This window comes from Clostridium puniceum, assembly GCF_002006345.1.
GTDB lineage: Bacteria > Bacillota > Clostridia > Clostridiales > Clostridiaceae > Clostridium > Clostridium puniceum.
Genome location: NZ_LZZM01000192.1, coordinates 1 through 43544 on the forward strand (window position 1 = coordinate 1; position 43544 = coordinate 43544).

At 30.5% G+C, this 43544-nt stretch carries 39 protein-coding genes and 2 pseudogenes; 34 read left to right on the forward strand and 7 right to left on the reverse strand.

Features of this window, described 5'->3' with window-relative positions; translation table 11 throughout:
• Window positions 1–405: 405 nt before the first annotated feature.
• From CLPUN_RS17950 to CLPUN_RS29680, 6 genes and pseudogenes are all read left to right on the forward strand, one after another.
• A complete protein-coding gene (locus CLPUN_RS17950) occupies window positions 406–990 on the forward strand; it encodes an MptD family putative ECF transporter S component (protein ID WP_077848614.1) in 585 nt (194 codons plus the stop codon).
• Window positions 991–1716, forward strand: a complete 726-nt coding sequence (locus CLPUN_RS17955; RefSeq protein WP_077848615.1) for an energy-coupling factor transporter transmembrane component T — start codon at window positions 991–993, stop codon at window positions 1714–1716.
• 24 nt (window positions 1717–1740) lie between these two features.
• On the forward strand, window positions 1741–3207 hold the full coding sequence (locus tag CLPUN_RS17960) for an ABC transporter ATP-binding protein (RefSeq protein ID WP_077848616.1): 1467 nt from the start codon (window positions 1741–1743) through the stop codon (window positions 3205–3207).
• Window positions 3204–4949, forward strand: coding sequence for an ABC transporter ATP-binding protein (locus CLPUN_RS17965; protein WP_077848617.1), 1746 nt, complete (start codon window positions 3204–3206; stop codon window positions 4947–4949). The genes CLPUN_RS17960 and CLPUN_RS17965 overlap by 4 nt, the downstream gene beginning before the upstream one ends.
• Before the next feature lie 11 nt (window positions 4950–4960).
• Complete coding sequence (locus CLPUN_RS17970) at window positions 4961–6709, forward strand: ABC transporter ATP-binding protein (RefSeq protein WP_077848618.1); 1749 nt, start codon at window positions 4961–4963, stop codon at window positions 6707–6709.
• A 188-nt stretch (window positions 6710–6897) separates the two neighbouring features.
• A pseudogene (locus CLPUN_RS29680) lies at window positions 6898–7047 on the forward strand (DUF6718 family protein); the annotation flags it as partial.
• A 199-nt stretch (window positions 7048–7246) separates the two neighbouring features.
• Here the strand turns inward: CLPUN_RS29680 and CLPUN_RS17975 are convergent.
• Window positions 7247–8041, reverse strand: a complete 795-nt coding sequence (locus tag CLPUN_RS17975) for a nitroreductase family protein (protein ID WP_077848619.1) — start codon at window positions 8039–8041, stop codon at window positions 7247–7249.
• A gap of 278 nt (window positions 8042–8319) precedes the next feature.
• Window positions 8320–9561 carry an MFS transporter gene (locus tag CLPUN_RS17980; RefSeq protein ID WP_077848620.1) on the reverse strand — a complete coding sequence of 414 codons (1242 nt, stop codon included), beginning with the start codon at window positions 9559–9561 and terminating at the stop codon, window positions 8320–8322.
• Window positions 9562–9744: 183 nt separating this feature from the next.
• On the opposite strand from CLPUN_RS17980, the gene CLPUN_RS17985 reads away from it, so the two are divergent.
• The 12 genes from CLPUN_RS17985 (at window position 9745) to CLPUN_RS18035 (ending at window position 21510) form a co-directional block, all read left to right on the forward strand.
• On the forward strand, window positions 9745–10563 hold the full coding sequence (locus CLPUN_RS17985) for a helix-turn-helix domain-containing protein (RefSeq protein ID WP_077848621.1): 819 nt from the start codon (window positions 9745–9747) through the stop codon (window positions 10561–10563).
• A 65-nt stretch (window positions 10564–10628) separates the two neighbouring features.
• Entirely contained in the window at window positions 10629–10724 is a 96-nt protein-coding gene (locus CLPUN_RS29685; RefSeq protein WP_143329082.1) for a Fic family protein, read from the forward strand.
• A 446-nt stretch (window positions 10725–11170) separates the two neighbouring features.
• Window positions 11171–12541 (forward strand): glycoside hydrolase family 1 protein, encoded by a 1371-nt coding sequence (locus CLPUN_RS17990; protein ID WP_077848622.1) that lies wholly within the window; start codon window positions 11171–11173, stop codon window positions 12539–12541.
• Window positions 12542–12887: 346 nt separating this feature from the next.
• Window positions 12888–13607, forward strand: coding sequence for a GntR family transcriptional regulator (locus CLPUN_RS17995; RefSeq protein ID WP_158078797.1), 720 nt, complete (start codon window positions 12888–12890; stop codon window positions 13605–13607).
• A 39-nt stretch (window positions 13608–13646) separates the two neighbouring features.
• Window positions 13647–13853, forward strand: coding sequence for a PTS lactose/cellobiose transporter subunit IIA (locus CLPUN_RS18000; RefSeq protein WP_077848624.1), 207 nt, complete (start codon window positions 13647–13649; stop codon window positions 13851–13853).
• 273 nt (window positions 13854–14126) lie between these two features.
• The gene (locus CLPUN_RS18005) at window positions 14127–14447 is read left to right on the forward strand and encodes a PTS lactose/cellobiose transporter subunit IIA (protein ID WP_077848625.1); all 321 of its coding nucleotides are present in this window, start codon (window positions 14127–14129) and stop codon (window positions 14445–14447) included.
• Window positions 14448–14527: 80 nt separating this feature from the next.
• A complete protein-coding gene (locus CLPUN_RS18010) occupies window positions 14528–14836 on the forward strand; it encodes a PTS sugar transporter subunit IIB (RefSeq protein WP_077848626.1) in 309 nt (102 codons plus the stop codon).
• A gap of 191 nt (window positions 14837–15027) precedes the next feature.
• A complete protein-coding gene (locus CLPUN_RS18015) occupies window positions 15028–16359 on the forward strand; it encodes a PTS sugar transporter subunit IIC (protein WP_077848627.1) in 1332 nt (443 codons plus the stop codon).
• Window positions 16360–16622: 263 nt separating this feature from the next.
• Window positions 16623–17990 (forward strand): glycoside hydrolase family 1 protein, encoded by a 1368-nt coding sequence (locus CLPUN_RS18020; protein ID WP_077848628.1) that lies wholly within the window; start codon window positions 16623–16625, stop codon window positions 17988–17990.
• 690 nt (window positions 17991–18680) lie between these two features.
• Window positions 18681–19475, forward strand: a complete 795-nt coding sequence (locus tag CLPUN_RS18025; protein ID WP_077848629.1) for a YdcF family protein — start codon at window positions 18681–18683, stop codon at window positions 19473–19475.
• Window positions 19476–19975: 500 nt separating this feature from the next.
• Window positions 19976–20713, forward strand: coding sequence for a hypothetical protein (locus CLPUN_RS18030; protein WP_077848630.1), 738 nt, complete (start codon window positions 19976–19978; stop codon window positions 20711–20713).
• A gap of 50 nt (window positions 20714–20763) precedes the next feature.
• A complete protein-coding gene (locus CLPUN_RS18035) occupies window positions 20764–21510 on the forward strand; it encodes a hypothetical protein (protein WP_077848631.1) in 747 nt (248 codons plus the stop codon).
• 84 nt (window positions 21511–21594) lie between these two features.
• Here CLPUN_RS18035 and CLPUN_RS18040 read toward each other — a convergent pair whose 3' ends face one another.
• Window positions 21595–22248 carry a TetR/AcrR family transcriptional regulator gene (locus CLPUN_RS18040; protein ID WP_158078799.1) on the reverse strand — a complete coding sequence of 218 codons (654 nt, stop codon included), beginning with the start codon at window positions 22246–22248 and terminating at the stop codon, window positions 21595–21597.
• Window positions 22249–22424: 176 nt separating this feature from the next.
• Window positions 22425–23312, reverse strand: a pseudogene (locus CLPUN_RS29690) (YeiH family protein).
• Window positions 23313–23611: 299 nt separating this feature from the next.
• Between CLPUN_RS29690 and CLPUN_RS18050 the strand changes: the two are divergent.
• Window positions 23612–24514: an ABC transporter substrate-binding protein gene (locus CLPUN_RS18050; RefSeq protein WP_077848633.1), complete on the forward strand. Its 903-nt coding sequence runs from the start codon at window positions 23612–23614 to the stop codon at window positions 24512–24514.
• Window positions 24515–24564: 50 nt separating this feature from the next.
• Here the strand turns inward: CLPUN_RS18050 and CLPUN_RS18055 are convergent, their stop codons facing one another.
• The gene (locus tag CLPUN_RS18055) at window positions 24565–25533 is read right to left on the reverse strand and encodes a helix-turn-helix domain-containing protein (protein ID WP_077848634.1); all 969 of its coding nucleotides are present in this window, start codon (window positions 25531–25533) and stop codon (window positions 24565–24567) included.
• Window positions 25534–25851: 318 nt separating this feature from the next.
• Here CLPUN_RS18055 and CLPUN_RS18060 point away from each other — a divergent pair, with 318 nt between their 5' ends.
• Genes CLPUN_RS18060 through CLPUN_RS18080 form a run of 5 tightly spaced genes read left to right on the forward strand, consistent with a single transcriptional unit; the run spans window position 25852 to window position 31407 of the window.
• The gene (locus CLPUN_RS18060; RefSeq protein ID WP_077848635.1) at window positions 25852–26781 is read left to right on the forward strand and encodes an ABC transporter substrate-binding protein; all 930 of its coding nucleotides are present in this window, start codon (window positions 25852–25854) and stop codon (window positions 26779–26781) included.
• A gap of 25 nt (window positions 26782–26806) precedes the next feature.
• On the forward strand, window positions 26807–27835 hold the full coding sequence (locus CLPUN_RS18065) for a FecCD family ABC transporter permease (RefSeq protein ID WP_077848636.1): 1029 nt from the start codon (window positions 26807–26809) through the stop codon (window positions 27833–27835).
• Complete coding sequence (locus CLPUN_RS18070; protein WP_077848637.1) at window positions 27832–28845, forward strand: FecCD family ABC transporter permease; 1014 nt, start codon at window positions 27832–27834, stop codon at window positions 28843–28845. The genes CLPUN_RS18065 and CLPUN_RS18070 overlap by 4 nt, the downstream gene beginning before the upstream one ends.
• A gap of 10 nt (window positions 28846–28855) precedes the next feature.
• Complete coding sequence (locus CLPUN_RS18075) at window positions 28856–29686, forward strand: ABC transporter ATP-binding protein (RefSeq protein WP_077848638.1); 831 nt, start codon at window positions 28856–28858, stop codon at window positions 29684–29686.
• A complete protein-coding gene (locus tag CLPUN_RS18080; protein ID WP_077848639.1) occupies window positions 29683–31407 on the forward strand; it encodes an ABC transporter ATP-binding protein in 1725 nt (574 codons plus the stop codon). The genes CLPUN_RS18075 and CLPUN_RS18080 overlap by 4 nt, the downstream gene beginning before the upstream one ends.
• 56 nt (window positions 31408–31463) lie before the next feature.
• On the opposite strand, the gene CLPUN_RS18085 is transcribed toward CLPUN_RS18080, so the two are convergent.
• Window positions 31464–31844, reverse strand: a complete 381-nt coding sequence (locus tag CLPUN_RS18085) for a metal-dependent transcriptional regulator (RefSeq protein WP_077848640.1) — start codon at window positions 31842–31844, stop codon at window positions 31464–31466.
• 347 nt (window positions 31845–32191) lie between these two features.
• Here CLPUN_RS18085 and CLPUN_RS18090 point away from each other — a divergent pair, with 347 nt between their 5' ends.
• The 8 genes from CLPUN_RS18090 to CLPUN_RS18125 all read left to right on the forward strand — a co-directional run bounded on the left by CLPUN_RS18090 (window position 32192) and on the right by CLPUN_RS18125 (window position 41222).
• Window positions 32192–33541, forward strand: a complete 1350-nt coding sequence (locus tag CLPUN_RS18090) for a sigma-54 interaction domain-containing protein (protein ID WP_077848641.1) — start codon at window positions 32192–32194, stop codon at window positions 33539–33541.
• Window positions 33542–34073: 532 nt separating this feature from the next.
• Window positions 34074–35411 carry an acyclic terpene utilization AtuA family protein gene (locus tag CLPUN_RS18095; RefSeq protein WP_077848642.1) on the forward strand — a complete coding sequence of 446 codons (1338 nt, stop codon included), beginning with the start codon at window positions 34074–34076 and terminating at the stop codon, window positions 35409–35411.
• 2 nt (window positions 35412–35413) lie between these two features.
• On the forward strand, window positions 35414–35719 hold the full coding sequence (locus CLPUN_RS18100) for an AtuA-related protein (RefSeq protein WP_077848643.1): 306 nt from the start codon (window positions 35414–35416) through the stop codon (window positions 35717–35719).
• Window positions 35720–35736: 17 nt separating this feature from the next.
• On the forward strand, window positions 35737–36390 hold the full coding sequence (locus CLPUN_RS18105; RefSeq protein WP_077848644.1) for a CoA transferase subunit A: 654 nt from the start codon (window positions 35737–35739) through the stop codon (window positions 36388–36390).
• A 2-nt stretch (window positions 36391–36392) separates the two neighbouring features.
• Complete coding sequence (locus CLPUN_RS18110; RefSeq protein WP_077848645.1) at window positions 36393–37049, forward strand: 3-oxoacid CoA-transferase subunit B; 657 nt, start codon at window positions 36393–36395, stop codon at window positions 37047–37049.
• 149 nt (window positions 37050–37198) lie between these two features.
• The gene (locus CLPUN_RS18115; RefSeq protein WP_077848646.1) at window positions 37199–37972 is read left to right on the forward strand and encodes an alpha/beta hydrolase; all 774 of its coding nucleotides are present in this window, start codon (window positions 37199–37201) and stop codon (window positions 37970–37972) included.
• A gap of 130 nt (window positions 37973–38102) precedes the next feature.
• Complete coding sequence (locus CLPUN_RS18120; RefSeq protein ID WP_077848647.1) at window positions 38103–39359, forward strand: MFS transporter; 1257 nt, start codon at window positions 38103–38105, stop codon at window positions 39357–39359.
• Window positions 39360–39497: 138 nt separating this feature from the next.
• The gene (locus CLPUN_RS18125; RefSeq protein WP_077848648.1) at window positions 39498–41222 is read left to right on the forward strand and encodes a CocE/NonD family hydrolase; all 1725 of its coding nucleotides are present in this window, start codon (window positions 39498–39500) and stop codon (window positions 41220–41222) included.
• Window positions 41223–41418: 196 nt separating this feature from the next.
• On the opposite strand, the gene CLPUN_RS18130 is transcribed toward CLPUN_RS18125, so the two are convergent.
• Window positions 41419–42291, reverse strand: coding sequence for a LysR family transcriptional regulator (locus CLPUN_RS18130; protein WP_077848649.1), 873 nt, complete (start codon window positions 42289–42291; stop codon window positions 41419–41421).
• Between the two features lie 189 nt (window positions 42292–42480).
• Between CLPUN_RS18130 and CLPUN_RS18135 the strand changes: the two genes are divergently transcribed.
• Together CLPUN_RS18135 and CLPUN_RS27225 are read left to right on the forward strand one after the other, a co-directional pair.
• A complete protein-coding gene (locus CLPUN_RS18135; RefSeq protein ID WP_077848650.1) occupies window positions 42481–43008 on the forward strand; it encodes a helix-turn-helix domain-containing protein in 528 nt (175 codons plus the stop codon).
• Window positions 42969–43403, forward strand: coding sequence for a hypothetical protein (locus tag CLPUN_RS27225; protein ID WP_143329083.1), 435 nt, complete (start codon window positions 42969–42971; stop codon window positions 43401–43403). Before CLPUN_RS18135 ends, CLPUN_RS27225 begins: the two co-directional genes overlap by 40 nt.
• Window positions 43404–43544 lie beyond the last annotated feature (141 nt).

Here is a 43544-nt window from a genome sequence, read left to right on the forward strand (position 1 = left end):
AAAGTGAAGGCAAGCATTATTATATTGCTATGAGCCATGTAGCCAAAAAACTAATACGTGTTATTTTTTATCTTTTAAAAACCAATACCTCATTTGTTCCACAAATGTAATTCCTTAAATTTCCAAGAAACATAGTTGCTTTATTTGTCATGCACTTTTTTATTGACTAAAAAATATGATTTTTTTATTAACTTATATTGACTTCATATAGTTAGTCTCCTGATTTATGAAAATTATTATCAGTTGATTTTATTATAATTATCACTTCAGCCGCAGTCAATAAAAATACCTGATGCTATTTGGAGCTAAAAAGATGATTGATTATAGAATATATATCCATAATGTGATATATTTAGTGATAGTAAAGATCAATTGATTTTAATTATCAAACATGGAGGTATTTATATGGAAAATAAATTACAAGCAAAAGATTTAATCAATATTGGTTTATTTACAGCTCTTTATTTTATAATCGGCTGTGCTATAGCTATTCCAATAGGTTTTGTACCAATCTTATTGCCTATTCTTGGTGCACTTTGGGCACTTATTACAGGAATACCATTTATGATATTCTCAACTAAAGTTAAAAAATTCGGAATGGTTACAATGATGGGAATTTTAAGCGGATCACTTATGGGGCTTACAGGAATGGGGTTTTGGGGAGTGCCTATGGGTATTGTTTTTGGTATTATAGGTGATGTGATTATGAAGTCAGGAAATTATAGAAGTGCTAAGAAAAATATTTTAGGATATTCAGTTTTTAGTTTATGGATGATTGGAACATATATTCCAATGTATTTTATGGTTGATGCAGCATATGCTGATTTTGCCAGCAGCTTTGGTGAAGAATATGCAATACGTGTAATGCAGGTTATGCCAATGTGGAGTATTGCTTTAGTTACACTAGGATGTTTCATATGTGCAGTACTTGGAGGATCGATCGGAAAGAGAATTCTTAGAAAGCACTTCGAAAAAGCAGGTATTATATAAATGGAATCTTCAGTTTATAGCACAGAAAGAATAAAATCAGGAATAATACTTGATCCTAGAACTAAGCTGTTAATTATGATAACAATAACTACTTTATTACTTAGCACTGGTAATAAAGGAGTTATGAATATAATAAAACCTGTTTTAAGTGCGATACCATTTTTACTTCTACTTACTGAAAAGCAATTTAAAACAGCAGGTAAATATCTTATCTTATATGGAGTGTGTTTTATGGTTGAACGTATAGCACTTTCTTCAATAGGAGGAATTATCTCTTTTATATTACTTGCTGTATGTTCTATAATGACAAGATTTGCACCAGGTATTATGATGGGTGCATTTTTATTAAAATCAACATCAGTAAGTGAATTCATTGCATCTATGGAGAAAATTCATATACCAAAGGAAATTGTTATTCCGTTATCAGTTATATTTCGATTTTTTCCTACTATAAAACAGGAATATCAGGCTATTAATGATGCAATGAGGATGAGAGGAATACGATTTGGAGGTAAAAATCCATTATTAATTATAGAGTATAGGTTAATTCCACTTATATTTTCAGTGATTAAGATAGGCGATGAATTATCATCAGCTGCAATAACCAGGGGCTTGGGAGCTCCAGTAAAAAGAACTAATGTATGTAAAATAGGATTTCATATACAGGACATTGTTATGATGACAATTTGTATAAGCTGTTTTTTTATATTTTTTATGCAGAATTAGATAAATTCTTAGGAGGTAATAGGTTTGATAAATTTAGAAGATGTTTCTTTTACGTATGCAGGAGAAAATAGATGTGGAGTTAATAACATCAGCCTTAATATTCCAAAGGGAGAATTTATTGTTTTATGTGGCGAAAGTGGATGTGGCAAAACTACAATTACAAGACTTATAAATGGACTTATTCCACATTTTTACGAAGGAAAAATTAGCGGTAAAGTATCTATTAACGGACAGTCAATTGCGCAGCAGCCTTTATATGACACAGCAAAACTGGTTGGAAGCGTGTTTCAAAATCCCAGATCACAGTTTTTTAATGTAGATACGACAAGTGAAATTGCATTTGGATGTGAAAATTTTGCTATGCCAAAACAGGAAATCGAAAGACGAATTGAAAGAACAGTGAATAATTTTAATATGAAAAAATTATTAGATAGGAATATTTTTCAGCTTTCAGGTGGAGAAAAGCAGAAGATAGCATGTGCATCTGTATATGCTATGGAACCAGAAATCTTTGTTATGGATGAGCCATCATCTAATTTAGATCTGTCATCAATTATGGAATTGCGTAAGATTCTTTCTTTGTGGAAGAAACAGGGAAAAACAATCGTTATATCAGAACATAGATTATTTTATCTAAGAGGTCTGGCAGATCGTTTTATATATGTACGTGATGGAAGAATTGAACATGAATATAGCAACAAAGATTTTGAAAATTTACAAAGAGAAGAACGAATGGCTATGGGATTAAGAATTTATTCTTTGGATGAAATTAAGCTTGAAAGAAAAATATCTCCACCAACAAAGATGTTGCAATTAAGAGATTTCTGCTTTTCTCATAAAAATCAGCCAGAAACATTACACATTAAAGAATGTGATATACCGGCTGAAAGAGTTACAGCCATTATTGGCAATAACGGAGCAGGTAAATCTACCTTTGCAAGATGCTTTTGCGGTCTGGAAAAAAATTGTGGAAAGATTATATATAATGGACAATTGATGAAAACTAAAGATAGGCTAAATACATGTTATATGGTTATGCAGGAAGTAAATCATCAATTATTTACTGAAAGCATTTCAGATGAGATAAAGATAAGCATGGAGCATGAGGATAAAAATTTAGAAAAAGAGATTTTAGAACAACTAGATCTTATTTTATATAGAGATAGGCATCCTATGTCGCTTTCAGGAGGACAAAAACAAAGAGTTGCGATTGCGTCTGCAGCAGCATCTAAGAGACCAATTTTAGTTTTCGATGAACCTACTAGTGGATTGGATTTTAGACATATGAAAGAAGTAGCTTCTATATTAAAAGAACTTCAAGAAAAAGGTGAAACAGTATATGTAATTACACATGATTTAGAATTAATTGCAGATTGTTGTACAGATGTTATACATTTGGAAAATGGAAGGATTGTTGAACAATATCCGATCGATAAAGCTGGATTATTAAAAATTAAAAAATATTTTATAAAGGGGGAATCTTTAATATGAATGAGCAGAAGAAAGATTCGGCAATAAAAATTTTATGGGGATGGGCAAAGCCTTATCATGGGAAATTTATTGCTAGTATTATTTTAGCGATTCTAGGAGTTATATGTCATATGATTCCTTATTTTTGCGCTGTTAATATTGCTACTAAAATAATAAATAAGGAAAAAAGACTATATTCTTATTTGATAGTCTGTGTAGTGGTGTTTTTGGGTTATGTAGGAAAGGTTGCTTTTGATAATATTTCAACAGCTATTTCTCATACTGCAACATATTATACATTAAGAGATTTAAGAGAAAATAGTATACGAAAATTAGCAAAGGTTCCTATGGGAACAATTATAAATACTCCATCAGGACAATATAAAAACACAATTGTAGATAGGGTAGAAGGAATGGAACCAACATTTGCCCATCTGATTCCACAGATGACAGCTAATATACTAGTACCTATATCCATTATTGTATATCTGTTTATATTAGACTGGCGTATGGCACTTTTATCTATTGTTACGCTTATAATTGGACTTGTAGTAATGTCATTAGGTATGAGGAGTTATCAAGTAAAATGGGGAGGAGCTGTACAGGCTGGTAAGAATATGACTGATGCTGTAGTTGAATACATCGGAGGAATAGAAGTAGTTAAAGCCTTCAGTCAATCAGCTGGATCATATAAAAAATATTCTAATGCAGTAAAGTATAATGGTAACTATTATGTGGATTGGATGCGTGATAATCAAAAGACTATGAGTGCATACAACGGAATTTTACCATCTGTTCTTATATGTATTTTACCTTTTGGATTTTCATTTTGGATGTCTGGAAGTTTAGAAATGACTACATTTATTGCAATTATAATTTTCTCATTAGGTTTAATAAGCCCTATTATGTCAGCTTTTACTTTCACAGATGATCTTGCAATATTACAAACTAATGTTGAAGAAATAAATAATCTTTTAAATTCAAAAGAATTAAATCATAAAAAAGAATATGTGAAATTTAAGAATGACTATATTAAGTTACAGGATGTTTCATTTTCATATGAAGAAGATAAAGAAATTCTTCATGAAATTAATCTTGAGATTAAACCAGGAACTATGACTGCTTTTGTAGGTCCATCTGGTTCAGGCAAATCAACCATTGCAAAATTAATTGCTGGGTACTGGGATGTTACTTCAGGAAATATAAGCTTAGGTGGACATAAACTAAAAGATATTCCACTTTCTCAGTTATCAGATAAGATTTCGTATGTTTCACAAGATAACTATTTATTTAATAGAAGTATTCGTGAAAATATAAAAATGGGAAATCCAGCAGCAACTGATGCAGAAGTAGAAAAGGTTGCTAAAAATAGTGGCTGCGATTCATTTATAAGAAATTTGGATAATGGATATGATACAGTTGTTGGAAGTGGTGGTTCTCATTTATCAGGTGGTGAGCGTCAAAGAATTGCAATAGCTCGTGCAATGTTAAAAAATGCACCTATTGTTATTTTGGATGAAGCAACTGCTTATATTGATGCAGAAAATGAAGTGTTAGTTCAAAAAGCAATTTCAGCTCTTACGGCAGGTAAAACATTAATAGTAATAGCTCATCGTCTTTCTACTATTACAGGCGCAGATAAGATTGTTGTTATAAATCAAGGAACTATTGAAGCAGAAGGAACACATAAAGAACTTCTTGCTAACTGCAAGCTTTATAAGAATATGTGGGAAAAACATATTGGCGTAAAAGATCAAGAATAGGGGGAATAGATATGTACGGAACATTAAAGAAAATATTTCAATTTGCAGGTGAAAAGAAAAGACTTCTAAAAAAATCATTGTTCTTTTCCTTTTTATGTGGAATATTTGCATCATTACAGTTTGCAGCATTATATTTAGTTTTTGATGCACTTTTAGAAGATAATAAAGATAGCAGAATAATATGGATGTCATTTGCAATAATGCTGGTATCTGTAATTGGAAGAATAGTTACAACTTACTTTTCTACAATGGATCAGACTGAGACTGGATATTGTATGGTGGCAGATAAGCGTATTCATATTGGCGATAGATTACGTTATATTCCAATGGGATACTTCAATAGAAACAGTATAGGAAACATTACTGCTATTGTTACAACAACTTTAGGAGATGTTGAAAATACAGCAGCTAGAGTTCTGGTATCAGTAGTGGGAGGATTTTTAAGTTCTATAGCATTAACATTAGCAATTTTCTATTTTAATTTTAACATTGGTATTCTTGCTATTATAGGTATCTTATGTTATTTGTTAGTTACTGAGCTTTCACAAAACAAATCATCAAAGTTAAGTGCTAAACGTCAAAATGGTCAGGAAGAGCTGGTAGAATCAGTATTAGAATATATACAAGGTATGAATGTTGTTAAAGCATTTGGCATGGAGAAGGAAAGTTCACAGTCAATACTTAGTGTGATTAAGAAGAGCTGCAGCAATAACATTAAGTTAACATATTCAAGTGTACCATATGATGCACTCAAAGAATTTGTACTTCGTATATTCAGCACTGCGCTATTAGTATATTCTATTTATCTTTATGTAAATGGAACTCTTTCTCTGGGATATAGTTTAATCTTTATAATTGCCTCTTTTATGATATTCAGCGATTTAGAGAATGCAGGTAATATGGCATCTTTACTGCAGATGCTTGGCGCATCAATGGATACATCTAATACTATTGATGATACTCCTGTTATGGACACTGATGGAAAAGATATTAAGATAGAATCTGCTGATATTGTATTTGATAATGTAGATTTTTCTTATGCAGATCGTAAGATATTAGATAAAGTAAATATTTCAATTCCAGCAAAGACTACCACTGCTATAATAGGACCATCTGGAAGTGGAAAAAGTACAATGTGTAATCTGCTTGCTAGATTCTGGGATATTCAAGGCGGAAAGATTACTGTGGGAGGACATGATATACGCGATTTTAAACTGGATAGTTTAATGAAAAATATAAGTATAGTATTCCAAAATGTTTATTTATTTGCGGATTCTATTGAAAATAATATTAAGTTTGGAAAACCAGATGCTACTCATGAAGAGGTGATTGAAGCTGCTAAAAAGGCATGCAGCCATAATTTCATTATGAAACTTCCTAATGGATATAATACTGTTATAGGTGAAGGCGGAGGAACTTTATCTGGTGGCGAAAAACAGAGAATTTCTATTGCACGTGCTATACTAAAAGATGCTCCTGTTATAATTCTTGATGAGGCTACATCGAGTGTTGATCCAGAAAATGAAGAAGAATTACAAAATGCAATCGAAGCACTTACTTATAATAAGACTATTATTATGATTGCGCATCGTCTAAAGACTGTACGTAATGCTGATCAGATACTTGTATTAAAGAATAGCCATATTATACAAAGAGGAACACATGATGAACTTATTAATCAGAAAGGGTTATATGCAGACTTTATCAGTGCAAGACAAGAAGCAGTTGGATGGCAGCTTTCAAGAACTGAAGCTGTTTAATTTTCGGATTATAAGAAATTATAAAAACTAAATGAAAAGAGAGATTAGTTTTAAGAACCTTTAGAGAATATAAATAAATATCAGAGAAATAGTATGTATTTTAATAAACCCAAAAGGGCTTTTGAACCAATTAAGAAATCAACGCCATTAAATATTATCTATTAGAAGCTGGATAAGGACAAAGATTAGCATCATTATCTAAGTATTTAACATTAACAATATTAGAACGTGGTATCCCAATAGTAACATTAAATGACTTAGAAAGTTATAAAGAATATTCCCCATATACATTGATAAATAATGAGGTTGATTTTATAGGTAAAGTTGTTAATATGTAATATATTGCGGGCTAAAATGAGATGAAATTTATTGGTGGATTTCGAAGGTCGTGCTTTGCCTCCGCCATGAAACCCACGACCATTTTTATGTGGCTTGAATAGCTGCTTACAGGTGATCGTGGTTTTTTTATTGCTACGGGTAGCTCCACCAATAATAAATTTTATTAGAATATTTGTTTTAATTTTTATAGAGTGGATATTACTGAGTTATAAAAGTAAACTCTAATGGATTTCTGTCAACTAACCTTGAATAAGTATATTTAGGATATCCCACCATAACAGCACCAGTGATTTTCTTATTGTTAGTGATATTAAATAATTTAATTAGTGGGGAATTATCCTTCATAGCAATTCTTTCAAACATTCCAGCCCAACATGAGCCTAATCCTAGTGTTGGTGCATACAACTCCAAATATGCTAATGAAAAAATAGAATTTTCTCTTCCTCGTGGAAAGTTCAAATCAGCAGTTGCTAGTATAAGGGTGGATGCTCCTCGCAAAATTGTATCAATTCCTTTTTCACGATATGGCTTTGTAAAGTTACTTGATACATTATCCTTTTCAAATTCTTCAATAACAAGTTTAACAGCTTTATCAAGAATTTCCCTATCATCTATGATAACATACGATACACCTTGCAGATTATGTCCACTAGGAGCAAAATGCGAAATATTCACAAGGTCTATTATTTTTTCTCTTGGGACAGGAGTTTCTTTATATGATCGAATGGAACGCCTTGAACGCAGAAAGTTTTCTGCCTCCTCAGGACTTAGTTTTGAAAATTTCTTTGAGCTGATTTGATTGGATAATGGTGTTTTTATATTATCAATTGCTGCTCTTGGACAGATAGCTACACAATGGCCGCAGGAAATACACTCTTCACCGCAAATTTCTTTAGGCCCATTTTCACTAAGTTCTAATACACGTTCTGGGCACTCATTTACGCATAAACCACATTTAATACATTTCTCTTGATTTACAGTTATCAAATTCATTTTTATCTTCTCCTTTACTTTAAACATATTCCAACAAATAATAATGTCTATTTATAGTTATATACAGTTATGAAAGACTTATGATTTATATTATAAGCCTAATAATATACTTTTAATGAAAGTAAATTCCTTTTAAATTAGTATACAATTAAAGAATTTTTAAAAATAGATGTTAAATTATCATAGGATAATTAATCATATCTTCATTACCATTAAATAATTCTTTTAGGTAGATGGGTTTGTTATTTTTTTGATTATGTCTTAGATCATTTCACAAATTATTGATGTGTTGGTTGATTTTTAGAGGTAAATACACTTGAAGATTTAGTACGGGTTATTCGGTTTAAAAGATTATTAGTAATTAAATAATAAATATACGCTAGTAAAAGTACAGTGCAGCTTGCAATTGTAATTCCAATAACACCAAATGAATGATATACAGAGGTACTTATCCATGAACCAAGAGATCCACCTAAGTAATATCCAACCATGTAAAGAGAATTTAATCTACTATGATTTTGGAGACTAAGCTTATAAATCCTTCCTTGATTTAGGGACATATTCATTCTCGAACCAACATCTAAAGTAAAGGTTATAAAAATTATAACTATAAGTTTAGACCAGCCTATACCTAAGATCAAAAACGAGACAAACATTATAGCTAAAGCAAAAAGGTTCCATAAGCTTACACTTTTGCTGTTTGTAAGTTTTCCTGAAAATCCAGCTGCCAATGCGCCTGCTATACCTAAGAAACCAAAGAGTCCGACTATGGCACTTCCATAATTATAAGGAGAACCTTCTAAAATAAAGGACAATGAAACCCAAAAAATATTGAATGCACAAAATGCAGCAGCACCAAAAACTATTGTTTCTCTTAATACCTTCTCTCTTTTTAATAATGGAGGTAAGGATAATATGATATTTTTATATGAACTTTCTTTTTTTACATTATCATTAGGAAGAGAATAATATAAGTATACTGCAAAAATTAATAAAACTATTGCTGCAAATTCATGAACTCCTCTCCATCCAAGTAATTGACCAACAACGCCGCCTAATACTCTGCCTAATAAAACTCCAAGAAATACTCCGGTTAATAAGTGACTAACTATTACACCTCGCTTTTCTGATGAGATATTTGACGAAACAAATGGAATTATAAGCTGTGCCGAAACACTGGAAAGTCCCATAAAAAATCCTACAATTACTATTAAATTAAAGGTAGAGACTAAAGTCATTAAATATAATAATACAGCTGAACCAATAATACTTAAAATGATTAACAGTTTTCTACTATACCTATCTCCGAGTGGAACAATAAACAATAATCCCATTGTATAGCCTATCTGTATAGCTGTTACAAGCTTACCAGATGATGAAGCAGATACAAAAAAATCATTGGAAATACTGGTTAATAAAACTTGGTCGTAGTACAAATTAGCTACTATAATTGCACAAATAATGGATAAGATTAATAATAATTTGTTTGAAAAATTTTTGTTTTCTAAATGTCTATTCATTTTCACATCTTCCTCTCTATATGTTATGAAAATAGTGTATAATGAAAGTATTATTTTAAATAGAAGCTAAGTTATCATATGATTAATAATACTATATTTAGTAGATGTGAAGTGATTCATAAAAGGACTTTGTAAATTACATGTATTATCATTAATAATTAAATATAAATAGGAGAGATGGTAATGATATCTAAAAATAAGGAACTTGGGTTATTTTTAAAAAAGAAAAGGTCCACATTAAGGCCAGAACAATTTGGACTCAAATTTGATAAAAAAAGAAGAGTGAAAGGGCTAAAGAGAGAAGAAGTTGCTGATTTAGCAGGAGTAAGTATTGACTGGTATGTGCGCATTGAACAAGGACAAAATGTTAATCCATCAATAGATGTGTTACTCTCTTTGAGTAGAGTCCTACAATTAAATAATGAAGAAAAACGATATTTATTTAATTTGTCAGATAAAAAATTACCTATGGAAGACGTTACTACTGCTAATATTTCGAATACATTACAAAAATTCTTAGATAATCAAAATCCTAGTATAGCTTATGTTACTGATAGCAAATTAACAATAATTGGATGGAATGAAATAGCTCTAAAAGTTTATGGTAATTATGAAGAAATGAATGAAAAAGAAAGAAATTCTGTTTGGAGAGCTTTTAATGATAATTATCTAAAGGAACTATTAGATAATTGGGAGGGACATTCTAAATTGCGTGTTGAACAATTGAGAGCAAATTACAGCTATTATGAGACTGATAATACAATAAATGAGATTATAAATGAATTGAATGAAAAAAATTCTCTATTTAACAAATGGTGGAGTAATCAAGGTATTATGGGAACACCAGAGGGGCAAAAACTTTTACATCATCCTTTAGTAGGAGACTTATACTTAAGCTATATTTCATTTAAGTCTACAGAAATAGAGGGGGCAAATATAACCATTCAAATGCCCATAGATGATTATACAAAAAATAAATTAGAGCAACTTACGTTAGCATAAATTAATACTGTTTGAAGCTGTATATAAGGCGAAGAATTATATACATCAATACAGTCTAAAGGCCAATGTTAGGGGTTAGCATTATTAATAACCATCCTTTCTTAGATGAAAACAAGAGAATAGAAATTTTAGCAATGATGGTGTTTCTAGATATAAACTGAATTGAACTAGTCTGTAGGGAGGAAGATATTATATATCTTGGATTAGTAGTTGCATCAGGAGAATATGATACTTAATATGTGAAAAGATGGATTATTACTTTTAGTAATAAATAGAGATGAATTTTATTAGTGGATTTCGAAGGTTCTGCTTCGCCTCCACCATGAAACCCTCGACGGTAATGTCGAGGGTCTTTCTATTCACTATAAGTTTAGAATAATTCTAATCGTCAAATAATTGACGATTACAAAAGACCGCTCTATTAGAATTGGATTAATATGAAAAATTCCACCATGTCTATGATGATTATCAGTCTTTCATATTAAAACTCAAAATCTATTTCGAAGAAATATAATTAATAATGTTTAGAAAAAAGAAAATAAAAAACCGGTTTACTTTTAAATAAAACCGTGTTATTATAATAAAAAAGGAAAGGAGTAAATTATTTATGGAAAAAGATTTTTTATGGGGCAATTCTGTTTCCAGCATGCAAACAGAAGGTGCATGGAATGAGGGCGGTAAAGGCTTATCAGTTTATGATGTTATAGAAGAAACAACTACTACTTCAGATTGGAAACAAGGTATTGATTCTTATCATAGATATAAAGAAGATTTTGATTTAATGGCAGAACAAGGCATGAATTGTTATCGCTTTCAAATATCTTGGAGTAGAGTTAATCCATTAGGTGATGGAGACTTTAATGAAGAAGGAATCAAATTTTATCATGAATTTATTGATGAACTATTAAAAAGGGATATAAAACCAATGATATGTTTATATCATTTTGACATGCCACTTAATTTATCAAAAAAATATAATGGTTTTTTAAGTAAAGAAGTTGTTAAAGCTTTTTATAATTTTTCAAAGAGAATGATAGATGAATACGCAGATAACGTTAATTTATGGATAACCTTTAACGAACAAAATTTCTCATTTATGGATGATGAACATTCTTTTGGGATGGCAGGATGCTTAGATAAAAATTATGATATAAATAAAATTTATCAAATAGGACACAATATGATAATTGCACATGCACTGGTAGCAAATTATATTCATGAAAATACTAAATGTAAAATAGGAGGAATGATTGCATACCAAAAAGTATATCCAGCAACATCTCATCCAAAAGATATCTTATTAGCAGAGCAAATTGATAATTTCTATAATCAAAATATAGTGAATTTATTGGTAAATGGGAAATATTTACCAATAGTAAAACAATATATGAAAAATTTAAAAGTAAACATAGATGATTTTGATGAAGAACAGAAAATTATTTCTAAAGTTAAAAGCGATTTTATAGCTTTTAGTTATTATCAATCTATGACTGTATCACATGAGAAAATAACAAAAAATATGTGGATAAATGATTACTTGAAATATGCACATGTGAAAAATCCATATTTAAAATCTACTGAGTGGGAATGGGAAATAGATTCATTAGCATTTAGAGGAGTAATTACTGAATTATATAATAGATATAGAATTCCTATATTTCCAATAGAAAACGGAATAGGAGTTAGAGAAGATATAAGTGATGATAACGAATTTATTGAAGACGATTATAGAATTGAATATCATAAAGATCATATTAAGGCTTTAAAAGATGCTATTGAAATTGATGGTTCTGATGTACTTGGATATTTAGGATGGGGATTAATAGATATTCCTAGTTCAAGCGGAGATGTTGAAAAAAGATATGGAACTGTGTTTGTTAACAGATCAAATCATGATTTAAAGGACTTACGTAGAATCCCTAAAAAGAGCTTTTATTGGTTGAAAGATGTTATAAAAAGTAATGGAGAAAATATATAGGAAGAGAAATAAAATATATTGTAACTACAGGGGAGTCTTTTAGTTAGTAATATTTTTTAAAGTTCCAGCATAAGTTTTCCAGAACAAATTACTGATAATATTACTAATGCCTGCACTTATAGACTATACATAATTGCAGAATTATTAATTTTCATTTCATTGATGTGTCTATTTATTATATTTGGTATTGATAAACCATTTATTGTAAATTACAGATGAACAAGCGTATTATTTAGAGAATTATTGATAAATTCTTAAGGAAAGCCTAAAATAATAATTGAATTATGGCTTGATAGTAATTTGCTATTTTTTAATTATTATTATTATGGATGTGAGGTTTGATATTATGACTGCAAAATACGAAATTATTGCTGATAAGATTAGAAAGAGAATTATTGATGAAACATATAAATCAGATGAGTATCTTCCTAATCAAGAAACATTAATGAATGAATTTAAGGTATCACGAACTACTTTAAATAAGGCTATTACAGTTTTAAATATGGAAGGCTTGGTTTATTCGAAACGTGGTGCAGGAACTAAAATTATGAATAGAAATTTCTGGTTTACCAATGAAAACACAAACAAGCACTACAAGGGACTTGCAGCTCAGATGAAAAAAGCTAATAGGAATTTAGTAAATGAAATTATTGAATTTAATGTGGAATTGTCGGATGCAATTATTCAAGATAAACTCAAATTAAAGGATAAATCACCCGTTTATAAAATAGTGAGGCTGAGAGTATTAGATTCAGAACCATACATACTAGAGCATACATATATTCCAGTTCATCTTGTTCCTGGACTAACTGAAGAACAATGCAAAAAATCTATTTTTGAATATATGAGAAATGTATTAAACATCCAGGTTTCTGGTTCATTTAAGTATTTTCGTGCAGATATTCCTGATAACTACGATATTAAATATTTAAACTGTTCTAAAAATCATCCTATTTTTGAATTAGAAGAAACGAATTTTACTTTGGATGGAGAACCTATTGAATATACAAGATCAAGGAATAGATATGATACTAGAGGATATTCACTACGAGAAGTTAAGTTTTAAAGAAGAATTAAGTACTATTTGCTATCATAAAAAATAGGCATGATTTTCAAGAAAAATAGAGGACTAAATATTAATAGTGAACAAATTGTAATGAATATAATAATTCAATCTTGTAGAGAAAGGAGGGATGAACATGAAGATTTAAGTAAGGCTAATGGAAGTGATTTTACTAGTGATCATGAACTTCTACAAAAATCAAGCTCAGCGATTGGGAAAAAACATGGAGTTCAAGTATCACTTATTTAGAAGGAGGTTTTAGGAGAAAAACAGAAATTTATGCATTATTTGTACAAGCATAAGACCATTTTATGACAGCTATTACTAAAAAATAATAGTAAAAATCATTAAAGCATCTTAGTAAACGTTATCTCTAATGAACTTAGGATTAATTTAAATATTATATATGTGTTTTAAGATGACGTTTAATAAAAAAATAGAAGAGTATTTCGAATGGGAGGGGCTTTATAAAATGGTATAAAGAAAAAATACCTTGAAAGACATGAAATGGAGGCAATCAAAATGGAAGAATTAGAAATGGCAATAATGAATATAATAATTAACGCTGGAGACTGTAAAAATCACGTTTATACGGCTCTTAACAATGCAAATGAAGGGAATTATGAAGAAGCTGATAAAGAAATGCAGATAGCAAATGATGCATTGGCAAAAGCTCATGATGGACAAACAATATTTCTTCATAAAGAAGCGAATGGTGAAAAAATTGATATGTCAGTTTTATTTGTACATGCACAGGATCATTTAATGACAGCCATATCAGAAAAGAATTTAATTGAACAAATAATTGAATTAAGAAAAGTTGTGAACACTTTAGTTAAATAATAAGGAAAAATATAAAAATTTAAAAATTAACAATATATTAAAAGTTTTTTATAGAATAAATATTTAAGGAGGAATAAATTATGATAACAATTAGATTATTTTGTGCAGCAGGAATGTCGACAAGCCTTTTGGTTAGTAAAATGAGGGAAGTAGCTAAAGAAAAAGGAATCGAAGCAGATATTGAAGCATTTCCAGAAGGACAAATGGATAAACATCTAGATAATGTAGATGTTGCATTGCTTGGACCACAAGTTGGATATACCTTAGCTAAATCAAAGAAAATATGTGATCCCAAAGGAATTCCAGTTGATGTAATCCCAATGGTTGATTATGGATTAATGAATGGAAAAAAAGTATTAGATTTTGCGTTAAAGTTATCTGGAAAGTAAAAGGTCAATTTAATGTTTACTATAAAAAACAAATTCCTAAAAGGTTATAATCCGCTTTCAAAAAATTAAAACCAAGTAGGAATCGTTATAATTTAATAATGATAAAATAACAAATATGTTTATTTATTATTTCCATAATTTATTATACCATAAAATATCTATAAATTAATTATGTTTAAGGAGGAATTATTATGGCAGCATTAGGAAATTATTTAAATGAGAAATTAATACCAGCAGTTATGAAATTTGTTACACTAAAAGGTGTAATTGCATTAAAAGACGGTCTGATGTTTACGTTACCATTAACTTTAATAGGATCAATATTTTTATTACTTTCTTCATTACCAATACCAGCTTTAAATAAATGGCTTGCCAGTTCATTTGGAGAAGGCTGGGCAGAACCATTATTGCAAGTTTTTGGATCTACTTTTGGAATTCTTGCTTTGATGGCAACCGTTGGAATAGCGTACACTTATGCAAAGAATGAAGAACATGAACCTTTATCAGCAGGAGTAATATCATTCGTTGTATTTCTAATAACCACAAATGGTTATGTTATAACTCCAGGAGGAGAAAAAGTAGGAGATGTTATTTCTAAAGCTTGGACTGGTGGAAAAGGTATGATCACGGCTATTATAATTGGATTGGTAGTAGGTGCAGTTTATTCATGGTTTTTAGAAAAAAATATTAAAATTAAAATGCCGGCTGGTGTGCCAGAAGGTGTTGCTAACTCTTTTGCAGCTTTAATACCAGGAGCTGTTATTATAACAGGTGCAACCGTAGTTTATATAATATTTAGATACGGATTTAATACAACTCTTATTGAGTGGATATATAAAATAATTCAAATACCTTTACAAGGTTTAACTGATTCATTTGGAGGAGTTATTGTTATCACGTTTGTAATGCCTTTTTTATGGTGGTTTGGAGTACATGGAGCTATGATTACCGGTGGAATAGTTGGACCGGTATTATTGTCAAATACAATGGATAATCAAGCTATAATAGATAGTGGAAGAGCTCTTACAATCCAAAACGGAGCACATATAGTAACACAACAATTTCTAGATAATTTTGCAAATATGACAGGAACAGGAATTACTATGGGATTTGTAATGTGTATGCTATTTTTAGCAAAATCAGCACAATTTAAGGAACTTGGAAAATTATCTATAATTCCAGGAGTGTTTAATATAAATGAACCCGTTGCTTTTGGTGTACCTGTTGTAATGAATCCATTTATGGCAATACCATATATATTTACACCAGTTATAACAGGAATTCTTACTTATTTTTCAATTGCAACAGGATTAGTACCACCGTTTGGTGGAGTGATGGTTCCTTGGACAACACCACCAATAATATCAGGCTTCTTAGTTGGAGGTGTGAGAACAGCAATTTTACAAGCAGTAATTATAGTGCTTTCATTCTTTATATATCTTCCATTCTTTAAAAAGCTAGATAGTATTAATTTTAAGAAAGAACTGGATGCACAAGCAGGGCAAGATGACAAAACTAATTAATTTTTAATATAATTTTAAATAGAAAAGTATATGATTAAAATATTTAAACATAAAGCTTTATTATTAAATATTAATAAAACAATGAATTAAAGATTTTAAGAGAAGACATAATATATATGCTGCAAAATGATTTTTGTATAGCATTTATAGCTTATATTTCAAATTGCAGCATATATAAGTTTATTCATAAAGTAGAAAAATAAATGCGGCTAAAATATAAAATTGATTGAAAAAATGATATTGTATAAAAAGGAGCAAAAATAATGAATAGTAAGGATAAAAATATAATTCCAGAAGGTTTTTTATGGGGAGGAGCTGTAACATCATTTCAAAGTGAGGGGGCATATAACGAGGAAGGAAAAGGCGTTTCTATAGTTGATAATAGATCTGTAAAAGAGAACTTTTCAGATTGGAAAGTAGCAGTTGATTTTTATCATAAATATAAAGAAGATATAGCTTTGTTTAAAGAGCTAGGATTTAATTCTTACCGAACAAGTATAGCGTGGACAAGAGTTTTCCCAAATGGAGAGGGAGAAGTTAATGAAGAAGGATTAAAGTTTTATGATGATTTATTTGATGAATTAATAAAAAATGGTATAGAACCAGTGATTACACTGTATCATTTTGATATGCCACTTGCTATAGCGGAGAAATATAACGGCTTTGCTTCAAGAAAAGTAGTTGATTTGTTTGAAAAATATTCAAAAGTTGTATTTGAACGTTATAAAGATAAAGTTAAATATTGGATAACATTTAATGAACAAAATTTAGTATTCCCAGAACCACGCTTATGGGGAGCAAAACTACTAGAAGGCGAAGACTTAGAAAAGTTTACGTATCAATTGTGCCATAATGTTTTTGTAGCACATGCTAAAGCTACAAAATTATTACATGAAATAATACCAGATGGGAAAATGGGGGGAATGTTAGCTCATACACCATCATATCCTTTAACTTGTGAGCCAGAAGATATATTAGCAAGTCAGAAAATAAAAGAAGTCTTTCTTGACTTTTATTATGATATTTTTACACAAGGTGAATATCCATCATATATTAAAAGTGTTCTAGATAAAAAAGGCATCATGCCAGTATTTGAAGCTGATGATGATGAATTATTAAAAGAAAATACTGTAGATTATTTAGCTTTCAGTTATTATCAAAGTAATACAGTAAGAGCCAGTGAAGAGGATAAGTCTCTACTTCCAGGAATTGTCCAAAATCCGAATTTAAAAGCAAATGAATGGGGGTGGGCTATTGATCCAATAGGTTTAAGAATAATTTTGAAAGATTTGTATGCACGTTATAAAATGCCTATTTTTGTAGTTGAAAATGGAATTGGTGTTAGAGAGGAATTAGATGAAAATAATACAGTAATTGATGAGTATAGAATTGACTATTTAAGGAAGCATATTGAACAAATGAAGTTAGCTATGGAAGAAGGAGTAGATGTTATTGGTTATTTGATGTGGGGATCTACTGATATTCTAAGTTCTCAAGGTGAAATGAAGAAAAGATATGGATTTATATTTGTAAATAGAGACGAAAAAGACTTAAGAGACTTAAAAAGGTATAAAAAAGCAAGTTTTCATTGGTTTAAGAAAGTAATTGCTTCAAATGGTGAAAATTTATAATTATCTAAAGTCCTCATAAATATAAAAATAGAACTTTGAGAAGAGTTTTATGGTATAGATGATTCTATATTAAAGACACTATTTTATATGTAAAAAATATTTTTTATATATAACTAGGTCGTTGAAAGATGAAAATCATTAATTTGGTGGATTTTAAAGGGCACGCATCACCTCCACCATGAAACCCACGAAAATCTAAAGTTTGGATTTTCGTGTTTTTTTATTTTATAATTATAAATAAAATATTAAAAGGTATATATGTTTAGGATATAATATATAAAATTGAGATATTTTATATTAAAACAATATGTAAATAGATGAATTAGTAAATGAAAATTATGATAAACTAACAGAAAATGATCATGAAATTTATTTTGCCTTCTCATATTATTCAAGTAGTGTTGCCAGTGTAGATCCTAAATTATTAAAAAATGAAATTGGAGGAAATGGATCAAAGACTGTAAAAGATCCTTATTTAAAGGCAAGCGAATAGGGAGGTATTGATTTAGTGAGTGCTGGTACTGGAGAAATGAAGAAGAGATATGGATTTATTTATGTAGATAAAGATAATGAGGGTAATGGAGCATTAGTTAGAAGCAGAAAGAAATCATTTTAGTGGTATAAAAAAGTAATAGAATCTAATAGAAATAACTTAGAGTAAATACAATATATTAGAAGGGTGAAAAATAAATGAATTTACAGGTTATAGCAGAAAAAATTAATTTATTAGCAGAATTTTGTGGAAAAAGGGATATGAAAGAATTATCAAAGGAAGAGTTGAGAAAAAATTATAATATATCAAATGTTGATGTCTTAATACTGTTTGGAGGAAGTATATTAGAAGGCTGTAATGTAGCTGGAAAGGCGATGTTAAATGGTGTAGCTAAAAAGCTTATGCTTGTTGGAGGAGAAGGACATACTACTGAGAGCTTAAGAAAAAGAATAAAAGAAAAATGTCCTAAAATTCAAACAAAAAATAAGATGGAAGCAGATATTATGAGAGAATATATAGAATTAAAATATAATATTAGAGATTATTATATAGAAAGAAATTCTACTAATTGTGGTAATAATGTTACATATGCACTTAATTTATTACAAGAAAATAATGTTAAAGCTGAAAATATCATTATTATTCAAGATGCAACTATGCAGTATAGAATGGAAGCAGGATTTAGAAAATATGATTCCAATATTAATATAATAAACTATGCATCATATAAGACTAAAGTTATAGTTCAAGAAGATAAGTTAACATTTGAGAAAAATAATATATTAGGATTGTGGGATATTGACAGATATATTTCACTACTTATGGGTGAAATACCACGATTATATGATAATGAAAGTGGATATGGGCCAAATGGAGCAGAATATATTGCTCACGTTGATGTTCCAGAGAAAGTATTAGATGCTTTTGAGTACTTAAAAGGTGAGTATGCTGGTATTGTTAGAGTTGCAAATCCACTATATTCATCAAAGTAGTGTAACAATATTATTTATGATTTTAAAATAAATATAATATTTAAGAGTTCATTTAAGAATAAGAAAATATAGATTGAATGTTATATTAAAATAAATATTACAAGTAAAAATACAAAGGTTGTGTGTTGCCAATGTGAACTGCCCCTGTCAAGTAGACAGAGGGCAGTTAATTTTTGCGGGTTTATTTTAGTTTGCATAGAGTTATAGAAAGATTTTATATCTATAATCTTATAAGATAATATAATTTTATAAGCAAATATTTTAAAGAATTTAGCATCTTTTATTTAATAGACTAACAAGCCTTAATTGTTTATATAATGATGATGAACGTTTGTTGTACTAAGAATATTGTGGTACTTACATAGTTATAATTGTAATTTTAGATGGTATTAACATTAAAGTAGATCTTTTTGAAAAAAATGTATTGATTTATTTTTCAAAGTAATATACTATACATGTATAGTGTATTATAGAATTCTATTTTAAGGAGTGCAAAAATAATGATCAATGAAATTATAAATTCATACACAAACAACACAAATCTAATAATCATATCAGCATTTACATTTTTTATTGGCTATGTGGAATATATTTATAGTTTTAGGTTAGTTATTAAAGAAAAGAGTGCACCTTATCCAGTTTGGATGCACACATTTTATCTAGCCCATGATTTCACAGCATCAATTGTATTCTTTATGTTAGCAAAGAATAATAATTGGTTTTGGTTCTTTATAACCGCATCTGTAGCTTTACTTATTTGGAATTGTTTTGAACTTTTTAATTTGTATATGGCTGTTAAAGTTGAAAGACAGGAAATATGGGGAAAGTTATATGATTCTCCAGTTACAGTAAGACAGGCTATATTAAGAATTATTGGTCAAGTGGCTTTAATGGCTGTAGTAGTGAATTTATTCAGAGTATTCATGAATGATGAAGTTATGTTTAAGTGGTTTGCATTTACAAATATTCTTATAGCAGTTGCACCAGGATATTTGTGGAATGAACGAAAAAGCCGTAAGGGAAGTTCTATTGGACTTGCAATTGTAATATTTATTGGTACAGTTAACACATTTTTGCCACCAGGCTATGGTATGTGGACTACAGCTGCAAAATACTTTGACCAGCCATGGTTCTATATTACAGGTGTGGTTGTATCTGCCTATGCACTTAGAAATGTGCTAATGCTTTTGAAATTTCCAGTAAAAGAGAAAGATAATGAAAAAAGAGTAATTTGGTAATTACCTTATATTAATTAAATATGATTGAATAATTAAATGGAGGGAATGTAATGTATACAATTGAACAAGTTATGAGTGTTGTAAATAAAGATCCTTGGGCGTTTGCAATTCTTGCATTTTTAGTTTACGGTTTCGGTTTTGCTCAATATTTCACTAGTATGGCTTTAGTAATTCGTGAAAAAAAAGCACCTTTTTATTTTTGGCAGCATGCGTGGTATTTTGGACATGATTTAACATTTGTTACACTGTTTGGAATGTGGTTCTATACAATAGACTTTTGGATTTTTAAAGTCTTATGGGCTGGATGCGTTGTATTTGTTTTTATTGAAATATTTAGTCTTTACATGGCAGTAAAATATGAGCGTAATGAAATTTGGGGCAAATATAATACTGATGGAAAAATCAGTGAAAAATCAGCTTGGATTAGAGGTATAATTGGGTACATCCTTGGTTTTGTACTATTTTACACAATTCGTCTTGCTATAGGCGATATTATGTGTCTTGGACTTATGATGTCAACTAATGTTACTGTAGCTTTAGCACCTCAATTCCTCACAGAAGAGCGTAAAAGCAGGGCAGGTGGATCAATTATCTTAGCGTTATTTATTATTGGCGGGACTATTTTTACTTTCTCACCTCCTGGTATAGGTATGTGGACTACTGTAGCTCCAGTGTTTAATCAACCATGGTATTACACATTGGGCATTGTCTCATTAATATGTTCTATTAGGTATTTGATAGTTTTATTAAAATTTCCGAAAAAACAACCTGTAGGAAGTAAAAGACCTATTTTATAAATAAACATTTATTTTAATTTAAAAATGCCACTTGAAAGAATTATCTTCCAAGTGGCAAATATTATATTAATTTAATTCCATGATTCATTTTAATAGTGCTGTCTTTAAATAAGAATTCGCTTCGCATAAAGTTTCTTCGCTTAATGCATAACTGGATAAAAGCTCGCCAGATACATTCTTTTCATAACCCATAGAAGTTAAAAAGCTAATCATGATTTTTTTTAGTAAATGAGGCACATTAAGTGACTGTCCTTTACTTATGTATCTGTATATAAGCTCATATGCACCTCCCATAATCATAACTATATCATCTGATAGTTCTTTATTAAGTTCAACGGACATATTAAAAAATGAAAATACCCAATTTTCATTAAAAAATACAATTTCTTTAGTGATTGCCCTGCTTGAAACTATATCAAGGGTAAGTGTCTTCATTTCATCATTCATAAGTAAAAAAGAAAAATGAATTTGGCCAATTATATATAAATTAACAAAATTATTATCACTTTTTAGAGATTTTTCTATGATATGTTGTTCAGAAAACGATAAAAGTTTATTAAGAAAGTCAACAATTAAAAGTTCTTTCTTAGGAAAGTAATATTGAATTAAAGTTCGCTCATTGGCGCTATTGTCAGCAATATCTTTATATGATGTTTTATTATATCCTTTATTTAAAAAGAGGTTAAATGCTGTTTTGGCTATTAAGTCTCTATTTTGTGTGTTTTTAGGTCTGCCCAAAGTAAAAACCTCCAAATCTTAATAAGTCTTTATGAATATTATAGCATATATTACAAATTTTTTGAGTTGTTTGATTTCTTAAAATTTACGTTAAAATCGTTACAGTGTAATATATCATTCGCTAAACTAACTTAAATCAGATTTCTTATTAATGCAAGAGAATTTGATTTTTCATGTTACCAGATATGTAAGATATGTTGTATAAGAAGACTTACTAATGTAATACTTGGCCAGCAGCAAAGTTCCATAATAATTGGCTTTCCACCAGTTTTAATAAGTTTAACAATATGAGTATTTAAACCAATTGCTCCCATGGCCATTGTAATAAAGAATTTACCTGCTTCAGTTAGAGGTTTGGTAACACTCGCATCTATGTTAAATACTGTGCTTATAACAGCAGCTAACAAAAAGAATAAAGTGAACCATGAAAATATTTTTGATAAGTTAAGTGTAGTTGATGAATGTTTTTTAGAACGATATAAAGCAAGTACCAATGTAATTGGAATTATAGCAAGAGTTCGTGTAAGCTTAACAATTGTAGTATAATTTAGTGCTACATCACTTCCGTGAGTACTAGCCTATGTTTGTCCAGCAGCAACTACTGAAGAGGTATCGTTTATAGCTGTTCCTGCCCACATTCCAAAGCCTATATCATTAAAGCCTAATAGATTACCCAAGATTGGAAATAAAAATGCAGCAATTACGTTAAATAAGAAAATAACAGAGATTGATTTTGCAATATCCTCATCATTAGCATCGATGACTGATGCAGTGGCAGCATCTGCTGATCCATCGCATATAGAAGATCCTATACCAACTAATATTGATACATTTGAAGGAATTTTCATTAATTTAATTAATAAATATGAAACGATTAGTGAAGTTGAAATTGTTGAAACTATAATTAATAATGATTCACTTCCTACTTTGAATATTTGGAAAAAGTTCATTTCAAAGCCAAGTAAAATGATTGCATACTCTAATATTTTTTTTGATGTAAATTTAATTCCAGCATCAAAAGAATTATTACGCGGAAAAAGTGTAATTACTAAATCTAATAAAATACCAAATACTGACCCCCCCTATAATTGAAAAATTTTCTCCAAGAAAATAAAATGCAATCCATTTTAATTAAGTTATACTCCATAATAAAGAGAAGAATTTTCACTTAACTATTATAAGACAATAAATATCCCTTATTTTAAGAAAAAGTAACTTTGGGGAAGGAGCTTCCTTGCCAATTGACAGAGGAAAATATAAATGCTACGCTTTTAAAAGTTAGACTAGTCTTACATTTTTGTATAGCTCAAGCACAGGTGCTATTCAGATTAAAAATAAGATATTTATAAGGGAGAGATATAAAATGAAAAAATTATTGTCATTATTTTGTACAATATTTATGACTACTTTAATTTTAGCTGGCTGTTCTTCAGCTAAGGATACTACTAAAGAAGAGGATGTTCGTACTGTAAGTACTGTAAGAGGAGAGGTGGAGGTTCCGGCTAATCCTAAAAGAGTTCTTATGAGTTATGGAATTGGTGATATTTTAGCTTTAGGAGTTAAACCAGTAGCTACCTATGATGCAAAAGGTAGGGCTTATGAAAAAGAGGTAGAGGATTTACCAGTTTGGGAAAAGTATGAACCAGAAGAGCTAATGCAATATAATCCAGATCTAATCATTACTGTAAGTGAAGAAAATATTAATGAACTTTCTAAGATTGCTCCTACAGTGTATATTCCTTTTACTACTATTAGTATGGAGGAGAGATTAACATTTTTAGGTGAGGTTTTAAATAAACAGGAAGAGGCAAAAAAGCTATTGTCTGATTTTAAAGAAAAAGTAGACAATTCAAAGAAAGAATTGGATTCTAAAGGAATAAGGGTCAAGACAATTAGTATTTTTGAAGGCAAATTAAAAACTGGAATTTGGACATATGGCGATAAATGGGGACGTGGAGGCGACTTAATTTATAGCCAATTAGGATTTAAAGCACCAGATGTTATACAAAATGAAATTATTGGTAAAGATCAACATAGACAGATTTCCTTTGAAAAGATTAATGATTATGCTGGAGATTATATAATGTTTAGTGGAGTAGGAAATGAGAATCTTGAGGAATTGGCTGATAATTCGATTTGGCAGTCACTTCCAGCAGTTAAAGAAGGACATGTTATACCAATTGATTTTAATTTATTTTATGATATAGATATTTATTCATCTAATGTACAATTAGACTATCTTATGGATAAATTACTAGAGAGTTAGTAAGAAATTTAAGATACTTATGTCAGGTAAGTATCTTAAATTTTTTTTATTTATAGGTTGAAAGATTTTCTAAAATCACTAGGAGTAATTCCATGTATGTCTTTAAAGGCAGCAGCAAATTTTGCTGGATTTTTATAACCGCATAGTTCAGATATGTTACGAATACTTAAATGGTCAGCAGATAAGAACTGCATGGCTTTTTTCATGGTTTCTATGCGAATATATTTATAAAGGGGAATTCCATAGTGGTTTTTAAAAGATTCACGAAGCTTGCTTTCGCTCATTCCAGCTATTCTGCATAGTTCAATTGTAGCTGGAGGATTTAAAATATCCTCATCAATTTTACTTTTGACTTGATAAATCTTTTGCTCATTTTCCCAAGTAACGTAGTGACGGCGGCTACTTCTTCTTTTAGGTATATCAGGGAAATTTCTAGTTATTGCAGATAATAGATGCAAGGTCATACCCTCAAAAGCAAGTAAAGGCATGTCTGTATTTCGTATAGCCCATCTAATTTGTTCCAAAATAAGCATTATATCAGGAGTATTGTAATGTTGTGTTTTCCAAAGCTTCGCATGCTCAACACTGATTTTAGGCGCATTGGTGCTATCTTTGAGAAAAGGTTTTATAAAGTCATCAAAAATTAAAACACTGGTAAAACAATAATGTACGTCTTTAGAGAAAGTAAAGGTAAATTGTTTTTGAGGATTAATAATTAGATGAGTGATAGGGGATAAAGCTTGTCTCTTCTTTCCTTGTTGTGAATAGACTATTTCTCCGCAGTCAATACAAAAAAGCATCATAAAGGGCTTGCTAGAATTTATTGTATGTACTATCTGTTCACTTGGAGTAAGCCAAGCACTTGAAACAAATAATCCTTTAGCAGGATTTACTTCTGCAATCCATCCATTTGACCAATGAGGTGGAAAATCATAAATTTGCCCTTGCCCATAGTGTCTTTTAGTAAGATTATATTTATCTGCTAAAGCATTCCAAGAAGAATCTTTATATTCATCCATAAAACTTTCTACCTCTCTTTTAGTTGATTTAAAGTAATAAAATTATAGCATTATTTGAGAAAGATTTTCAATAAAAATATAATCCATTTTATTTAAATTACAATCCGTAACGAAGAGAAGCATTTTCAATTAGCTCTTACAAAACAATAAATCAACATAATTTTAATAGAAAATGACTTCTTAAAATAAGATTCTTAAGCGATTGACAGGAGAATTTATAAATGCTACGATTTTTAAAGTTAGACTAGTCTTACATTTATAATGCAGGTGCTGGCGTTGTGGGACTAATATAAGATATTTATAAGGGAGAGATATAAAATGAAAAAATTCTTGTCATTATTTTGTGCAATATTTATTGCTACATCAATTTTATCTGGTTGCTCTTCATCTAAAAATGCAGAGAAAGAAGAAGCAACTGTTCGCACTGTAACTACTGTAAAAGGGGATATTAAAGTTCCTGATAAACCTAAGCGCGTGGTTGCAAACTGGTATGTTGGCGAGGTTATTACTTTAGGATTAGATCTTGTTGGATATAATGCTTGGGAACAAGAAACTATGCCTTTTTATAATGAACTTAAGGCTACAACAAAAATAGAAAAGTGGGAGCAAGAAGAGGTTATGGCTTTAGAACCAGACCTTATAATTACATATGATGAGGCAGACTTTGATAAATTCAGCAAAATAGCTCCAGTTATTGTTATTCCAGAATCTCAAAGTTCTATTGATAGAATAAAGTTCATTGGAGAAGCTACGGGACGTACTATTGAAGCAGAAGAAGCTGTTAAGAAATTTGAAGAAAAGCTTGATGCTGCGAAGAAAACTCTTAAAGGTGATACGTTTGCAGGAAAAACTTTCAGCATTATGGAAGATTGGGGTCCTTCTGGAGAATGGAGTGGTATATATTATGAGACAGGTTCTAGAGGTGGAACTTTAGTATATGACTATCTTGGACTTAAATATCCAGACAAGCTTAAAGAACTTATGGAGAAATCCGGAGAAGGTCGTGGGTCTATAAGTTATGAAGTGGCTCATGAGTATTTTGGAGACTATATATTATGGTTTAAGCAAGAAGGTAAAGAATCTGAGTATGCAAAAACAGATATTTGGAAGAGCATTCCTGCGGTTGCAGCAGGTAGAGTTGTAGAAATACCAGGAAATTACTTAGGTCTTTTCTATTATTCTGATATTACAAGTCTTACTGAACAACTTGACTATATGGTTAATGCAATAAATTCATTAGCTAAATAATTTTAATTAAGAAAGGAAAATAAATATGCAAGATACCTATAATAAAAAGCGACAATTAGGAGCTTTGAATTTTACAATCTATATGATTGCAGGGGTGGTTTTGCTGGTGATTATGTCAGCGGCGTCAATTTCTTTTGGAGCTGCTGATATGAATTTGTCTACGGCTTGGGGAGCCATTTTTAATTTTGACTCTTCTTTAACTGAACACCAGATTATTCAAACTCTCCGACTTCCTCGTATAGCAGCTAATATAATTGTTGGGTCAAGCCTTGCCATATGTGGTGCTATAATGCAGGGAACTACAAGAAATCCTCTTGCTGATTCTGGGCTTATGGGTATAAGTAGCGGTGCTACTTTTGCTATAGCTTTTTGTATGGCGTTTTTACCTGGTGGAAGTTACGGGCAGATGATGCTTTTTGCTTGCATTGGTGCAGCTGTTACTACAGGTATGACTTATTTTATTGCATCCATTGGTCGAGGAGAGATGAAACCACAGAGGCTTGTCTTAGCGGGTATCTCTATATCAATGTTATTTGGTGCTTTTAGCCAATATCTTTCTATTAAATATAGACTCGGATATGCTTTAGCTTATTGGACTGCTGGAGGAACAGCCGGTGCTAAATGGAGTGAACTTGCTATAGTTTTCCCATTCTTTATTTTAGGTATTATTGTAGCTCTTTTTATATCTCCTTCAATTACGGTTTTAAATCTTGGAGATGATGCAGCTATAGGTCTTGGACTTAATACTAAGAAGGTTAAAGGGATTTCTACTGTAGTTGTTTTAATACTTACAGGGCTTTCTGTAATTGTTGTTGGACCTGTTGGTTTTGTAGGATTAATAGTACCTCACATTGTCCGCTACCTTATAGGGGTAGATTATAGATACATTATTCCAGCTTCGGGATTATATGGAGCTTTGATTACTGTGACAGCAGATTTAGTTGGAAGGCTTATTAATAAGCCTTATGAAACTCCGATTGGAATTATTTTTGCTGTAATAGGTGTTCCGTATTTTCTTTATCTTACAAGGGTGCAAAGGAGGGAATTTGAATGAAGAAAAAGGATTATTCAGTTTCACATGGTCTAACTATTGTTTTTGTACTTACCATTGTTCTGTTAGTTGTGGCAGTAATAAGTGTGAACTCAGGTAAAATGAATCTCTCTCCTTCGGAAGTTTTTAATGTTCTTATGGGAAAAGGTACAGCTAAACAAAATTTTATAGTATATGATTTTCGTCTTCCTCGTATTGTATTAACTATGCTTGTAGGTATTGGTATGGGAGCGGCTGGATGTGTAATGCAGAGTTTACTTCGCAATGATATGGCTAGTCCTGGAACTTTGGGAATAAGCTCTGGATCAGGATTATTTGTATTATTGTTTATAGTTATTTTTAAGGTAGATAGTGTACCTTCAGCTATTGCTCTACCACTTCTAGCTTTTGTAGGAGGAATGACAGCAGCTGTGTTGATATTTTTACTTTCATATAGAAGAGGAAAAAATATATCACCTACAGGATTAATTTTGACAGGGGTAGCTGTTGGAAGTGGATATAGTGCTGTTACTATGATGCTTACTTTAAAGCTAGATGAAAACCAGATGGATTTTGTTCAAAGATGGAGTGCAGGAAGCCTTTGGGGAGACAATTGGACGTATATTTCTATTCTTGCACCTTGGGTATTGATTCTGTTTTTATATGTATTTTATAAATCTCGTATTTTAAATACTTTAAACCTTGGTAATCAGACGGCAACAGGCTTAGGAGTAGCAGTAAAGAGTGAATTCATAGGTTTAGCTGTAGCAGCTGTTGCTCTATCATCAGGTAGTGTAGCTTTAGGTGGAAACTTCTTTTTTGTTGGAATGATTTCTCCACATATGGCAAGGAAGTTTGTAGGCTCAAATCATAAGCTATTGATTCCTACAGCATCTTTAGTAGGTTCAATAATTATTCTATTATCAGACACTATTACTAGAACTATAAGTCTTGGAACCGATGTTCCTACAGGAATTGTTATTACTGTATTAAGTACACCTTACTTCTTATACCTATTAGTAAAATCAAATTAAGGAGGTTTGTATGAAAAGTATTGAAACTAAAAATTTAGATATAGCTTATGAGGATACTCTCATTGTAAAAGAATTAAATATGCAGATACCAAAGGGAAAGATAACTTCTATCATAGGAGCAAATGGCTGCGGTAAATCAACTATCTTGAAAGCTATTGGACGTATATTAAAGCCTAAGAAGGGTATAGTACATCTAAGTGGACAAGATATAAGTAAATTACCTACAAAAGAAATAGCTAAAAAGATGGCCATACTTCCTCAAACTCCTACTGCACCAAGTGGACTTACTGTAAGTGAGTTAGTTGCATATGGACGTTTCCCACATCAAAAAGGTTTTGGAAATCTCACGGAAGAAGATAAAAGAATTGTTAAATGGGCTTTAGCTGCAACTAAGTTAAGTGAATTTGAGAAAAGAGAAGTTGATACTTTATCAGGAGGGCAAAGACAGAGAGTTTGGATTGCTATGGCTCTAGCACAGCAAACTGATTTAATTTTATTAGATGAACCTACTACTTATCTTGACCTTGCTCACCAATTAGAGGTTTTAAAGCTTTTATATGAGCTTAACCGTAATCAAAAGTGTACTATTGTTATGGTACTTCATGATTTAAATCTTGCTGCAAGATTTTCTGACTATATTATTGCTATTCAAAAAGGAGATATCATAAAACATGGAACTCCTGAGGAAGTTATGACTCCAGAGGTTCTTAGAAAAACCTTCAATATCAATGCTGATGTTGTTATTGAGCCTAAGAGCAATCGTCCAGTATGCATTACCTATGATATTATAGATGAAAATGAGGATGTGCAATTGGAAGAAAAGGAGGCAGTAGGTATATGAGAACTACCTTACGTATTTTTATAGGAGCCAGAAAATATTGGATTTATTTAATATTAGCATTAATAGCTGTTATTATTTCTACTATAGCAGGATTTTATAATCCCTGGGCCTTAAGAGAGCTTACAAGTATAGCAACAGAAGGAAGCTCTGATTTTGGAGCTCAATCTTTACGAATAGGATTGATGCTTTTAGTTGCAACTATACTTCAATCAGCTGGAAGCTCTATTTCAGGATATTTAAATCATCATGCAGCTCTGCATTATGTTGCAGATATGAGAACAGAACTTTACTCTAAGCTTCAACATATGGGACTTAGGTATTTTAATAAAAGTCGTACAGGAGATTTAACTAGCAGAGTTATTAATGATGTTATGGAGGTAGAGATTCTTTTAGCTCACGTAATTCCTGATTTTGTTGTTAATATATTGACTTTCGTAGGTGTGGGCATATTATTATTTTCTATTAATGTAAAGTTAGCTTTTATAAGTCTTGTTACTATTCCTTTTCTTATTATGATTACTCTTTGGCAGAGTAAGTATCTGTCTCCTATATGGAAGCAGAATTCTATGGTTAGAGGAGAACTTTCTGGTATTGTTCAAGATAATTTTTCTGGAATTAAAGAAATACAGATATTCAATCAACAGGAAAGAGAAGAAAAAAGGATTAAGAACCTTTCTATGAAACATAGTAAAGTATACTTAAGGGCAAGCTTCTTTTTTGAAACCACTTTTCCGCTTCTTGCATTTTTCACAGCTCTAGGTTCTGTTATAGTTATAATATTTGGCGGATTTATGGTTTCAAGAGGAGAAGTTAATATTGGAGATATTGTAGGATTTTCTATGTATCTTGGTATGTTTTATGGACCTATAAAGAGCTTTTCAAGGCTTATGGAAATGTCAGGCAATGCAATTGCAGGGTGTAGGCGTGTCTTTGAGGTTATGGATGAAGTTCCAGATGTTAAAGAAAAAGTTAATGCAAAGAAAATAACTAGGGTTAAAGGAGAAGTTGAATTTAAGGGAATTTCTTTCTCCTATAATGATGAGATAAACGTTTTGAAAAATATAAATTTAAAAGTAAATTTGGGAGAAACTGTAGCTTTTGTTGGAGCAACTGGAGTTGGTAAAACCACAATAGCTAGCCTTTTAAATCGCTTTTATGATCCTCAGAATGGAAGCATTTTAATCGATGGAATAGATATTAAAGATGTAACTTTAAAGAGTCTTAGGGATAATATAAGCATGGTTTTGCAGGACACCTTTTTATTTAACGGAACAATTTATGAAAATATTATTTACGGCTGGAAAGAAGCTACTAAGGAACAGGTTCTTGAGGCCTCAAAAGCAGCTAATGCTCATGAGTTTATTGAAAATTTAGAAAATGGTTATGATACCATAATAGGTGAGCGTGGGGTACGTCTTTCTGGAGGACAGAAACAGAGAATTTCCATAGCTAGAGCAATTCTTAGAAATTCACCTATTCTTATTTTAGATGAAGCCACGTCAGCTCTTGATACAAAAACAGAGAAAGAAATTCAAGCTGCATTAGATGAAATTTCAAAAGATCGTACGACTATAGTAATTGCCCATAGATTATCAACTATCCGTAATGCAGATAAAATTGTAGTTCTAGAAGGAACAGTCATTAAAGAAACGGGAACCCATGACGAGCTGATTCGTTCTGGAGGAACTTATGCTATGCTCTATAGAAGTCAGGTATCTTAAAAGTAAAAAAATTAACGACTTAAAATTTCCAAAGAAATTTTGAGTCGTTGATTTTTTTATTTATTCTCATGTTCCAAAAGAAATTTTTGCATAGCATACAGAGAATCTGAACTAATAACATGTTCTATAGCACAAGCGTCTTCATCTGCAATAGAATTATCGATGTTTAGAATTTTTATAAAGAAATCTTTAATAATGTGATGCTTTTTAGACGTAAATCTAGCTATTTCTAAGCCTAAAGGAGTTAAAAATATTTCCTTATATTTTTCATTAGTTACAAGTCCCTTTTCAGCTAAAGTTACAATAGCGCTATTAGTGCTGGCTTTAGTTACTCCAAGCTTTTCTGCTATACGAGTCATTTTAACTCCTCTGCCTTCTTCTGATAACTCATAGATAGCTTCTAAATAATTTTCCATTACAAAAGTAAGTTTTTTCATACAAATCTCCTGTGATTTTAAAGTTGATTTTAATTCACTCTACATTAATAAAAAGTCTTTTAATAATAATAACATATTTTAAATGGAGTTCCAAGAATAGAGAGGTTAATCTATTGATATAAAAATTCATTAATACATTTTATGTATAGATATATTTGCAGGAAGTCAAGAAATTGAAGAAAATTTATTTAACTATTTATAAATTTAGATATGATTAGTATATAATAAGATAAGTATTGGAATTATATAAATTTATAAATATAAAAGTTAATTAGACGATAGATAACTAATAGAAAAATAATAAATTGAAAGAATTATTTATTAAAAAGTACAAGGAGAAATGCCATATGAAATTTGGAGAATTAAATAGTTCGATTTTTGATTCTTTACATGATGGAGTACTAATTGCGGATAAGGATAATAAGGTTGTATATGTAAATCCAGCATACACAAGAATAACAAAGGTAAAAGCAAAGGATATTATAGGCAGAGAAATAGGAGAGGTAAGAGTAGGAAGTAGACTGCCAGAGGTCATAAGTAATGGGAAGAAACTCTTAGGAATAAAAAGAAAGGTTAATGAAATAGAGTACTTTGTAAATATGGTTCCTGTTTTTGAAAATGGAGAAGTAGTAGCAGGCATATCCATATTAAATGAAATAAATGATATTTATAAGTTAATGGAGGAATTAAATAATTCTAAAAAGATTATAAAAGATTTGAAGAAGAAGATAAAAGCAAATAATAAGGCAAAATATACTTTTGACTGTATTATTGGGGATGATCCAAAAACAAAAGGATTAAAGGATTTTGGAAGAAGAATAGCTGAGAAGAAAGTAAATATACTTATTACAGGGGAGAGTGGAACTGGAAAGGAACTATTGGCTCAAGCTATACATAATGAAAGTAATAGGAGGGATGAACCATTTATAGCGGTCAATTGTGCGACTTTCGAAGCTAATTTTTTGGAAAGCGAGCTGTTTGGATATGAGGAAGGTGCCTTTACTGGAGCTAAAAAAGGAGGAAAAATAGGATTGTTTCAAAAAGCAGAAGGGGGAACTATTTTTTTAGATGAAATTTCAGAAATGGATTACAATCTTCAAGCAAGGCTGCTTAGAGTACTTCAAGAAAATATAATAAGACCTATTGGTGCTGTTAATGAAATACCTATAGATGTTAGAATTATTGCTGCGACAAATAGAAGTCTTGAAAATATGATAGCGAATAAAGAATTTAGAGCAGATTTATATTATAGAATAGCAGTTTTTACAATAGATACAGTTCCTTTGAGAGAAAGAAAAGGGGACATTAAACCACTTATTAATTATTTTTTTAAAGAATCGGAGCATAAGTTTGATAAAAGAGTCGGAATTTCAGAAGAAGTTTTAAATATTCTTTATAACTATAAATGGGAAGGAAATGTTAGAGAATTAAAAAATACAATTGAATTTGGAGTTATGATGACTGATGAAGCAATAATAAGAGTAGAACACCTGCCTAAAAAACTTCAAATAGAAGGGATAAAAGAAAGTGTAGTAAATACAAAACCATTAAAAGATGCAGTAAAAGAATTTGAAGAAAAAGAAATAAATAAGGTCATAGAGATTTATGGAAATACATTAGAAGGAAAGAAAAAAGCAGCTAAGGCGTTAGGAATTTCTCTTGCTTCTTTATATAATAAAATCTTGAATAAAGAGTGAGTTACACATTCTAAAAAATTAGAAATAAAAGAATTATATTCTAATTTTTTAGAATATTTTTTATTGAGTTAAAAAATATATATATTTATTGAGAACTTATCAATGTAATTATATAAGATTGAATTCTTAGCATATTTATATTTTTAAAGCAATTAAATGAAAAGTTATAGTTAATAATAATTTATCTATTTTTCTTTGTGAATTTTTGCTTTCATAGATTGTTATTATATAATTTGGACTTCACAAATAGATTGTTCTAGAAAATTAGAATTTTATGATTTAATTTCTAATTTTTTAGAACAACCTATTCTCTAGTCAATGTAAACATTTAAATATGAATTACATGATTATTAAAAAAAATAATTCTAAAATTTTAGAATTATCTATTTGTAGGCCCTAATTTTATTCTATAAATTATTTGAAGAAGACTGGTCATATAACTGGGCTCAAAAGTAAATTTAGATAAAAATAAAAGATGGCACGATAATTGCTTAATAATAAGATTGAGAAACTTAAAAAGGAGATAATAACAATGAAAAGTATTAGAATAGGCGGCGGAGCTGGATATGGGGGAGATAGAATTGAGCCTGCAGTTGATTTAATTAAGCATGGAAATCTTGATTACATTATATTTGAATGTCTAGCAGAAAGAACAATAGCTCTTGGGCAATTACAAAAGCTTTCAGATAATACTAAAGGTTACAATGAACTTTTAGAATATAGAATGGAAAAAGTTCTACCTTTAATCAAGGAAAAAAACATTAAAGTTATCACCAACATGGGCAGTGCTAATCCAATTTCAGCAATGAATGTAATAAAAGAAATGTCAAAAGCTATGAATATTAGCAATTTAAAAATAGCAGCAGTATTAGGTGATGACATTAGTAATAATATTGAAAAATATTTAGATAATACTGTAATTGAGACAGGAGATAAACTAGGAGCAATTACAAATATTATTTCTGCAAATGCATACATAGGCTGCAAAGGCATAGTTGAAGCTTTGGAAAAGGGAGCAGATATTGTAGTGACAGGAAGAGTGGCTGATCCATCTTTGGTGCTTGGACCACTCATATATGAATTTAAATGGAATTTTGCTGATAATGGTTTGTTAGGGAAAGGTACCTTGGCAGGACATCTATTAGAATGTGCTGCTCAAGTAATGGGAGGATATTTTGTAGATCCACCTTATAAGGAAATAAAAGATTTATGGAATTTAGGTTTTCCAATTGGTGAAATAAATGAAGAAGGAGGTATAGTGATTTCAAAATTAGAACAAGCTGGTGGAGAAGTTACTGTAAACACTTGTAAAGAGCAAATATTATATGAAATCCAAGATCCTGAGAATTATTTTACTCCAGATGTAGTTGCAGACTTTTCAAAGGTCACGGTTAGGCAAATTGAAAAAGATAAAGTTTTAATACAAGGTGCAAGCGGAAAAGCAGCAACTGGATTATATAAAACAAGTGTAGGCTATAAGGATTGCTTTATTGGTGAAGGTGAAATAAGCTATGGTGGTACTGGTGCTTATGAAAGAGCAAAGCTTGCAGGAGAAATAATAAGAAAGAGACTGGAATGTATAAAGCTGCCGGTTGAAGAATTAAGAATAGATTATATTGGCGTGAATTCTTTATATGGTTCTAGTTTAAAAGAAAAAGACTTCTATGATGAAGTAAGACTTAGAGTTGCAGCTAGAACTTTAACTAAAGAAGATGCAAATGTTATTGGAAATGAAGTAGAAGCACTTTATACAAATGGACCAGCTGGTGGTGGTGGTGCAAGAAAATATGTCAGGGAAATAGTTTCAATTGCATCAATTTTAATTCCAGCAAATGATATAAAAATATCTGTTCAATATGAGGAGGTATAAAGATGAAGTTAAGAGAAATCGCTCATTCAAGGACAGGTGATAAGGGAAATATTTCAGTTATTTCAGTTATTGCTTATGACGAAAAAAATTATCGCAAGCTTAAAGAGAAAGTTACTATAGAAAAAGTAAAGAAACAATTTGAACATATTGTAAAAGGTAAAATAACAAGATATGAAATAGAAAGCCTTGGTGCACTAAATTTTGTTATGGAAAATGCACTTGGTGGAGGAGTTACTCGTTCTTTATCAATAGATCCTCATGGTAAATCCTTAAGTTCTTTGTTGCTAGAGATAGAGATAGATAAATAAAATTGGAGGAGGTTATTATGTCAAAAATAACAACACCACAAAAAGCAGTTGAAATTATTGAAAGTGGAAATGTATTAATGGTTGGAGGTTTTCTTAAAGGAGGACATCCTGAAACTTTGATAAGAGAACTTTCTAAGAGAAATGTGAATAATCTTATTGTAATTTCTAATGATACAGGAACTGCAGAATGTTCACTATATAATGTAATAAAAAATAAGCAGGTTAAAAAAGTTATAGCATCTTATATTGGTGCAAATCCTGAGACCGGGAAAGGGTTGATAACTGGAGAAATTGAAGTTGAACTCTTACCTCAGGGAACTTTGGCAGAAAAAATCAGAGCTGGAGGAGCAGGCCTTGGAGGTTTCCTAACTCCAGTTGGAGTAGGGACAATAGTTGAGGAAGGAAAGCAAAAAATAACTGTACACAAAAAAGAATACATACTGGAATTACCGTTAAAGGCTCATGTTGCAGTGATAAAAGCAGCAAAGGCTGATGAAAATGGAAATCTAGTATTCAGAGGATCTTCACGTAATTTTAATGCAATCATGCCAATGGCCGCAGAGCATGTTATAGCAGAAGTAGAGGAAATTGTTCCATTAGGTGAAATTGATCCCAATGATGTTGATGTACCAGGAATACTAATAGATAAAATTGTAAGGGTAGGTGACTAAACTTGGATAAAAGAGAAATTATAGCTAGGAGAGTTGCAAGGGAATTTAAAGATGGCGATGTTGTTAATCTTGGAATAGGAATACCAACTTTAGTTGCTAATTATATTCCAAGTGAGCTCAATGTACATTTACAATCTGAAAATGGTATTTTAGGACTTGGACCAGTACCTAATGAGGAAGATAGAGATGATAATGTTTTAGATGCTGGTGGAAAACACATTTCGACAATAAAAGGAGCTTCATTTTTTGACAGTGCATATTCTTTTTCTTTAATAAGAGGTGGGCATATAGATATAACAGTTCTTGGAGCTCTAGAAGTTGATGAAGAAGGAAATTTAGCAAATTGGATGATTCCAGGTAAAAAAGTTTCTGGTATGGGGGGAGCAATGGATTTAGTAGTCGGAGCTAAGAGAGTCATTGTGGCAATGGAACATCTAAATAAAAATGGACAATGTAAAATAATTAAAAGGTGTAACCTTCCATTAACTGCAGCTAAACAAGTAAATACTATTATAACAGATATGGGAGTTATGGATATTTATAGAGAAAAAGGGATAATCTTAAAAGAGATTGCTCCAGATGTTACATTAGAAGAAATACAAAAGGCAACAAAAAGTAATTTAATAATATCAAAAGATTTAAAAGTTATGGAATTATAATTTGGATAAAATGATTAATTATATCAAGTAAAACTGTTTGACTTTGTAATTAAACAGTTAGCTGAAATAATATGATTTGTTAATGATAACTTTGAACTTATTATTTATTTTCATGTGCCCAAAATTTAATTGAGAGCGAGGTATTTAAAATGTCATTATTTCAAGTAAGTTTTTTTTCGAAAATATTAGGAAAAGCAACAATGTTAAGTGTGATAATGCCAGAAGGTGATAGCAGAGTATATTATCCGATAGATAGAAATATAAAACATCCGACTTTGTATTTATTACACGGAGGGACAGATGATTATTCTGCATGGATGAGACAAACAGCAATAGAAAGATATGCAAAGGAATATAAAATTGCAGTAGTAATGCCAGATGCTGATTTAAGTTATTATACAGATATGGTTCAAGGAAGAAAGTACTGGACCTTTATAAGTGAGGAAGTTCCTGATTTTGTAAGAGCCCATTTCCCACTATCTGAAAAAAGAGAAGATAATTTTATTGCAGGATTATCAATGGGTGGATATGGAAGCTTTAAAATGGCTTTAAGAAATCCAGAGATGTTTAATGCAGCAGCAAGTTTTTCAGGAACTCTTTGTATGGATGATATGATAAATTACGTTCCACACAGAAAAAAAGAGTTTCAAGAGATTTTTGGTTCATTAGATGCAATTAAGGATTCAGAAAATGATTTAAGATATTTAGCGCAAAAAGCAGTAAAAGAAAAAGTAGATTTACCTAGATTATATCAAAGCTGTGGCACAGAAGACTTTTTATATAAAATGAATCTAGAATTTAAAGAGTATGCTAAAGACTTGGGAATAAACCTTAATTATGAAGAAAGTACAGGAAATCATGAATGGGGTTACTGGGATAAATGCATACAACGAGCTTTAGAATTTTTTGAAATAAAAAAGTAATTAATGAGGTGAATTTGAGTGGAGTATCAAGAAATTTATCAAATGTAAGTATTTTTACATTATGAATAAATTTTGATATTCAATTTAAAGTAAATTAGGAAAAACTAAATTAAAAGGAGTTTGAAGTATTATGGAAAAATCAAAATTGCATTACTCTTGGTTTATATTTGCAGGGTGCTGCGTAATGTCATTTGTAGGACTAGGATTAATATTAAATACACAAGGACTATTCTTTACACCTGTAGGTAATGATTTAGGATTTACACGTACGCAAATAGCTTTAATGTTAACGATTCAAAATATAACACAAATGATAACAATGCCTTTTGCAGGTAAAATGTTCCCTAAATATAATGCGAAATTTTTATTAACTGGAAGCTTTATAGTATTTGCAGGTGCGATAATAGCATGCTCAACATTTAATAACTTATATATGTTCTATGCAGCAGGAATTGTAATGGGAGCAGTTCAACCATTTTGTGTCAGTTTAGTATTACCAATATTTCTTGGAAATTGGTTTGAAAAGAAATTAGGCTTTGCTTTAGGTATAGCAGCAGCAGTTTCAGGTTTAGGCGGTACTATATTTAATCCAATAGTAAGTAACATTATTGTAAATTATGGATGGAGAAATGCCTATATATTCATTGGAGTTGTAGCATTAGTACTTGTTTTACCATTTACGCTATTTGTAATGGTATTCAAACCATCTGATAAAGGGTTATATGCATACGGAATAGATGCATCACAAGTAAAATCAGAAGATCAGGTAGAACAAAGTGGATTTACTGCAAAAGAAGCTTATAGAACACTAGCATTTTATTTATTCTGTATATCAGCTATTGTACTACAAATGGTTGCAGGTCTTGTACAACACATATCAGCTCACGTTGTTAATCTTGGATATCCATTAACTGTTGGGGCAACAGTTATATCAGGAATAATGCTTGGAGCAGCCACTGGTAAATTTATAATTGGATTCTTATTAGATAAATGGTCATCAAAACTTGTAACCTGCATATATGCAACTCTTGGATTTATTGGCTGGCTAGGATTAAACTTAGCATTAAATCAACAATTAATGGTGGTATCAGGTTTTGTAATTGGATTAGCTCAAGCATTAGTACTTGTAGCATTACCATTTTATATTAAAAGAGTATTTGGAACAAAAGAATACAGTGCTATTTTTTCAACAGTGAGCTTACTAGCAGCATTAGCTTCAGCAGCATCAGTATACATTGGAGGAGCCTTCTTTGATGCAACAAAATCATATAGAATTCCACTTTCATTAAATTCAGCATATTTTGTGGTAGCATTAATTACAATTATAATTGCAACTTCAAGTAAGAAAAAAAGCCAATCTAAAATTTTAAATGAGCAGGTGGGTTAGGAATTTAATATTAATATTAAGGTTACTTAAGCAGAAAAAATATAAACGATTATTGAGTTTACTGCTGAAGTCTTCCCACTATAATATAGATAATTAGTTTACAGATTTTTAAAATGTTAATAGATAGGTGGTAATGTTATGGATATAAAAAAATTTATAAAGGAAATTAATGAGAAAGTTATCAAAGAAATACCTGATGCAACTCATGAAATTGCTGGATGTGAAAATTTTAGTGTAAAAATGAGAGATGAAATTTCATTAAGTACTAAGGTATATTTCCCAAGTGGTGATGGACCTTGGCCAACTATATTAATACGTAATCCATATCCTAACAATGAACTATTATACTACGCAGCATATAGTCATTTTGTTGAACATGGATATGCACTTGTAATGCAATCAGCTCGTGGAACAGGAGAGTCAGAAGGAAAATGGGAGCCTTTCTTTAATGAAAGACGTGATGGTATAGACACTGTTAACTGGCTTGTTAAGCAAAAATGGCAGGATGGAAATATAGGTATGTTTGGAAGCTCATATTTATCATTTTGTCAATGGATGATTTCTGATTCACTTCCAAGTGAAGTAAAAACTTTGGTTATAGACTGCTTTGGAACTGAACGATATGAACAGATTTATATGAACGGTATGTTCAGGCACGATATTTATACATCTTGGGCTTATGGTAATTCAGGATTAAATCCAAGCACTTCTCCAGGAGAATTATATCAAAAAGGTATTTATATGAGACCTCATATTGATGCAGATAAAGAACTATTTGGAAGTAAAATTCCTTTTTATAGAGAATATGTATCAAATGTAGAGAGTTCCAATGAATATTGGGCAAATGGAGTATGGGCTGAGCTTAAAGAAATTCCTTCAAAAATTAAGGTACCAATGCTTTTGATTGATGGTTGGTTTGATCATCACTTAGATGGATTGGTGAAGGGATATCTGAATTTAAGTGGAGAAGTAAAAAGTAAGAGCCGACTAGTAATTGGTCCTTGGGATCATATGGGAAATAGTCCGGGAGAATTAGAATATCCTAATAATGAAGCAATAGGATTTTTAAAGGTGAAAGCAGGACTGGAATGGTTTGATTACATGTTAAAAGGAAAGCCTTATAAACATAAAGTTGGAAGTATTGATGCATATATTGTGGGAAAAGGTCAATGGGAAAACTTTGAAGCTTGGCCTCCAAAATCAGAAATACAAACAATGTATTTTGAAAAGTCAAAAGGAAAGTATAAGGGTGGAATTTTATCAGAAAATAAGCCATGCAATGAAGAAAAGATAGAATATAAATATAATCCAGATAAATATATTATTACAAATGGAGGTACTGCATTGCTTGCATGGATTACACCAGGATATGGTGATATTAAACATGGAGCTAGATTACAGGAAGAACCAGGATACAGGGACGATGTATTAACGTTTATCTCAGAAGAATTTTCAGAAGACAAAAAAATTGTTGGGAACATAAAAGTTAAGCTAAAAGTCAGCACAGATGTAGAAGATACAGCTTTTACAGCTAAAATTATGAATATACTTCCTAATGGGCGTTCATTTAATATATGCGATGGAATCAGTAGTCTTGTTTATAGAAATAAAACGGATTATGCACTTAAATATGTTCCTAATGAAATAGTAGAAGTCGAAATTGAAGCCTGGCCTGTAAGCTGGTGCATTAGCAAGGGATCTAAAATACGCGTTGACATCTCATCATCAAACTTTCCGGCATACAATAATCATACTAATGCAGCAGGAAATTGGGCAAAGCAAAAAGACTTTTTTATAGCAAATCAAACCGTGTATACAGGAAATATCAATTCATCATCTATTGAATTGCCAATAATAGAATAGTGATGCTTTTATATAATAAGTAAAAAATAGTACAGGTGCTGCTTTAAGATAAAAATAAAACAATAATAGGTATTAATCTTAGATTAATACCTATTATTGTTTTGAATATGTGAATAATAAGGATAAAGATATTCTTAAAATATTAGATAATTTTATGTATAAATTAGCAGTTCAAATTTTTAATTTACAATGCACTTTAAATCCTTTTATAGGATGTATTTAATTCAATCATTTCTATAAATTTTGAAAGAGAGTTAGTCATTAAGGAATCTTTTTGTCTTATAAAAAATGTTCTTGTAGTGTTATATTTCTCAGGTACTGAGAAGGATTTAAGAAGTCCTTTTTCTTCATAATCTTCAATAGTGGATTTAGGAACAAAAGACGCACCTAGATCAGCCATAACACCTTCAATAATAGAATTCAAACTATTAAATTCCATATATCTAATATTATAAATTCTTTTAGATTTAAGCCAGTTTTCAAGTTGTGTTCTATTAGGACACCCTGTTGTACTCATTAAGAATGGTTTGGAATATAAATCTTCCATCTTAGTGTATTTAGAATTAGATATGAGTACTAAAGTTTCTTCAAATACGAGTTCACTTACAATATTTTTATCACTAAGAGAAGGAGCTTTGACAAAGGCACCATCTAATTGGAAGTGTTTTACTTTATAAATAAGTTCATCTGATTGACTTGTTATAAGAGAGAGATCAACTTTGGGATAAGCTCTATGGTATTGTGATAAAATTTCAGGTAGACGAATAGATGATACTGTATGAACGGCACCAATTGATAAGTTCCCAAAAGGATCACAAGAATCGTTTAAAGCTTTATGGGCTTCATCTAGTAAATAAATAATTTTTTCTGCATAAGCTAATAATTTTTCTCCTGTAGGAGTTAATATCATACCACGCTGTCTATAAAATAATTGTGTTTTTAAATTATATTCCAATTGTTGGATTCTAGCTGATACATTAGATTGAACATAACCTAAGGCTTGCGCTGCCTTTGTTATACTGCCTGTTTGAGCAACAGCTCTGAAAATTCTTAATTCATTACTCTCCAGTTTTTCACCTCAATATATAAATCACTAAAAGTGAATCTTAATATCTAATACAATCATTTTACATGATATATAATCTCATGTAAACTATTTGTAGAAAATAAAATTAAATTAAATGGCTTCGATGATATGCTCCCTTTATAGTAGACAGTTAAAATAATAAAACTGTTTCTATAAAGAGGGTATTTTATTTTGCCTAGAAAATCAAAAGTAATATCTGAAGTTAAAGTACAAGTTGTTGAAGAATACTTAACAGGCGTAAAAAGTATGGCTCAGATAGTATATGAATTACAAATCAACTATAGTACAATTCAAGACTGGGTAAGTAAATTTAAACTATTTGGATCCAAAGGATTAATAACTGAAAATAGCAATGCAAGTTATTCTTCTAAAATTAAAAGACAAGCAATAACTGATTTTCATAATAATCAAGGTTCTTTGAGAGAAATTTGTATCCGCTATAATATTTCATCACATAGTATTCTTCGTCGATGGATAAAGCAGCATAATTGTGATAAGATATTGGAATCTTATCATACTAAAGGAGCTGCTATTATGAATAATGGAAGAAAAACTACTTATGAAGAAAGAGTTGAAATTGTTTCATTTTGTATTGCTAACGCTAACGATTATAAATTAACTTCAAGTAAATATAATGTTTCATATCAACAAATTTATGGATGGGTAAAAGGTACAAAGAAAATGGCTATTCCGCTCTAGTCGATAGACGAGGAAAACATAAATCACTTGAGGATTTAAATGAATCCGAAAGATATATAGCCCAATTAAAACTTCTAGAAGCTGAAAACATACGTTTAAAAATGGAGAATGATTTCCTAAAAAAATTGGAAGAGATAGAAAGGAGGGTAGATAAATCAAACAGAATACAAAAAAATAGATATTTTGCCATAAAAGAATTAAATGAACTTGGATATTCAATCTCTGAATTGTGCAAATATGCAAATATTGCACGTTCGTCCTACTATAAGTGGCTTAATTATAGTAAAGATCCAAGAGAAAAAGAAAATCTTGCTATTTTAGATGAAATTTCTAAAATTTATAATGAAGTTAAAGGTATTTATGGATATCGTCCGTCGGATAACATTAAATATTAATAAAATCTAATCCAAATGCAAAGCTACTATTTCATAGCGATCGAGGTTTTCAAGTGCGACAAGAAGTCGCGTAATACATTGTCGTTAGACTGCCCCATCCATTCGGGGTAACTCTATCGTGACTAGCGTGAATGGTAACGT

Bases quoted from the DNA above. Each gene is read 5' to 3' on its own strand.
- CLPUN_RS17995 (WP_158078797.1), top strand. From the start codon at position 12,888: ATGACTGCAAAATACGAAATTATTGCTGATAAGATTAGAAAGAGAATT.
- CLPUN_RS18075 (WP_077848638.1), top strand. From the start codon at position 28,856: ATGAAAAGTATTGAAACTAAAAATTTAGATATAGCTTATGAGGATACT.
- CLPUN_RS27225 (WP_143329083.1), top strand. From the start codon at position 42,969: ATGGGTAAAAGGTACAAAGAAAATGGCTATTCCGCTCTAGTCGATAGA.
- CLPUN_RS18095 (WP_077848642.1), top strand. From the start codon at position 34,074: ATGAAAAGTATTAGAATAGGCGGCGGAGCTGGATATGGGGGAGATAGA.
- CLPUN_RS18080 (WP_077848639.1), top strand. From the start codon at position 29,683: ATGAGAACTACCTTACGTATTTTTATAGGAGCCAGAAAATATTGGATT.
- CLPUN_RS17965 (WP_077848617.1), top strand. From the start codon at position 3,204: ATGAATGAGCAGAAGAAAGATTCGGCAATAAAAATTTTATGGGGATGG.
- CLPUN_RS17970 (WP_077848618.1), top strand. From the start codon at position 4,961: ATGTACGGAACATTAAAGAAAATATTTCAATTTGCAGGTGAAAAGAAA.
- CLPUN_RS18100 (WP_077848643.1), top strand. From the start codon at position 35,414: ATGAAGTTAAGAGAAATCGCTCATTCAAGGACAGGTGATAAGGGAAAT.
- CLPUN_RS18050 (WP_077848633.1), top strand. From the start codon at position 23,612: ATGAAAAAATTATTGTCATTATTTTGTACAATATTTATGACTACTTTA.
- CLPUN_RS17975 (WP_077848619.1), bottom strand. From the start codon at position 8,041: ATGAATTTGATAACTGTAAATCAAGAGAAATGTATTAAATGTGGTTTA.
- CLPUN_RS18030 (WP_077848630.1), top strand. From the start codon at position 19,976: ATGATCAATGAAATTATAAATTCATACACAAACAACACAAATCTAATA.
- CLPUN_RS18015 (WP_077848627.1), top strand. From the start codon at position 15,028: ATGGCAGCATTAGGAAATTATTTAAATGAGAAATTAATACCAGCAGTT.
- CLPUN_RS17990 (WP_077848622.1), top strand. From the start codon at position 11,171: ATGGAAAAAGATTTTTTATGGGGCAATTCTGTTTCCAGCATGCAAACA.
- CLPUN_RS18085 (WP_077848640.1), bottom strand. From the start codon at position 31,844: ATGAAAAAACTTACTTTTGTAATGGAAAATTATTTAGAAGCTATCTAT.
- CLPUN_RS18005 (WP_077848625.1), top strand. From the start codon at position 14,127: ATGGAAGAATTAGAAATGGCAATAATGAATATAATAATTAACGCTGGA.
- CLPUN_RS29685 (WP_143329082.1), top strand. From the start codon at position 10,629: ATGTTAGGGGTTAGCATTATTAATAACCATCCTTTCTTAGATGAAAAC.
- CLPUN_RS18070 (WP_077848637.1), top strand. From the start codon at position 27,832: ATGAAGAAAAAGGATTATTCAGTTTCACATGGTCTAACTATTGTTTTT.
- CLPUN_RS18020 (WP_077848628.1), top strand. From the start codon at position 16,623: ATGAATAGTAAGGATAAAAATATAATTCCAGAAGGTTTTTTATGGGGA.
- CLPUN_RS18035 (WP_077848631.1), top strand. From the start codon at position 20,764: ATGTATACAATTGAACAAGTTATGAGTGTTGTAAATAAAGATCCTTGG.
- CLPUN_RS18090 (WP_077848641.1), top strand. From the start codon at position 32,192: ATGAAATTTGGAGAATTAAATAGTTCGATTTTTGATTCTTTACATGAT.
- CLPUN_RS17950 (WP_077848614.1), top strand. From the start codon at position 406: ATGGAAAATAAATTACAAGCAAAAGATTTAATCAATATTGGTTTATTT.
- CLPUN_RS18055 (WP_077848634.1), bottom strand. From the start codon at position 25,533: ATGGATGAATATAAAGATTCTTCTTGGAATGCTTTAGCAGATAAATAT.
- CLPUN_RS18065 (WP_077848636.1), top strand. From the start codon at position 26,807: ATGCAAGATACCTATAATAAAAAGCGACAATTAGGAGCTTTGAATTTT.
- CLPUN_RS17985 (WP_077848621.1), top strand. From the start codon at position 9,745: ATGATATCTAAAAATAAGGAACTTGGGTTATTTTTAAAAAAGAAAAGG.
- CLPUN_RS18115 (WP_077848646.1), top strand. From the start codon at position 37,199: ATGTCATTATTTCAAGTAAGTTTTTTTTCGAAAATATTAGGAAAAGCA.
- CLPUN_RS18125 (WP_077848648.1), top strand. From the start codon at position 39,498: ATGGATATAAAAAAATTTATAAAGGAAATTAATGAGAAAGTTATCAAA.
- CLPUN_RS18105 (WP_077848644.1), top strand. From the start codon at position 35,737: ATGTCAAAAATAACAACACCACAAAAAGCAGTTGAAATTATTGAAAGT.
- CLPUN_RS17980 (WP_077848620.1), bottom strand. From the start codon at position 9,561: ATGAATAGACATTTAGAAAACAAAAATTTTTCAAACAAATTATTATTA.
- CLPUN_RS17955 (WP_077848615.1), top strand. From the start codon at position 991: ATGGAATCTTCAGTTTATAGCACAGAAAGAATAAAATCAGGAATAATA.
- CLPUN_RS18120 (WP_077848647.1), top strand. From the start codon at position 38,103: ATGGAAAAATCAAAATTGCATTACTCTTGGTTTATATTTGCAGGGTGC.
- CLPUN_RS18000 (WP_077848624.1), top strand. From the start codon at position 13,647: ATGATTTTCAAGAAAAATAGAGGACTAAATATTAATAGTGAACAAATT.
- CLPUN_RS18010 (WP_077848626.1), top strand. From the start codon at position 14,528: ATGATAACAATTAGATTATTTTGTGCAGCAGGAATGTCGACAAGCCTT.
- CLPUN_RS18025 (WP_077848629.1), top strand. From the start codon at position 18,681: ATGAATTTACAGGTTATAGCAGAAAAAATTAATTTATTAGCAGAATTT.
- CLPUN_RS18060 (WP_077848635.1), top strand. From the start codon at position 25,852: ATGAAAAAATTCTTGTCATTATTTTGTGCAATATTTATTGCTACATCA.